Annotated in this window: 46 protein-coding genes, 1 tRNA gene and 1 pseudogene; 36 read left to right on the forward strand and 12 right to left on the reverse strand. The window is 32.2% G+C overall.

Annotated elements, in window-relative coordinates; translation table 11 throughout:
• Positions 1-293 precede the first annotated feature (293 nt).
• Positions 294-1,361 (forward strand): recombinase RecA, encoded by a 1,068-nt coding sequence (recA, locus tag VS182_RS04680; protein ID WP_479484018.1) that lies wholly within the window; start codon positions 294-296, stop codon positions 1,359-1,361.
• Positions 1,362-1,889: 528 nt separating this feature from the next.
• Here the strand turns inward: recA and VS182_RS04685 are convergent.
• From VS182_RS04685 to VS182_RS04705, 5 genes are all read right to left on the reverse strand, one after another.
• Complete coding sequence (locus VS182_RS04685) at positions 1,890-3,128, reverse strand: alpha-helical endospore appendage domain-containing protein (protein ID WP_479492359.1); 1,239 nt, start codon at positions 3,126-3,128, stop codon at positions 1,890-1,892.
• Positions 3,129-3,178: 50 nt separating this feature from the next.
• Positions 3,179-4,126 carry a collagen-like domain-containing protein gene (locus VS182_RS04690; RefSeq protein WP_479484020.1) on the reverse strand — a complete coding sequence of 316 codons (948 nt, stop codon included), beginning with the start codon at positions 4,124-4,126 and terminating at the stop codon, positions 3,179-3,181.
• Positions 4,127-4,175: 49 nt separating this feature from the next.
• A complete protein-coding gene (locus VS182_RS04695; protein WP_479492360.1) occupies positions 4,176-5,357 on the reverse strand; it encodes an alpha-helical endospore appendage domain-containing protein in 1,182 nt (393 codons plus the stop codon).
• A 1,349-nt stretch (positions 5,358-6,706) separates the two neighbouring features.
• Positions 6,707-7,978: a transposase gene (locus tag VS182_RS04700; protein WP_479492361.1), complete on the reverse strand. Its 1,272-nt coding sequence runs from the start codon at positions 7,976-7,978 to the stop codon at positions 6,707-6,709.
• 1,543 nt (positions 7,979-9,521) lie between these two features.
• Entirely contained in the window at positions 9,522-10,646 is a 1,125-nt protein-coding gene (locus VS182_RS04705) for a hypothetical protein (protein ID WP_479484022.1), read from the reverse strand.
• Between the two features lie 545 nt (positions 10,647-11,191).
• On the opposite strand from VS182_RS04705, the gene VS182_RS04710 reads away from it, so the two are divergent.
• Together VS182_RS04710 and VS182_RS04715 are read left to right on the forward strand one after the other, a co-directional pair.
• A complete protein-coding gene (locus VS182_RS04710) occupies positions 11,192-11,674 on the forward strand; it encodes a hypothetical protein (protein WP_479492362.1) in 483 nt (160 codons plus the stop codon).
• Positions 11,675-12,066: 392 nt separating this feature from the next.
• Complete coding sequence (locus VS182_RS04715) at positions 12,067-12,870, forward strand: hypothetical protein (protein WP_479492363.1); 804 nt, start codon at positions 12,067-12,069, stop codon at positions 12,868-12,870.
• Positions 12,871-14,134: 1,264 nt separating this feature from the next.
• Here the strand turns inward: VS182_RS04715 and VS182_RS04720 are convergent.
• Positions 14,135-14,380 carry a helix-turn-helix domain-containing protein gene (locus VS182_RS04720; RefSeq protein ID WP_479484025.1) on the reverse strand — a complete coding sequence of 82 codons (246 nt, stop codon included), beginning with the start codon at positions 14,378-14,380 and terminating at the stop codon, positions 14,135-14,137.
• Positions 14,381-15,439: 1,059 nt separating this feature from the next.
• Positions 15,440-15,910, reverse strand: coding sequence for a TspO/MBR family protein (locus tag VS182_RS04725; protein ID WP_479484026.1), 471 nt, complete (start codon positions 15,908-15,910; stop codon positions 15,440-15,442).
• Between the two features lie 671 nt (positions 15,911-16,581).
• Between VS182_RS04725 and VS182_RS04730 the strand changes: the two genes are divergently transcribed.
• Both VS182_RS04730 and VS182_RS04735 read left to right on the forward strand, forming a co-directional pair.
• Positions 16,582-16,797 (forward strand): hypothetical protein, encoded by a 216-nt coding sequence (locus tag VS182_RS04730; RefSeq protein WP_479492364.1) that lies wholly within the window; start codon positions 16,582-16,584, stop codon positions 16,795-16,797.
• A gap of 486 nt (positions 16,798-17,283) precedes the next feature.
• Entirely contained in the window at positions 17,284-17,526 is a 243-nt protein-coding gene (locus VS182_RS04735; RefSeq protein ID WP_479492365.1) for a hypothetical protein, read from the forward strand.
• Positions 17,527-18,349: 823 nt separating this feature from the next.
• On the opposite strand, the gene VS182_RS04740 is transcribed toward VS182_RS04735, so the two are convergent.
• Positions 18,350-19,894: a hypothetical protein gene (locus VS182_RS04740; RefSeq protein ID WP_479492366.1), complete on the reverse strand. Its 1,545-nt coding sequence runs from the start codon at positions 19,892-19,894 to the stop codon at positions 18,350-18,352.
• Between the two features lie 934 nt (positions 19,895-20,828).
• Between VS182_RS04740 and VS182_RS04745 the strand changes: the two genes are divergently transcribed.
• The 6 genes from VS182_RS04745 (at position 20,829) to VS182_RS04770 (ending at position 27,141) form a co-directional block, all read left to right on the forward strand.
• The gene (locus VS182_RS04745) at positions 20,829-21,827 is read left to right on the forward strand and encodes a metallophosphoesterase family protein (RefSeq protein WP_479484030.1); all 999 of its coding nucleotides are present in this window, start codon (positions 20,829-20,831) and stop codon (positions 21,825-21,827) included.
• On the forward strand, positions 21,824-23,389 hold the full coding sequence (locus tag VS182_RS04750; protein ID WP_479484031.1) for an AAA family ATPase: 1,566 nt from the start codon (positions 21,824-21,826) through the stop codon (positions 23,387-23,389). Before VS182_RS04745 ends, VS182_RS04750 begins: the two co-directional genes overlap by 4 nt.
• Positions 23,390-23,403: 14 nt before the next feature.
• The gene (locus tag VS182_RS04755; RefSeq protein ID WP_479484032.1) at positions 23,404-23,718 is read left to right on the forward strand and encodes a hypothetical protein; all 315 of its coding nucleotides are present in this window, start codon (positions 23,404-23,406) and stop codon (positions 23,716-23,718) included.
• Entirely contained in the window at positions 23,709-24,389 is a 681-nt protein-coding gene (locus VS182_RS04760; RefSeq protein WP_479484033.1) for an ATP-binding protein, read from the forward strand. Before VS182_RS04755 ends, VS182_RS04760 begins: the two co-directional genes overlap by 10 nt.
• A 355-nt stretch (positions 24,390-24,744) precedes the next feature.
• Positions 24,745-26,241, forward strand: a complete 1,497-nt coding sequence (rny, locus tag VS182_RS04765; protein ID WP_479492792.1) for a ribonuclease Y — start codon at positions 24,745-24,747, stop codon at positions 26,239-26,241.
• 615 nt (positions 26,242-26,856) lie between these two features.
• Entirely contained in the window at positions 26,857-27,141 is a 285-nt protein-coding gene (locus VS182_RS04770; RefSeq protein ID WP_479484035.1) for a stage V sporulation protein S, read from the forward strand.
• 176 nt (positions 27,142-27,317) lie between these two features.
• Here VS182_RS04770 and VS182_RS04775 read toward each other — a convergent pair whose 3' ends face one another.
• Positions 27,318-28,187 (reverse strand): ABC transporter substrate-binding protein, encoded by an 870-nt coding sequence (locus VS182_RS04775; protein ID WP_479484036.1) that lies wholly within the window; start codon positions 28,185-28,187, stop codon positions 27,318-27,320.
• Positions 28,188-28,359: 172 nt separating this feature from the next.
• Here VS182_RS04775 and VS182_RS04780 point away from each other — a divergent pair, with 172 nt between their 5' ends.
• The 6 genes from VS182_RS04780 (at position 28,360) to VS182_RS04805 (ending at position 35,054) form a co-directional block, all read left to right on the forward strand.
• The gene (locus tag VS182_RS04780; RefSeq protein ID WP_479484037.1) at positions 28,360-29,280 is read left to right on the forward strand and encodes a dipeptidase; all 921 of its coding nucleotides are present in this window, start codon (positions 28,360-28,362) and stop codon (positions 29,278-29,280) included.
• Between the two features lie 435 nt (positions 29,281-29,715).
• Positions 29,716-29,901 (forward strand): hypothetical protein, encoded by a 186-nt coding sequence (locus VS182_RS04785; RefSeq protein WP_479488971.1) that lies wholly within the window; start codon positions 29,716-29,718, stop codon positions 29,899-29,901.
• A 16-nt stretch (positions 29,902-29,917) separates the two neighbouring features.
• Entirely contained in the window at positions 29,918-31,663 is a 1,746-nt protein-coding gene (locus tag VS182_RS04790; RefSeq protein WP_479484038.1) for a 2-oxoacid:acceptor oxidoreductase subunit alpha, read from the forward strand.
• Positions 31,663-32,523, forward strand: a complete 861-nt coding sequence (locus tag VS182_RS04795) for a 2-oxoacid:ferredoxin oxidoreductase subunit beta (protein ID WP_479492367.1) — start codon at positions 31,663-31,665, stop codon at positions 32,521-32,523. The genes VS182_RS04790 and VS182_RS04795 overlap by 1 nt, the downstream gene beginning before the upstream one ends.
• Positions 32,524-32,645: 122 nt before the next feature.
• Complete coding sequence (gene tdh / locus VS182_RS04800) at positions 32,646-33,740, forward strand: L-threonine 3-dehydrogenase (protein WP_479484040.1); 1,095 nt, start codon at positions 32,646-32,648, stop codon at positions 33,738-33,740.
• A gap of 153 nt (positions 33,741-33,893) precedes the next feature.
• On the forward strand, positions 33,894-35,054 hold the full coding sequence (locus VS182_RS04805; RefSeq protein ID WP_479484041.1) for a glycine C-acetyltransferase: 1,161 nt from the start codon (positions 33,894-33,896) through the stop codon (positions 35,052-35,054).
• A 26-nt stretch (positions 35,055-35,080) separates the two neighbouring features.
• Here VS182_RS04805 and VS182_RS04810 read toward each other — a convergent pair whose 3' ends face one another.
• The gene (locus VS182_RS04810; protein WP_479484042.1) at positions 35,081-35,497 is read right to left on the reverse strand and encodes a hypothetical protein; all 417 of its coding nucleotides are present in this window, start codon (positions 35,495-35,497) and stop codon (positions 35,081-35,083) included.
• A gap of 438 nt (positions 35,498-35,935) precedes the next feature.
• Between VS182_RS04810 and VS182_RS04815 the strand changes: the two genes are divergently transcribed.
• From VS182_RS04815 to VS182_RS04905, 19 genes and pseudogenes are all read left to right on the forward strand, one after another.
• Positions 35,936-36,529, forward strand: coding sequence for a genetic competence negative regulator (locus tag VS182_RS04815; protein WP_479484043.1), 594 nt, complete (start codon positions 35,936-35,938; stop codon positions 36,527-36,529).
• 191 nt (positions 36,530-36,720) lie between these two features.
• Positions 36,721-37,998 carry a Glu/Leu/Phe/Val family dehydrogenase gene (locus tag VS182_RS04820; RefSeq protein ID WP_479484044.1) on the forward strand — a complete coding sequence of 426 codons (1,278 nt, stop codon included), beginning with the start codon at positions 36,721-36,723 and terminating at the stop codon, positions 37,996-37,998.
• Positions 37,999-38,631: 633 nt separating this feature from the next.
• Complete coding sequence (gene cmk, locus VS182_RS04825; protein WP_479492368.1) at positions 38,632-39,306, forward strand: (d)CMP kinase; 675 nt, start codon at positions 38,632-38,634, stop codon at positions 39,304-39,306.
• An 84-nt stretch (positions 39,307-39,390) separates the two neighbouring features.
• A complete protein-coding gene (locus VS182_RS04830; RefSeq protein WP_479492369.1) occupies positions 39,391-39,942 on the forward strand; it encodes a lysophospholipid acyltransferase family protein in 552 nt (183 codons plus the stop codon).
• Positions 39,943-40,009: 67 nt separating this feature from the next.
• Positions 40,010-41,212 carry a 30S ribosomal protein S1 gene (gene rpsA, locus VS182_RS04835; protein ID WP_479492370.1) on the forward strand — a complete coding sequence of 401 codons (1,203 nt, stop codon included), beginning with the start codon at positions 40,010-40,012 and terminating at the stop codon, positions 41,210-41,212.
• A 175-nt stretch (positions 41,213-41,387) separates the two neighbouring features.
• Positions 41,388-42,866, forward strand: coding sequence for a stage IV sporulation protein A (spoIVA, locus tag VS182_RS04840; protein WP_479484048.1), 1,479 nt, complete (start codon positions 41,388-41,390; stop codon positions 42,864-42,866).
• A 291-nt stretch (positions 42,867-43,157) separates the two neighbouring features.
• Positions 43,158-43,427, forward strand: a pseudogene (locus VS182_RS04845) (HU family DNA-binding protein); the annotation flags it as partial.
• 382 nt (positions 43,428-43,809) lie between these two features.
• A tRNA-Pro gene (locus tag VS182_RS04850) sits at positions 43,810-43,883 on the forward strand.
• A gap of 128 nt (positions 43,884-44,011) precedes the next feature.
• Positions 44,012-44,632, forward strand: coding sequence for a heptaprenyl diphosphate synthase component 1 (locus VS182_RS04855; RefSeq protein WP_479484049.1), 621 nt, complete (start codon positions 44,012-44,014; stop codon positions 44,630-44,632).
• Entirely contained in the window at positions 44,629-45,393 is a 765-nt protein-coding gene (locus VS182_RS04860; RefSeq protein ID WP_479492371.1) for a ubiquinone/menaquinone biosynthesis methyltransferase, read from the forward strand. The genes VS182_RS04855 and VS182_RS04860 overlap by 4 nt, the downstream gene beginning before the upstream one ends.
• Before the next feature lie 67 nt (positions 45,394-45,460).
• Positions 45,461-46,309 carry a UbiA-like polyprenyltransferase gene (locus VS182_RS04865; RefSeq protein WP_479492372.1) on the forward strand — a complete coding sequence of 283 codons (849 nt, stop codon included), beginning with the start codon at positions 45,461-45,463 and terminating at the stop codon, positions 46,307-46,309.
• Positions 46,284-46,934 carry a UbiX family flavin prenyltransferase gene (locus VS182_RS04870; RefSeq protein ID WP_479492373.1) on the forward strand — a complete coding sequence of 217 codons (651 nt, stop codon included), beginning with the start codon at positions 46,284-46,286 and terminating at the stop codon, positions 46,932-46,934. Before VS182_RS04865 ends, VS182_RS04870 begins: the two co-directional genes overlap by 26 nt.
• On the forward strand, positions 46,931-47,788 hold the full coding sequence (locus VS182_RS04875) for a menaquinone biosynthetic enzyme MqnA/MqnD family protein (RefSeq protein WP_479492374.1): 858 nt from the start codon (positions 46,931-46,933) through the stop codon (positions 47,786-47,788). The genes VS182_RS04870 and VS182_RS04875 overlap by 4 nt, the downstream gene beginning before the upstream one ends.
• A 5-nt stretch (positions 47,789-47,793) precedes the next feature.
• A complete protein-coding gene (locus tag VS182_RS04880; protein ID WP_479484054.1) occupies positions 47,794-48,783 on the forward strand; it encodes a polyprenyl synthetase family protein in 990 nt (329 codons plus the stop codon).
• Between the two features lie 50 nt (positions 48,784-48,833).
• Positions 48,834-49,250 carry a nucleoside-diphosphate kinase gene (gene ndk / locus VS182_RS04885; protein WP_479492375.1) on the forward strand — a complete coding sequence of 139 codons (417 nt, stop codon included), beginning with the start codon at positions 48,834-48,836 and terminating at the stop codon, positions 49,248-49,250.
• Positions 49,251-49,270: 20 nt separating this feature from the next.
• On the forward strand, positions 49,271-50,401 hold the full coding sequence (gene aroC / locus VS182_RS04890) for a chorismate synthase (protein ID WP_479484056.1): 1,131 nt from the start codon (positions 49,271-49,273) through the stop codon (positions 50,399-50,401).
• Between the two features lie 18 nt (positions 50,402-50,419).
• Positions 50,420-51,580, forward strand: coding sequence for a 3-dehydroquinate synthase (locus VS182_RS04895; protein WP_479492377.1), 1,161 nt, complete (start codon positions 50,420-50,422; stop codon positions 51,578-51,580).
• A 54-nt stretch (positions 51,581-51,634) separates the two neighbouring features.
• A complete protein-coding gene (mqnC, locus tag VS182_RS04900; protein WP_479484058.1) occupies positions 51,635-52,750 on the forward strand; it encodes a cyclic dehypoxanthinyl futalosine synthase in 1,116 nt (371 codons plus the stop codon).
• 1,607 nt (positions 52,751-54,357) lie between these two features.
• Positions 54,358-55,326 (forward strand): lysostaphin resistance A-like protein, encoded by a 969-nt coding sequence (locus VS182_RS04905; RefSeq protein ID WP_479488974.1) that lies wholly within the window; start codon positions 54,358-54,360, stop codon positions 55,324-55,326.
• Between the two features lie 1,112 nt (positions 55,327-56,438).
• On the opposite strand, the gene VS182_RS04910 is transcribed toward VS182_RS04905, so the two are convergent.
• Together VS182_RS04910 and VS182_RS04915 are read right to left on the reverse strand one after the other, a co-directional pair.
• On the reverse strand, positions 56,439-56,789 hold the full coding sequence (locus VS182_RS04910) for a lysostaphin resistance A-like protein (protein WP_479484060.1): 351 nt from the start codon (positions 56,787-56,789) through the stop codon (positions 56,439-56,441).
• A gap of 69 nt (positions 56,790-56,858) precedes the next feature.
• Positions 56,859-57,479: a hypothetical protein gene (locus tag VS182_RS04915; protein ID WP_479492379.1), complete on the reverse strand. Its 621-nt coding sequence runs from the start codon at positions 57,477-57,479 to the stop codon at positions 56,859-56,861.
• Between the last annotated feature and the right edge of the window lie 192 nt (positions 57,480-57,671).

The following is a 57,671-nucleotide window of genomic DNA, read 5'->3' on the forward strand; positions in this document are numbered from 1 at the left end:
TAATTAAATTTATTATAAAAATACAAATATATAAATTCTCTTTTTAGAGTAATTAAACATAAGGATGCTAAATTACTCTAAAAATAAAAACGATCTTTTGTATAAACAAATAATGTTCAAACTTAGATTATAATAAACTTTTTAAGTTAATTTTTGAAAATCAAAAATTATGGCCTATTTTTTTTGGCAAGTACAGTTATTTTGTTTGTTCTTTAAACTTCATCGAGGATTAACTTGGCAGTTTATGTGAAAAGAGATATGATTGATATTGTGAAAAAGTAGGGAGTGAGAGAATGTCCGAGAAGCAACGTGCGCTTGATATGGCTTTACGTCAAATTGAGAAACAATTTGGTAAAGGTGCTGTTATGCAGTTAGGTACAGCAGATTTAGCAGCTGTAGAAGTTGTTTCTTCAGGGGCTTTAGGTTTAGATATCGCTTTAGGTGTAGGTGGTTTTCCTAGAGGTCGTATTATTGAAATCTATGGACCAGAATCTTCAGGTAAAACAACCGTAGCCTTACATGCTATTGCTGAAGTGCAAAGAGGGGGTGGTGAAGCTGCTTTTATTGATGCTGAGCATGCTTTAGATCCTATATATGCGCGTAATTTAGGTGTTAAAGTTGATACCTTACTTGTGTCACAGCCTGATACGGGAGAACAAGGATTAGAAATTGCTGAAGCTTTAGTGCGTAGTGGTGCAATCGAGATGTTAGTCATTGACTCTGTAGCTGCTTTAGTACCTAAAGCCGAAATTGAGGGTGAAATGGGTGATTCTCACGTCGGCTTACAAGCACGTTTGATGTCACAAGCGTTACGTAAGTTGTCAGGAGCAATTAATAAATCACAAACGATAGCTATATTTATTAATCAAATTCGTGAAAAAGTCGGTATAATGTTTGGTAACCCAGAAGTTACACCAGGAGGACGAGCTTTAAAATTTTATGCTACGATACGTTTAGATGTACGTCGAGCAGAAACATTGAAATTAGATAATGAGATTGTTGGTAACAAGATGCGTGTTAAAGTTGTTAAAAACAAAGTTGCGCCTCCTTTTAGACAAACAGAACTTGATGTATTGTATGGTAAAGGTGTGTCAAAGGAAGGAAGTATCTTAGACTTAGCTGTAGATAAAGATATTGTTGCTAAAAGCGGGGTTTGGTATGCTTTCGAAGGTGAACGCTTAGGTCAAGGGCGTGAAAATGCTAAACAATATTTGCGCAATAATCCAGAAATTTTAGCTAAGATTGAACAACGCGTGCGTGCACATTACAATCTGTTGCCGCCAACAAAACAAAAACCAGAAGAGAATCATAAACCTAAAATATCTGAGGAAAATTTAAAGAAAACAAAAAAGAATATCTAAACACATAGCTTGTACGACAATGAAAAAATAACAACAATTATACATAAAATAACAATAAAAAATATAAACATATGTTATTTTATGGACGTTTATTTATTTTAATTAATGTTTTTAGTTAATTAAAAGCAACATTATAATGAAAAGCGATATAAATGAGTTAAAATAAATATCAAAATTATATGAATTTTTAATAATCAACACATAAAAAAGCAATATATTTATATCTGAAAATGACTTAATTCATATTATTTAAACAATATATTGTTTTTATTATATTATTAGGCTGATTTTTAATATTAAAACCTGTTTTTCAAAAAAAAAAATAGGCACATGTTGTATTTTTTTTTGAATTATACACATGTTGGTTTTATTATGGCATTGTGTTTTGTTCTGTTTTTTATTTAAAAAATATAAACTTTATTTAAAAAGTATAGACAAAAGTGTGTTTTTTCTTACAAAGAACACACTTTTGTCTATTAATATAACATTTGAATAAAATTTTATAAAATATAGATTTATAAATATATATTAAGATAATTTAGTAACATCAACCCGGGCTAAAGTTGGATTGGTACCAACGACTAAATTTACGACAGCGGTATCTGTTATAAAATCAAGAGGTGAAATAACAGGTACTAATTGGATATTTGTAACCGTTGCTGTGTTAATGACAATAGCTGCAAAAAGCCAACTAGCGACATTAGTCGTATAAGTTCCATTGGTATTTTGTGAATTGTTAAAGATAAAGCTACCTTTAATAGGGGTGCCATCTTGAAGAAGTTGACAAGCTGATACTCTATATTGATTTTGGGAATTACTGATAATTCCGTATTCAACTAAATAAATACCGGGACTTAACGTTATTGTATCTACGGCTGATAATGAAATACCCGTACCAAAAATATTATTGCTTAAAGAATTGAGAGGTATAGGTGCATCTACAGGAAAAGAAATAGCTTGTGTTGCTACATAAGCAAATGAACCTAAACCAACAGCTAAAGCACCTGTAGCACCTGTGGTACCAGTTATTCCTGTAGCCCCTGTATTACCGGTTGCTCCCGTATTTCCAGTTAGACCAGTATCACCAGTTATACCAATAATACCCATAGTGCCGGTAGGACCGGTAGCCCCTGTATTACCGGTTGGCCCAATATTACCCATAGCTCCCATAGCACCCTTAGCCGTTGTTGTACCAATAGGTCCGGTAGGTCCTGTAGCACCAGTAACACCCGTATTACCAGTAGCACCAATAATACCAGTCGGACCAGTAATAATTTCTCCTGCAGGACCAGTAGGACCCGTTGCTCCGTGTGGTCCTAAAGGACCATCTAATCCTGCATCACCCATTAAACCCGTTGGTCCTGTAGGCCCAGTAGCTCCTTGTATAACATAACCTGTAGGCCCGGTTGGTCCAGTTGCTCCAGTAGAGGGGCCGATTGGACCTGTAGGTCCAGTCGCTCCAGGTTGTGAAATTGTATTAATAACAGCTTTAGTTTGATTATTTAACGCCATATTTTTCGTAGCAGAACTTTGCAAGATCGAACTTATACTATCACTAACGGATAATATATCCCTTATAGAAGGAGGTTTCATATTTGTAACACCTGGTAAAGTGCCTAAGATGTATTGCATTTTCTCTGCTTCAGCATTTAAAAGGTGACTTAAACCCAAATCATTCATTGCTGTAGATACTAAAAGGAGGTTTAAGGCATCTTTCTGATTGATAGAAATTTGCGGAGATATGCCTGGTATATTTGCTTGAGACATTGCTTTTTATCTCCTTAGATCTAGTTTGATATTTTTAATATTGCGAATATTCACCCTATTTTACGGAAAACGATACTTGCGTTAAGAGGACTATATGGTAGTGCAGTTTGTATTGCTGGATAACTGAGAGAATTTTCAGTATTCCAATATATAATCATAGATATATTAGCCTTAGAAGTTACACTGCAGAAGAAGGTTAAATATTGATTTTGCCATCCTGCAATAGGTAGAGTACTACTACCTGAATGTAATGAATAAAACTTGTTAGAGTCAGGGAAGTTATTTCCATACATACCAGCACTTCCTGAATTTACTACTAACCATGAATCCCCCCCGAAGTGTTTTTGGTTGGTGTTGTAGTAAATTATATAAACACCGGGATTTAGGCTTATTTGTGTTGCATTAGCTAATGATATATTAGCGCTAGTGTTTATCTGATAATTCCAAGATATAGTTTGATTGAAAACAGTACTTGACGTTATGATTGATCCAAAATATACAATATCTGCGGGTGCAGGCGAACCTGTACTTCCTGTATTTCCTATTATACCGACTGGACCAACAGCACCTTGTGCATTTTTTAAACCCTGGTTTCCTATAGAACCTGTACTTCCTGTGTTTCCTATAACGCCAGTTATACCTGTTAAACCAACAGGTCCCATAGGACCTGTAATACCAGTAGGGCCTATGATTACAGAGATATTTCCTGCAGGACCAGTATTGCCTGCACTACCTGTAGGTCCGATAGGTCCCGTATTTCCTTGGTTACCTTGAGGGCCTGTAATAGATTCACCGGCTATACCTGTTATTCCAGTTATACCAGTAGTCCCCATAGGCCCATCTTTTCCAGCAGGCCCTAGATGTCCTTGAGGACCAGTTTCGCCAGTTACACCCAAAATATTTGGGCCTGTGGTCCCTGTTATACCTTTTTGACCACCAGGATTTCCTTTTGTTCCTGTAGGGCCAGTAGGACCAGTTTCGCCTATTAATATGCTCATAGTATTAAATCCTTCCGGTGGTGTAGATTAATCATTTTTATCTCCTGTATTACATTAACTTTTGTAAAAAGAAGACAAAATCCTGTCTTGAATTGCTAGTAGTATAAGGGCTTAGTAATCCTGATATTTGTAAATTTGAAGTGTTTGTTATGGGCACGATAGCTTTAATCACACCTACCGCAGTTAAAGAATTTGCAGGATTAGAAGTATGATATGAAGCATAAGAGGTCCCGCCTGGGAAAGGTGCACTATTTACCATTAATTGAAATGCCATTAGATTTAAATTGGCTATACTGGTGTTTGTAGGTGTTAAAAAACCTGCAGTACAGAAAACAGAGTAGACGCCTGGGGATGAGATAGTCAAAGTAGTTAGATCGCTTGATATAGTTATACCGTTTGAGTAAGTAGCATTTATGAAGTTATTAATAGATAGTATAAACATACCGCTTGCAGCGGTTGCTGGGTTTGCCTTGTTACCACTATTATAAACCATTATACTACCGGTATAACCGCCAGTAATTCCTGTAGAACCAGTAGACCCAGTATTACCAGTAGCTCCCGTATTTCCTAACGGTCCTATTGCTCCAGTAGGCCCAGTAGCGCCAGTAATACCAGTGGCGCCTGTAGATCCAATAGGTCCATTAGGTCCAGTTTCACCAGTTGGTCCGGTCGGACCAGTCGCTCCTATTACAGTTATTCCTGTGGGACCTGTAATACCTAGGGGTCCAGTAGGACCAGTAGGGCCTGTAGGTCCTGTATTACCATTTGGCCCTGTAGGTCCTATAACTGTTGCTCCTTTGGGACCTTGTTCACCAACGTTACCTTGGAATCCTGTGATACCTGAAGGTCCAGTAGGTCCAGTAGGTCCAGTAGGTCCTGTTGGCCCCGTATTGTTATTACCAGAAATGGCAGCAGGACCAGTAGGGCCTTGAGGACCTCTAGGACCAATTGTTCCTGTTTTACCTTGAGGACCAGTAGGACCAGTAGGTCCTGCAGATTCTGTGTTTAATTCATCTAAAACAAAGCTTAGTTGAGAAGTTATAGCTGTTTCTTGAGAGGCAATAGATTGGAGATTTGTTTGGATGTTTTTATTAAGTGCAATTAAGTCAGCAATGGTTGGTGAATTTGGATTTGTAATGCCAGCTAATGTACCGAGAACGTATTGGAGTTTATAGCAATTAAATACAATTTTTATAAAATTAAAATATTTTTTTTGCTTTACACCGTACATGAAACTATTAGCATAAATAATTATAAGTAAATATTTAATTATTTATAAATCAATATTATTAATATTAATATATTTGCCTATAAATATTTTTTGCATAAATACCATGCATGAAGCTTTAACTTCACATGGCATGAGGTAATATTTTTAATATTCATAAAATCAAATTATTACCAAAAATCTATCCCTTAGTATTTATTAGATACATCATAGGTCAGGTGATTTTTCTCTCGCAATGGATTGATATATTTTTATATAAATTTTATTTTAATGTTGAAATTATATTTCTGAATTATATTTTTAAATTCAAAATATTTTTTATATAGATATATTTTATCATTGTTTTCCGCGTTCCAAATAAATGAAGTTCATATATGTTTAGGCAGAAACTATAGGTAGGGAAAATAAGAAGTTTGATTTTCATACAGGATGTTTTTCATAAAATCAATATAAGATTTTATGAAAAAATTTTTAAACCGTATAATAAACCATACAACGTTATTTTTAATCAATGAAATAATTAAAAATAACTTTTTCCTTAAACCGTAAACCTGTAAATTCGTTTCTTTGTCCATACTTGTCATACATATAGCCTCTTTTTCCTGGCTTTTTACATTATGCTATGCAAACAGGTAGAAGAGCTTAAAATAATTTAAGTTCAATATTTGGTTCATTAACACTATATAATGCTAATGCCTGGTTTTAACAGGAACGTGTCGCACTTCATTTCATACGGCGTTTCTTACAAGGTGTCCTTTTTTAAACATCTATCTGTCTAATATAGTTAAATATTGTCTTACATAAAGATATGTTGCTTTCATAGTAATCAAATTACTACTTACCACGTTCCAAAGTGTTATTTAGTTAAGCTTAAACATTAGGCGGATATATAAAGGTTAAATAAAAACAAACATAATTAAAACTTTTAGAATTATGTTAATTGCTTACTTAGGTGAAAAAAATGAGCAATTGTTTACTTTAACCTTGAAATCTTTGTGAACCTCGCCTTAGTCTATTTATTAATCCATACCAGGCTCCCTACACTTAATAATGCAGGCTGGAGTAGGTTACTAACACCTGTACTTGCCAAAAAAAATAGGCCATAATTTTTGATTTTCAAAAATTAACTTGAAAAGTTTATTATAATCTAAGTTTGAACATTATTTGTTTATACAAAAGATCGTTTTTATTTTTAGAGTAATTTAGCATCCTTATGTTTAATTAATCTAAAAAGAGAATTTATATATTTGTATTGTTATAATAAATTTAATTATATTTATAAATGGTCAAAAAACAAACCTAGCTTTTTTAGGTTTTTACCATATTTATCCTTTTTAATTGCATTTGCAGATTTAGGCTACCTCTTTAAATTGATAACAGTAGGACCTTAGTGCTGCTCTTAATCCTTTTTTGGCACGTGATAAAATAAGCTTCACAGATATATGCGTAGGAACATCTAAATATGATATTACCTCTTTAAGGGATGAAATTAATATATCAATCATATCTTCTATTCGATCAGCTTCTTTTTTAGCCTGATATTTACGTAATCCCTTTAGGAGATTACCATTACCTGTATGTATACAATACATTGCTACAAACATTTGTAAAATTAAGTATCTATCTAAAGATTTGCTTGATCTGACTTGGTATCCTTGTAAAGCAAGATAATTTTTAGCTGTTCTAAAATAGGTTTCGATTTCCCATCTTTTCGAATAATAATTTAGAATTTCTTCATTACTTAGCTCCATATCTGTGCAAATAAAAGCTTTTGCTTTAGATATATCTTGACCTTCCTTAAGACAAATAAGGACAACTGCATTGTCAATAAAATTAAGATTACCTTCATATCTATAAACACGATACTTTTGTTTTTTAATGGTAACAACTTTTGTATCTTTATTTTTTATAAAATTTAAAAACATTTTTATTTGATTTTTAATGCCTAAAGGACAAATAACAATATCGATTCTTAATGCACCTATAAAATGAAATCCTTTTTTTAAGCTTGTTTCGATGATCTTTTTTGAAATATACCAAGAATCTACACAAACATATGCTTTGTGATCTGGCTCAGGAGCACTAGATATGATATCGCAAGCAGTATCCATTTTATTACTTTCTGTTTTATTAGCACGTGTAACTTCTATAGGATAGCTTAAACCATCTGTATGTAACATAGCTTGAACAATAGAATGACCATATACACTTCTTTTATCTAGATTAGAATAATGGTAACCTGCTGCTTGTATAGGGTGTTCAGCTAATGATGATGGCTTTGTCTTATGGCATACTGTATCGTCAATTATAAGAAAGTAAGGTTTATTTTTTCTCTTAGCTTGATGGATAACTTCTTCATAAGAAACATTTTTAATGGCGTCACTAAGTATTTTTTCATCCCATTTTGAATTAGTCATCATATGGCTTATCGTTTGTCGGCACCTGTTATAAAAGCTTTTTTTATGAATATCTGACAAAGTTCCGTTAAAGTTTTGTGACAACATACCATCAATAATTTGCAAAATATGATTAAAAACAGATGAAGTAAATTGGGATATTAACCCCAATTTACGAAAAAATTTGACCAAATGAGATTTATTTGTTAACCTACAATTAATAGACATTCGCTATCCCCCTGTTGTGTGTTTGCTTAACACTTACATTCTACACAGGTGATAGAGGAATGTCTATTTTTGTTTGTAAAATATTAAAATATAATATATTGTAAACTTTGGAAATACCATAACATTTTCTTGTTTTTATTAATAATTTACATTTTTTTGCTTTCTAATCAAGCAAAGTTATAAAATAAAGATAAAGATTGATCTTATCTTAAATCAATAACGTGTCGCCCCTCACCTTCGGTATTAATAATACGAGGTAGCTCTATTTAGCCCCTCCCAAACCGTACAAGCATTTTACAATACATACGGCTTTCCAGTTGTTGTCATAGCTAATAAAATTCAACAATGTATTTTGCATTATACAAGAAATCCAAAAGCTAAGAAACAACCTATTCTCTTTTGCCATGTAGTTGTAATTATCAACTGCTAACTTTAGAGAATTCGGGATTATATTTAAAGATCAAAATTTTAAATTAATTTTTGATCTTTAAATCATGCAAAAATACATAAAATTCATGGATGCGATATTTTAGCTTGTTATCACAAATATAGCTTTAGCCACATAAAAGCTATATACAAGTTGCTGTATTTATTATCACTTAAACATAATAATCAAATTATCTTAAATTATATTAATTAATAAAAAGGACATTTTTCAAAATCGTTCACATTATTCATCCATGTAATTTTCTTGTATCCAATAAACATTTTTTGTGATATACGTTTATTGGTGCATCATATTAAATAACGTGGCTAAGTCCTAATTCCTCCATGGCAATAGCAGCGATCATTAGTTTAAGAGCATCAGATCGATTAACATTAATCGGAGGTGTAATATTTGGTATATTGGGTTGCGACACTTTATCACATACCTTTAAAATTTTATTTACTTACCATTGGGAAAATATACATTAAAAGATGAGGTTGGCGCCTTATATTTTTATTAATAAACCCCTTTTCTTTTATTTTATATAGATAAATTTTATATATTTATAAAAAGTATATTATTATTATTATTGACCCGGATAAAAGACCATTTATGCTTACGTAATTATATAGTGATTTATAAAAGATAAATTTATTTATTTTATTAAAATTCTCTTTTGATGATTTTTATAATAAAAGCATTTGTGATTATAAAAATCCATAATATGATGATTGGATCTTTAGACTTGTCCAGAAATATTAATATAGCCGATTATTAATGGTGTAATTTAAACACAAAAATAGCCATTATCATAGCTTTTTGTGCATTAAATTAGGTTCTTAAACACTGGACTTATATCTAAACTTTAATGCAGGGTTTATTTAAGACTAATAAAGTATTTTCAAAGATGTTATTATTACTACATTTATGATTATCTTTTATCATAAATTTTAAAAGATAAATAAACCTTGTTTAATAATTGAACTAAGTTTTAATTATTTTCTCTTTATGTTTTATTTAGTTATTTAGATTTAAATAATGACTAAAATCATATTAATTTCATCTATTTGAATATAATAAAAACCAAAGAAAAACAACTTTGGTTTTTATATTTTATCAGCTTCTATTTTTTAATTTTTCAATGCTTGTTTTCAATTCATCCGTAATATTATCGTCTTTAACTGCAACTTTATTGTTTTTATACTTGATTTTCCAACCCAAGTTAGATTTCCATCCGTTGGTAGTTAAAGTTTGATTTAAGGCTTTGGTTTCTTTTTTAAAGGTTTTTTTGATTTTTATTATTTTATTAATATTTTCATTTTTATTAATATCTTCATTGAATAAAGATTCGTATTCTTTGTTTTTGGAGATTATATTAAGCCAATGTTTATTTTCTATAATTATGAAAATTAGTTCTGCTAATGTTGCCGAATATTTTTTATATAATTTTTTTATTGATTTTGGTGTATTATAGGTAGTACTATCTGTTTTTGTTTGTTGTATCTTTGCGTCAAATTTCTCAAATTGTTTTATATAATCTTGAGTTTTTATTAATAATAACTTCATTGTTTCTATATATTTTGTTTCATCGATATTTTTTGGATCCTTTGTTTGTTCCATATTGTTTATATAAAATAGAAAATCACTGATAAGATCATTGAATTTATTATCTAAGGCACCATTTTTAGTGTTTGGGTTATTTATATCCAAGGAAATAGGATAATTATCTTTAGAATCTACATCTACAGAGATATAGAATAAATATATTACTAAAATTGCATAGTCTGATTTAAGCTCTTCTGTTAAAAAATCAGAATAAGATTTATTTCCATATTGTTCTTTATATCTTTCTTCATAATCATTAAATTTAGCAATGGACAGACTTTTTAGAAAGTTTATTTGATCTTTTAATGAATAATCATTTGGATTATCAGAGGTTTTTCGATCACATGACTCCCTTACCTTGTTATGATTTTCTATATTTCCCGATAATTTTTCCTGATCTATGTATTTACTGTTGTCGTATAATTTTTTAAAATCATAACATTTTTCATTTATTTTAGCAATAATCATTTCGGCTTTTTGTATTTTTTTATTTTTTGTAGTTTCATCTATTTTATTTTGGTTTTTAACAGGTATAACAGTTTTGGCATATGATCCTATGGCAGATATTCCAGTTAAGGATATACAAAATGCTAGAAATATTGATATTCTTTTTTTGCTATATGATATTTTTTTCATCCTAAATTTCCTTTTCTAGTATGATTTTTAATGTTTTTTCTATTTTTTATAGTTAATACGGTATTTAAATAATTTTTATAAATTAATTTATCTGAATATTAAGCCTTAATGACAATTGTATTTAAGACTAATAAAGTTTTTTAAAAGATATTATTATCGTTACTTTCATTCTATAATTAATATCCCGAGTATCAATCTATTTTCAATTTCATTTATCTATGTTAACAATTATATCCATTTATGTCAATAGATTTTATTTTTTGATAGAAAATTAAAAGTATATATTTATATATATTTTTATGTTCATCGGTTTATGTTTAAATATGGTATATGATTTTAGCCAAAGTACTTGTTATAAAAGATTAATAGGGATAATTAGTATTTACTGTATATGCGAAAAAGTAAATTATTAATCAAAATAATAAAATATTATTATATTTCTAAAGTTTACAATGTATTATATTTTAAGATTTTACAAAAAAAATAGACATGCCCCTATCACTTGTGTAGAATGTAAGTGTTAAAACAAAACAGTAGGATAGGGAATGTCTATCAATTGTAGGTTAACAAATAAATCTCATTTGGTCAAATTTTTTCTTAAATTGGGGTTAATATCCCAATTTACTTCATCTGGTTTTAATCATATTTTGCAGATTATTGATGGTATGTTGGCACAAAGATTTAACGGAACTTTTTCATATATTCATAAAAAAAGCTTTTATAATAGGTGCCGTAAAGCTATAAGCCATATTATTACTAATTCGAAATGGAATGAAAAAACACTTAATGAAGCCATTTGCTATATCATATCTAGTGCGCCCGAGCCAGATTATAAACCATATTTTTTGCGTAGATTCTCGGTATATTTCAAAAAAGATAATCGAAACAAGCTTAAAAAAGTATTTTATTTTATAGTTGCATTAAAAATCGATATTGTTATTTGTCCTTTAGGAATTAAAAATCAAATAAAAATGTTTTTAAATTTTATAAAAAATACAGATACAAAAGTTGTTACCATTAAAAAATAAAAGTATCGTGTTTACAGATATGAAGGTAATCTTAATTTTATTGACAATGCGTTTGCCCTTAAATTAGGTTCTTAAACACTATTTAACATGGGTTATTGGACAAGCTCACAGTAAGAACCTAGTAAATATTGTTTTATATGACGAAAAAAATAAAATATATTGAATATTTTGTTGAATTTGAATTTATATTTTGGTAATATGTTTATAGTATTCTTGTGGACTGTTATGAGTTATTTTTACATAAATGATTTCAATAATTAATTTTATCATATTAAATTTACCAATTATCATAAGATGAATAAGTGAAAATTTGATATTATTATTTTTTCTAGAAAAAATAATAATAAATGGAGTTGAGGTTTTTGTTTAAAAAATATATATTTTCGAAAGTTGTGGTTTTAGCAAGCACTGTTTCTATGTTGATTTCACCTTTATCTTTGAATTTAGGACAAGCATCAGCTATAGATAATATTTCAATAGATCAGATAGAAGATGTAAATATCAAAGAAAATACAGACAATATGGTATCCCCTGCGTGTTCAGGTAATGATCCTTTAAACGGTGTTAAAGTAAGTAATTTGTCTAAGTCAAGAATCGAGAAAAATCTCTATAAAGATTCAGATAATTTAAAATCTTTAGAAGATACTTTGGATCGAGATGGTATTGGGATTAAACGTGATTTCAATGACACAAAGGGTTTTAGAATTAATTTGACCAATAAGGATATATCCGAAGAAGCAAAAAACAAGCTTAAAGAGAAATTAGGATCTGATATGAGTCATGGTTATATGGTCCGTAGTTTGTATAACAAGATAACAAAAGAAAAAGTGGGTCAAGTTATACATTCGCGAGGGAAATTTTCTGATGGCACTTTTTCGGCTACGGCTAAAGTAGGAGAAGGTGCGGAGGAAAAACTATATTTTTCTGATGGACAGATATCAAAAGTTTTTTTAGCCCCAGATTTTGAAGAAAATCAGCATCGTGGTAAGAGGTCGTTTTTATGTGATATTTGTCCTGAAATGGTTAGCTTTATTTGTGGAGTGGCTGCAGATAGTCCTTTAGCATGTTTCTATAAAGCTTGTAGGGCTTTTATTGGTAATCCACCAGGTTTTACGGTTTGTAATCTTTTATGTCCAGCAGTTGGTGCTCTTTTATGTACAGTTTCATCTATTGCTGCATGTTCGCCGGTTTGTTAATGATTTTCTTCTTGTATATTAATCGGAAAATAATTATATAATTTTTGCAAATTAACTTATTTGATAAATTTCTATACATGATGTTTTTGTAATCATGTATTTTTTTATTTTTATTAAATAAATTGTTTTTATATGCAGGCGATTACAGTTTTCAATGTTAGTAATTGAATTTTATATAGTTGATCTGCCTAGAAATATTAATATAGATTATTATTGATGATGTAATTTAAACACAAAAATAGCTATTAAATATAGCTATTTTAATAGCTTTTGATGCATTCAATTAGGGTTTTAACGTTCTTGAATATAGTTTTTGGACAAGTTCATTTATTATATTTATTTCTAAAATATACTTTTATTTATAAATAATAATATGAGAGGTGATAAGGTGTTTAATTTTGCATTTTTGAAAAATAAAAAAATAACTATTTTTACTTTTAGATCTTTTTATTATCTAACCCTGATTATATTGGTTTTATTTCCTGTTCTTCTTAATTTTATGATAAATGGAACTAATGAGGGTGTTTATGCATATGATATAAATTTTATAATAATATATATCTTGATATTATTTTTAATTTGGAGATTTTTCACCTTCTATAACAATAAAACAAAAGATGATTTTATTGTTATAGAAAATATAGATATTTCAGAAAGGGTTGAATCAATTTATGGATTAAGTTGTGGGGTAGTGCCCAAAGAATACTGGATAAGACTGTTTTTATATTTTGGAAATTGTTATAAACATGCTTATGATAACAAAAAAATAACAAAATTACGCTTTTTCTTGTTTTATATTTTTAGTTTATGCGTATTAGTCATTACTTTTATTTTATTGTTTTTTGTTTCTTATCCAGCATTGGTTGTATTTTTTGGTATTTTTATATGGATTTTATTAATTAAATTACAGAAATTGTACGAAACTTATTGGTGTGGACATCAAGTTAAATTTGATAATTTTTTGATAAATACGATAATCTTATTAGCTTTTTGTTTCTACGGGATTGTTATTCCTGGTTTTTATGGTTTATTGAATATACCTATTTTAATAAATAAACTACCATTTATTTTCTTCAATTCATCACCTTTTATGCTTATCATATTTACCATCACTAATTTTTTTTTCAGGCCGAGGCTTCCTTTATTAATTTTTGGTTTAAAAAAATAAACTTAGATGGAATGTACGAATCTTTAAAAATCTTAAAATCATGTACACTACCAGGTGCGAAATTTGTGTAGCCAATAGAAGCTGTTTCAGCACAAATTACAAGGAAAGAATTCGTTTTTGAATACTTTTTCTTCTGGATTCATATTTTTTATTATCTTTTTTTGGTCTTTCTATGCGCACTTCAGTACAATCGAATATACACAAACAAAATATGAGAGATGAAAAATAGGGGCTCTGATTTTCAGGATATCTTTTGGATAATACTTTATTTTCGATACCTTGTATCTTTTGTATGGTGTTATTAACCGTGCTTTTACTAATACCAAAAATTTGTGCAATCATTCTATTTTTAAACCCAAGAAAAAAATTATGAAAAAATAAGTATAATTGATTTTCAGGGTCGAGTATATTTTGCCTTCCACCCTTTCTTTTGGTCTTTAAATCTATTTTTCTAACTCTATTAACTATTTTTTCAAAGATTATTTTATGGACTTGTCCAAAAATATTAATATAGCCGATTAGTAATTTGGTAATTTAAACACTATTTAACATGGTTTTCTGGACAAGCTCATTATGGACTTGTCCAGAAACGTTAAATAGCTAATTAGTCGTGAGGTAATTCAAAACCCAAAATAGCCGTTATTATAAGCCTTTAGTTTTTTCCATTAGGTTTTGCAACTCGCTGTTACATAGGTTTTTGGACAAGCTCTATGTATATTGTATTTCCGTCATAGTGGACTTGCCAGGAAATAGGATTAGTAACTTTGTAATTTAAACACCACTATAGCTATTACCATCGCTTTTTATGCATTTTATTAGGGATTTGTCTAGAAATATTGATATAGACACTTGTTGACGGTGTAATTTAAACACCACCATAGCTATTACCATCGCTTTTTATGCATTTTATTAGGGATTTGTCTGGAAATATTAATATAGACTCTTATTAACTATGTAATTTAAACATAAAAATAGTTATTATCATAGTTTTTATGCATTCAATTAGGTTTTTAAACGCTCTTAAATATGGTTTTTTGGACAAGCTTAGTATATCCGTATTTCCAGACAGGTTTTAGGAGCATAATTTTTATCTGAAAAAATTACCTTTGAACTTGTCCAGAAATATTAATATAGCTGATTAGTAATGATGTAATTTAATCACAAAAATAGCTATTATCATAGCTTTGGGTGCATTAGATTAGGTTCTTAAACTTTCTTTGAATCCGTTTTTTGACAAGCGCGGTGCTTTGTAAAAGATTAAACAAATAATTTAAAATATTTTAGAACATGGTAAATAAACCATTTAATTAAAAATGGTTTATCAGCTTAAAATTATCTGTATGAAGTAAAGTGATTAATTCTACGTTATAAATTGCTGGCCGACGATAGATAATGATAAGATCAGTTATATTGGAATATATAAAAACTTAAATAAGATGCAAAACATAACCACATTAAATACGGTATCATCAGTAAAGACACAGTCTTATTCCATTGATAAGCAAAATAAATTAGCATAGCGACTAAAATATCCATTACCAAGATACAAACAAGTGATATGCCAATTAAGTGATAGGAAAAAAATAAAGGTGACCAAAGCCAATTTAAAATTAACTGAGCAATGTATAAAGTTTTAATTATCTTTAATGATGGCTTACTAAAGATCATCCAACCAGCGATAGCAATAATGGTATACAAAATCGACCATGCAATGCCAAAAACATAACCTGGTGGTGTAAGAGGCGATTTATTTAAAGTATCATACCATGTGTCCAACTCAGGTTTAACCAAAAAACCAATTGCCGATCCTATAGAGACTAATGCAACAATCCATATGATTAATGATACATAGTGCTTATATTTATTTGCCATACTTACCCCCTGTTTAAAAATTTTTATGACCTAACTCAACTTAACGAAACTAAATTTTACTTTAAGAGTATATGTAGATATCATAAAAATAGGTTACATAAAAGAAAAAAGATCAATTTTATTTATATAAAATGTTAATTGTACACGTTCTGTTTTCTGATTCCATTATAGATATATTAAAAATAATACAAAAATTTATATATTGATACATAAACTTTTGTATTATTTTTATTGAATATTTTATTTTATACTATTTTAAATTGATATCTTGAGTACTAATTTTTAGAAACAAAAAATGCTAATATTTTAATAGCAAAATTTGATATAATGTACCTATATTTATATATATTTTAACTTTTATTCCTAACAAACTATTGTTGATAAATATGGAATAAAATTGTCTGAATATTATAATATTTTTAATTTATTTATTATATTTATTATGACAAATGTTTAATATATAGATATGTGATAATAAAATAAATATACTAATTAATACTATAAAAGAGATACAAATTAGTAGTATGTAATTCCTGCTTTTTAATTATTTAATAGTATACAAGTTATTAAATCTATATTCTATTAATCGCAATAATTATTAATTAATAATTAAAATATTATTTTTAGAATAAAAATTATATAAATAAACAAAACACCTCGGAGGTAGTAAAATGGGAACTAAGGATAATTCCAATGAATGCCATATTTTTGAATATGACTTTTCGGATGAACCGGACAATGATAGCTCACATAATAGCGTTATAATGTTAAATATGCCTTTTGAAGAAATAAAAAAACCACTGACTGAAATGGAAGACTGTGAGGCTATTTTGCCCCGAGTTTCAGTCTATTTAAAGGAGCTTAAATTGAATGCTTCAAAGGAGTAATTATATAATTTTAAGATAGATTCATTATATGCAAAATTTCATGAATGGATAGATAGATGAAGTTCCTAGACCATATTCAAAATGTAACCTATTGTACAAAAATTTAGCTAAAGCACAAAATATAAAATTAAAAAATAATAGACTTGTATCATTTAGGGGATATTATACAATAAGTCAAACGCCTGTGGTAAAGAAGATAAAAGAAATTCTTTTTAAAGATATTAGGGATAAGCTAGTAATGGAGGGTGATGATATAGTTATAGATATATATCTATAACTGATATTAATAATGCATATAAAAATTTATTAGAATTTATTAAAAATTTTCGCCATGGAAAAAGCTGTGCCGAGCCTATATTATCCCTATACAGACCATATCTTCTCCTGCTATCCTCAGAAGTATTTAAAGCCGTCCTCACACCAGTTTCAAGAATAAATGAAATAGAAAAAGCGCAAATGAACGAAATATGAGAAAGTATAGATTACATGATTTTTCATGGTAATATAACTGAAAATAGAGTACATGAAATAGTTAATGATTTAAATAAACTACCGGATAGCGAAAAAACGATTAAAATATTTATACAAGTTTTTGAAATAGAAATCCAATCAAACATCAATGAATTTAATATTGATAATTTTATCAGTAAATGTACGCAAAAATATAATATTGGACATAGTATATATATAGACAGAGAAGAACTTTGGTTCATCTCAGATGCAGCTTGAAGACCATGGAGCAAGTGTGTGTCTTCCAGGGATAAAAATTTTATATTTGATGAAAGTGTTAACTATGGACTTGTCCAGAAATGTTAAATATCCATTATTCATGGGATATTTCGAACCCCAAAATAGCCGTTATTATAAGCTTTTAGTGTTTTATGTTAGATTTTGCAGCTCTCTTTTACATGGGTTTTTGGACAAGTTCTATATAGCTGAAAGGCCTAAATTAGATACAGAAAAGATTATCATGTCAATGGATGACATAGGACATCTTCTAAAATTATATAAAAATTTACACAAAAAATAAGGGTGCAATTTTTGGTTATTAAAAACAAACCCAAAAATGTACTTAGTTATAAAAGCCATTAGAGGATACTCATTTAAGTATTGGCTAAAGGTTGATTTTTAAATTTTTATCCAAAGAAATAAATTTAAAATGAACTTATTTATATAAATTAATACCTGGTATTTTAAATCAATTTAATATCGAACAAAACCCAACATGAGTGTTAAATTTTGTGTTGGGTTTTGGTGAGCTTGTCCAAAAAAAACTTATATCAAAAGAAGCTAAGAATCTAATAAAATTAAATAAAAGCTTTTGCAATTGTTTTTATATTTAAATTATATCAATAGTTTTAAAATATAAAAAAATAAGATTTTTATATCTATTTTATTTTTCAAGTTTAATTGGCTATCAAGTTTAATTGGCTATGTGGTTATTTGTGGAAACCATTTTTAAGTTGAATACCACCTGAGTATATAATTAATATTATTATTTATCATAATATTAATTATATACTTTTTCATTATAACATAAAGTTAATAATTTTTACATATTAATGGCATTATATGAAAGTGAATTCAATATATCTTGTGTTTTTTTATATATTAAATTCAATGATTCATCCAATTTTTCTATGTAAGTATTTGGCAAACCTTGCTTTAACTGCTGAGTTAACTCTTTATATCTATCATTAAGATTTTTTGCTTCTTTTTGTAGTTTTTTGATTTTTAAAATCGAGATTTTTATTTCATCACTATAACTGTACGAGTTTTGTTTATCTAAATTATTTAGAATATTAATTTCTTGTTTATGCAAGATTAAATTTTTGTTTAAAGCTTCAATTTCCAGATCATATAATTTTTCGAGATCTTCCGATAATTTATCAAAATTAATATGGTGTAAAATATTATTTCTATTCTTATACCATTCATTTAAATTCAATCTTGTAGTTAGTAAATGTGATGATAAATCGCTCATTACTTTGTCGAAATCTTTTATATATTTTTCTCTATTACTACTATAGCTATTATAATCAAAAGTCATTATATTATATTTAGCCTTAGATTCATCGTTTCTTATATTACTTTTATTAATATTGTTATGGTGTTTAACTATATCAGCTATATGACGAATATGGTTTAATATATTAGAATGATTATTTTTTCTTTTTTGATTAATATTTTTAGCTAACTTTTCCATATCTGTATTATATTTTTTTAAATCAACTGCTAAATATTGCGCAAAAACAAGCAGTAATTTATATGTTATTTTTGTTTCTAGGGATAAAGTTGAGTTTTCAAATCCCGATTTTGTTTTTAAATAATCTTCATAATCATGAAATTTTTTTTGTATTTGATTATCAGATAATGCTAAGATATCAAATTTGGTTTTATCATCTTTTTTGAGCCCTGGATCATTCTTTATAAAAGAGCAAAAATCAAAAAAAGATTGCAAATTTGTTTCGAAATTTGATGAAAGAATTAATATTTTTAATAACATACGTAATTTAGAAATTTCTTCTAGAGATTTTACATCTGAAATTTTCTTTAGAGGTTGTTTTATTCTAGTTTGTATAAATTTTTTCATAGAATTTGCTATTTGGTTTTTATCACTTATATTAGGATTGGAAAAATAAGCTTGCAATTCTTTTTTAGTATCTTTCAAATCATCGTTTGAATAATTTAAGAAATCCATAAATGATCTTATGTCGAATTTTTCAGCAAAGGATTTCAAGAATATCGAATATTTGGCGCTGGATATCAATGGATATGTTTTTATATCATTTGGTAACAATTCATTACTAATGTAGTTATTATCTATATCTTCAAGATGTTTTTCCATCATTGAAATTTTATTCTTAATTTCTTCTTCAGAAGATAAAGAAGATAGCTTTTTTAAGTTATCATGATATGATTCGACGGAATTGTTTAAAGATTTAAGTTCATCATTTGAATTATTATGTATATTTTTATACTCAATTATATTTTTGGAATCTTGTTCGCGATCTTCGGCTAAAACAATAGTAGCTCCCGGACATGTAGCGATACTAGAAATGAAAAAAAGCTTAAATAAATTTTGATATTTAGCCATGATTATTAATACATCCTTTGTTGAATTTTATTTTATATTAGATATAGGAAATAATATAAACTTAGCTTTAAATAGATGAGAAAAGGATACGATATTTATGTGGTAGATTATACCATAAAATAATAAGTATTCATATTTTATATTGGGAATTTTTTTATATTTATTCACAAAAGTGGTATCTTTGGATTTATATTATTGGACTTGTTCAGAAATATCAAATAGACGATTATTCATAATTCAAAAATTGCCGTTATTATAAGTTTTTATTGATTTAGGTTAGTTCCCGTAACTTCCTTTTCCATGTTTTTTTGGACAAGCTTATTATTTATATTATTAAATTTTATTGTCTAGCTTAAATTAAAATTCATTATAATATAATTTTTAATTTATGCATGGATTAAATAACTTTAAATCTTAAGTAAACATTTATATCTTTTTAATTTTCATTATTTATGTTTAAGATTCTATACATAATTTTATTTATATAGAGCGCGTTAAGTATATCATTGATATTTTCCTAAAGATTCACTTGGAATTTCCTGTTCAAAGATATACAATTATTAATATTGAATTCGATCAATGTTCAAATATTTTTATATTAATTTTTTTAATTCATTTTCATGACTTTATTTAAAATATTATTATAGACGATTAGTCATAATGCAATTTAAAGACAAAAATATGCATTATAATAGCTTTTATTTCATCCGATGAGATTATTAACAAGTTTTTTGGACAAGCTTCTGAATACATCAAGGATATATTTTTAAAGTGATATTTTTATTTTTTATAAATACGGTAGATTTTAAGGTATTGTATTGCTTTTTTTGAGACTGTTAATGCTAGATTAATTTATTTTTTCTTAGTCTATTTATAAATTTTTTATAAATAATTTTCTGATATAAAGTTATGTGATTTTTGGAGGTAGTTTATTATGCTCCGTTTGCTTTATCTTACGGATACGCATATGCGTGGTACGACGCCTAGGATGCGTTTGGATGATTTTACTGAAACTTTATTAAAAAAGATGGATGAAGTAAAGGGTATTATTCGTGAGCATGAAGTTACAGCTGTTTTGCATGGAGGCGATGTTTTTGATCGGCCATCGCTTTCTCCTGCTGTGGTTAGTTCTTTTGCGCGTTCTTTGATGGCATGGGGTGTGCCGATTTATGCTGTGGCTGGAAATCATGATCTATATGGTCATAATTTATCAACTTTAAATCGTACGATGTTGGGGCTACTTGATGCTTTGAAGATTATTCATGTTATACCTCAGCAGGAAGCTGTTTATTTAATTAAAGATGATTTGCGTGTCCAAATAACGGGTACATCTTTTCATCCTGAGCTTGATCGTCGTGATCCACAGGATGACTATGATCTTCCGGTTGATGATGCTTTAGCGACGCATAAGATTCATCTTGTTCATGGGATGCTTTGTGATCATTCTTTGCCTCCTGGGGTGCCTTTTACTAATGTTAGTAATGTTATATCAATGACAAAAGCTGATATTTTATTAACAGGTCATGAACATAGTGGTTTCCCCTTGCATTTTAAAGATGGTAGATATGCACTTAATCCAGGTGCCCTTGTTCGTTTAAGTGGTAATAAGAAGGAACTTAAGCGCCATCCTCAAGTTGTTTTGATCACATTAGATATGCCGAAAAAGATTGAAATATCTTTAATAAAATTAAAGACAGCTTTGCGTGGTGATAAAGTTTTTGATAAGAGTACTGTAATGGAGAATGTATATCGTCAAGAACAGTTGGCCTCTTTTGTGCAAACCGTTAAAGGTGTTTCTGATCTAGGTACCATAGATATAACGGCTTTGATTAATGAACTCGTATCTTTACACGATATTAAGGCCGATATACGTGATTTAGCCCTGTCTTATCTCAAAGATGCTTTAGCGCATGGAGATGATTTTTTATCATGACAATTTTTAAGAGTTTGCATTTGGAGAATTTTCAATCACATGTAGATACGGAAATAAAGTTTGTAAAAGGTTGTAATATTTTTATCGGTCCATCAGATAGTGGTAAAAGTGCGATTCTTCGCGCTATTAGATGGGTTTTGTGGAATATACCACGTGGTGCCCATTTTATACGAACTGGTGCTAAACGTTGCGTTGTGACTTTAGTTTTTGAAAATGGTATATCAATTACACGACTACGTACATCGTCACTTAATCGATATATAAAAAAGACCCCGGATGGGGAGGAAGAAATTTTTGAAGGGTTTGGCGCTTCGGTACCTTTAGAGATTATTAATTGCCATCAAATTACTTCTTTAACATTAGATGACAAAGAACTTTATCTACAACTTAGCAACCAACTAGATCCTCCTTTTTTGCTTATGGAATCAGAACGTTTTAAAGCAAAGATCTTAGGTAAAATTGGTCATACACATGTTTTTGATTATGCTATGCGTCAATTAGGCCATGATAGACAAGCTTTGATGCAAGAAATTAAAATGTTAGCACATCAAGAAAAAGATATTACCAAAGAATTAGCGCCATTTGCTAACTTAGATCAACAGGCATTGTTATTAGACAAAGCTAATTTGGCGCAGCAAAAGAGCGAGCATATATTTTTGCTGGCTAATAAAGTTTATATATTGAACCAAAAATTTTCTTTAAACACGTTTGAACAGCAAAAACTTCTAGTTTATGTAAAATATAAACCGTTAATTGATCAAGCACTTGTGGATTGTGAGCTTTTCTTTACTTTGTTTCACCGGTTACTTAAACTACAAAAATTAAAAGATCAACATCATAAATTGCTTAAAGAACAACGAATACAAAAGCAATTTTTAGCTAATAGATTAATTATTGTACAAGCATTATCTCAAATCAGCGAATTAGAAGGTTATAAAATGGTCTACATAGATATATATCGTTTAAAGCAAAAATTTGCTTTAAACAAGAAGGAACAGCAAAAACTTCTTGTTTATGTTAAATGTAAACCGTTAATTAATAAAGCACTCGTTAACTGTGAACAGTTTTTTTCATCAACACAGCGATTGCTTAAACTACAGAAAGCAAAAGATCAACATCATAAATTAGTTGACGAGCAATTAATTTATAAGCGTTTATTGGATAAACGATTGATGCTCTCGCAAACATTGTGTCAAATAAACAAATTAGAAGATCACAAAATCATTTACCTTAAATTTTTTAGGATATATAATGATATTTCGAGTTGTCGGAAATATAAAAAAGCCGAAGAACATCTAGTAAAGTTACTTCATCCTTTACAACAAAGCCATGGAGAACTTGAGATGCTCGTTACAAAGTTTATACCTATACAAAAACTTAGGCAACAAATTCAAAAGTTACGTGAACGACAACAAAAAGGTTGTGCCTTTTTAAGTGATTGTCAAGAAGCAGAGCAAAAATTAAGTATTATGTGGCAGCAATTATTAAAAAAGTTAGCTTTTTGTCCGACTTGTGGACAAGCTTTGACCGAGCTTGATTTACATAAACCTCATCATGAATAGGAGGCTTCTTAAAAATGAATAATTCAGTTAAATTTGATTTAAAAGAAAAAACCTTTGATATGGAATTATTAGAAGGACAAGTTCGTGATATAAAAAAAAGACTTGAAAAAGCACAAAATGATGCTTTAAAGGCAGAAGCGCGTTTAGAAAGTTTAAGGCAGCAGGAACTAGAATTATTGGCTGAGGTTCGTTCTTTAGGTGTTTCGCCAGAAGAGATGGATGTAGAGTTAAAGAATTTACAGCAAAAATTGGAAGAATGTTTGCAAAATGCTCAAAATTGTTTAAAGGCTGTTGATGTATCTTTCAAAGAAGAGATATCATGGAAATAAATTCCTTGGCTAAATGGGGGAGTGTTTTAAAAGAAAATAATATATTGTTGCAGAAACAACAGGATAAATTTCATAAACGAGCAATTACCCATAATTTATTAAAAGAACGTTTAGAGCATGTCCGGGAATTAAAACGGCTAGCTGAACAAAAAATCCATACTTTAGAACGTGTGCAAATCTTATTTAAGCTAGCTACAGAGAGAGCTAGAGAACAAGCTCGTAATTTACTGCAAGATTTGGTTACGCGTGCTCTAAGATATATTTTTGGACCTTCATTTAGCTGTGTGATTGAGATAGCTGAAAAAGGTGGACATCCATCGGCGGAGATTTATGTGATGACAAAAGAAGATGATTGGGAAGTGCGTAACTTGCCGCATGAATCGCGCGGTGGTGGCGTTGTAGATGCAGTATCTTTAGCTTTGCGGATAGCTTTATTAGAAACAATCAAACCTTATCAAAAAGGACCCTTATTATTAGATGAACCTGGTAAGCATATGAGTGCGGAATATATTAATCCTTTAGTTTCTTTACTTACATCACTTAGTCAGATGTACCAAAGGCAAGTTATTGTTATTTCACATAATCCTGATTTTATCGCTTCTGCAGATGCTGCTTATGAAGTTACGCAAAGATCAGGCGTTTCTTTTGTTAAAAAAACAGACCTTAAATAGGTGATTTTTGCTTAAGACATTATTCATCGATATATGTTGTTGGCTTGACACCTTTTCTACCCACCCTCTACAATGGAGATGCATGAAAAAAGCTTCGTGTGTTTTTTTATATCATATCTGTTTTCGGCTTTACATGTGATAATGTTATTTTTAAAGATTTCGCAGTTTTTTAGTATCGATAATATTTTAAATTGATTATTTGCTTTAAGATTAAAATCAATGTTTTATGCTATTTATCGAATTTGCTATATTGAAATTCCGTGTGTGTTACATCGGATGAGCTCCCGTTATGCTGGAAGGGGGTGGGTGCTTTGTGGACGGATCTGTCATAGGTTTTGTCTTGTTAGCGATATGTATGGGTATATCTATTGGTTATTTTCTCAACTATATCATCGAAAAAGCCCGTTTAGAAAGTGTTAAACAGAAAGCGGAACGCTTAATCTATGTAGCTAAACATGATGCGGAAGCAATCAGGAAAGAAAAAGTATTAGAGGCAAAAGAGCATATTCATAATATGCGTATGGAGACGGAACAAGAATTAAGAGCACAAAAAGCAGATTTACAAATTTTAGAACAGCGTTTGATTCATAAAGAAGAATCACTTATTGGCAAAAAAGAATTTATGCTAAAACAGGAACAAAAATTATCTTATGATGAACAAGAATTACAAAAACGCGAAGAAGTTGTTTCTAAGCTACAGCTAGAACGCGTACGTGAAATTGAGCGGGTAGCTAATCTTTCTTTGGATGAAGCGAAAAAAATCTTGTTTAAACTTGCTAAACAAGATATGCATCGTGAATTAACGCAGATGATGCGTACGATGGAACAACAAGCCATGGAGGAGAGCAACCAAAAGGCAAGGCGTATTTTATCTTTGGCGATACAGCGCTTATCTGCTGATCATGTAGCTGAAACCACTGTGTCTGTTGTAGCCTTGCCTAATGATGAAATGAAGGGCCGTATTATTGGACGTGAAGGTCGTAATATCCGTACGCTTGAAACCTTGACTGGTGTTGATTTGATTATTGATGATACACCTGAAGCTGTTATTTTGTCTGGTTTTGACCCTATAAGACGTGAAATTGCTCGCATTGCTTTGGAAAATCTTGTGATGGATGGACGTATTCATCCTGCTCGTATTGAAGAGACGGTCGAAAAAGCTTGCCGTATGGTTGATGAAAGAATACGTGATTATGGTGAACAGGCTGTTTTTGAATTAGGTGTCCATGGGCTTCATCCTGATTTAATTAAAATTATTGGACGTTTACGTTTTCGTACTAGCTATGGTCAAAATGTTTTGCGTCATTCATTAGAAGTGGCCCATCTTTCTGGATTATTGGCAGCAGAATTAGGAGAAGACGTACGTCTGGCTAAAAGATCAGGTTTATTACATGATGTTGGTAAGGCGATCGACCATGAGGTTGAAGGTTCCCACGTTGATATTGGTGTTGAACTAGCCAAAAAATATGGAGAACATCCTGTTGTAATTAATAGTATCGCTTCGCATCATGGTGACGTTGAAGCCGAAAGCGTTATTGCTGTGCTGGTGCGTGCTGCTGATACTTTATCAGCTTCTCGTCCTGGTGCGCGTAGAGAGACTCTAGAGGCCTATATTAAGCGTTTAGAGAAATTAGAAGGTATTTGTGAATCTTTCGGAGGCGTGGCTAAATCATATGTTATTCAAGCCGGTCGCGAGTGTCGTATTATTGTTAAACCAGAAGAAATAGACGATGCTGAATCATACACCTTAGCTCGTGAAATAAGTCAGCAAATTCGTAATCAGCTCGATTATCCAGGTTCTATTAAAGTAACGGTAATCAGAGAAACCAGAGCTGTCGAATATGCGCGTTAAACTGCTAATAGGCTATAGGATGTTACATGATCAATATACCCCGCTTGCTCCTTAAAGATTTTAGTTTATAAATATTTTTTCCTTCATTTGCATGGCGTGTAAAAGGGATAAACCCCTTTTACACGCTTTATCATTAGTGCTTTGGATAGCCTTATTATTAAATTTGTTTTTTAGCTTTTGTTAAATCTTTCATTTCGCTTGGTTTTTAGATATAATAAGTGTGAACGTGATTTAAACTAAATAAAATTACAGAATCTTCCTCCTTTTTCGTTAATAAATTTGCTATTTTATTATTTGATTCAATTATGTTAACCTAAAATTTGTGCTTAATAACATTTTTATTATTCGTAGATAGAAGATTTCGGGTGTTTTGTTTATTATAAACCTCATTAATTATAGGAGGTGATTTTAAAAAAAACACGGATAGACATGTGTTTGGTACGTTGATTTGCTAAATAATTTTTCTTTTCCGAATTTTCATTCTGTTTCCATTATTAGAATCTATTGAGTGAATTTATCACTTTTGTTTTTTTGTAATCGTTTTGAAGGAATATTATTGTTTTTAGCGAATAGATGTGGAAATGGATTAACCCCAACCGTCGAGGAGGTACTTGTATGAGTACTAATAATAATGATCCTGAAGCATTGCGCGTTTCATCCAATTCAAAGCCCTCTGCTGTGGCAGGTGCAGTAGCTGGTGTAGTGCGCGAAAATGGTAAAGCAGAAATGCAAGCTATAGGAGCCGGAGCACTTAATCAAGCTATTAAGGCGGTTGCCATTGCAGGAGGATATTTGGCCCCCAGTGGTGTGCGTTTAGTTGTTTCTCCTTCTTTTACTGATATAAAGATTGATGGAGAAGATCGTACAGCTATTAAATTAGTTATTGAGCCGAGAGGATAATCATTTCAATCATTAACTAAGTGTGAAGACCTCTCAATAAAAAACCTGTTTCTTGATTGAGCAGGTTTTTTATTTATTTTTTAAGATATAAAAACAAACAAAAAAAAAATAAAAACAAATAAAAAACAAACATAAAAACACATATAAAAAATAGCCATAAAAATGGCTATTTTAATTTATGCAGCTTGCTTTAGCTTTGTCATCTCATTTAGATCATTTTTATGTACACACGAAGCTATGCTTTTTACACCTTCATAAAAATTTGGGCTTGGCCTACTTATAATATCTTCATCCACAAAACATATTTTAATCGCTTCTTGTTTCTGTAAGATTTCCGGCAAATAAGTAGCCGTATTTTCAACTGATTTTTTTGACGGCAAAATAATAAAATTTGGTTTTTGTTTTAAAATTTGTTCAATAGATATCTGTTGCCAACCACTCATCCCGACTTTAGCTGCGATATTTTCTACCTTGGCTTCTTTCATCATGCTGTGTGCAAAAGTTTCTTTTCCAGGCACATAAAGGGAAGGATCTGTAATCATTACAGCGGTTTTAAAAGAAACAGAGGCTAATTCGTTATCTATATTACTTTTTACCTTTTCCATCTTAGCAACCAAATTAGCTGCTTCCACTTTTTTTTCTGTTATTTCGCCGATATCTTTAATCGTTTGCTTAATATCTGATGAATTTTCTGGATCAAAAACAAAAATTTGCACCTGTTGATCTTTGAACTTTGCCTGTAAATTGGCGATATCTTTACCATTAATTTTACTACCAAGAATTAAATTAGGTTTTAATGCCACGATTTTTTCCATATTTATATGCATGTCCCCAATTTTTTCAATATGATCATATTTTTTATCATGGACGTTAACGCCAACTAAAGAGCTTTTTAGATTTAAAGGTTCTAAATATTCCGTTAAACTTGGTGCTAGCGTAATAATTCGCAACTTATCTTCTGAGGAGGAAATTTGATGTAATTCGCTGCCACACCCGTTTAGGATTAGAAAACAGAGACATGACCAAAAGTATATCCTAAATTTCATAAATAACATCCTTTTTCTTTTTCTGTGATTTTTTTTATTTTAATTTGCATTCGTTTTTATTTTATTAATATATTATTTTACAAGATTTTTTTATGTTTGATTTTACATGCTAAATTCCTATAAAGTGGCATATGTATTTTTAAGCATTAGAATGTCGATAAAGGGGTGCTTGATGAACTTTTTTGATGGTCATATTGATTTTCTATGGAAACTTTGGGAAAAGTCTCAGGAGCCACCATATTATGATTCATCACCATATTATCAACGTTTGGGTGGTGTGAAAGCTGCTGTATATGCTATCTATGTTCCAACATCAGTATCACCTGAAGATCGCCAATTAGTTTTGCGTAAACAGATGACTTTGTTTAATGAATATGTTTTGTCCCAAGATGATATTGTTTCCCTGATAGATATCTTTAAGATACCGGATCGTGATTGTTTAGGAGCACTTTTAGCTTTAGAAGGCGTTGAAGGTATGTGCGGTGATTTACAGCTGTTATCAGATTTAAAAGCAAATGGTGTATGCCAAATTGGTTTGACTTGGAATCTTGATAATGAAGCGGGATGTGGCTGTTTCACCGATAATGATCTTGGTTTAACGTCATGGGGTAAGGAATTAATCTTAGCTGCGGAAAGAGCAAATATTATTATTGATTTAGCCCATGCTAGTGAGAAAACGTTTTTTGATACCTTAGATTTGATGCAGGGAGCACCTATTGTGTCACATACGGCTTGTAAAGCTTTGTGTAATAGCGCACGTAATTTATCTGACGAACAGATAAAGCAGTTACTTAGTAAAGGCGGATTATGCGGGGTTACCTTTGTGCCTTATTTATTGCGTGATAACAGTAAAGGTATTGCTTATATTGAAGATATTATAAAACACATGGAACATGTTTTATCATTAGGAGGCGAACAAGCGTTGTTTTTAGCTTCAGACTTTGATGGTACTGATGAAAAAGTATCTCTAATGGATAATGCTAGTAAAATCCCCCTACTTTTGGAACATCTTTTACGCTATTATAGCGAAAAGCAGATTAAACGTATTTTTTGGGATAATCCTTATAGATGGTATATTGAAAAATTACAATAAGCTAACATGATTACCTTCTTATAAAAGGGTGATTCGGTTAGCTTATCTTTTTACTTGCTGACATTTTATATCGATTTTTACATTGATTATGATATCATTTCTCACTCTAAATAGGATATCATTTTTGTTTTTAACATACATTAAAAAAGCCATTTTACAATTTATTTGCTAATTTTTACAGACATAGCACATGATAAAAATGATCAAAAATTGTTAAGTTTTGTTTTTTGTCATTAATCATGTCTCTTAATGCTGTTTTACAACATATTTTGATGATACAATCAAGAAGTGTTTTTTTGTCGTTGTTTTTATGAAAACATTGCTCAATGAACAATTTATTAAGATCAATTATTTAGTTATCGTTTTTGATGCCTTGGTTTTTTTACATACTTTTCAGGATTAAATATTTGTTAGGTCTTTTCGCGTGATAGAGGTATGTTGCTTTTATATCCCTTGTTTTTCTTACCTACCTTTTATAGAAGACGCTTGCCTTTGAAAATTGCTCGGTCTAAAATAGTGTCAAATGTTTATCTTGAGAAGTCTTTTATCTTTGTCGATTTTAAGGATCGTTTGATATGTTTTATTTGGAGTGGTTTATTTTTACATTTTATGATTTTGTGAAGGAGAGGGATTTTATATGATCAAACAACTTTCTTGGAAAGTGGGGGGTCAACAAGGTGAAGGGATAGATAGTGCGGGAGAAATTTTGGCTAATGCGCTTAATCGTCAAGGTTATCATCTATATAGTTACCGCCATTTTTCCTCGCGTATTAAAGGTGGGCATTCTAATTCCAAAATTCGTATTAGCACCGAACCTATCCATTCCATTGCTGATCATGTTGATATTTTGGTTGCTTTTGACCAAGAAACGATTGATCTAAATGCCCATGAGTTGTTAGAAAACGGTATTATTTTAGCAGATGCTAAATTTAAGCCTATTTTACCACCGAATATTAAGGCTAAATTAATTAATGTTCCCATGTCTGCTATTGCTGAAGAAGCAGGTATGCCGCGGATTAAAAATATGGTTGCGATTGGTGCTAGTTTAGCTTTTTTAGGTTTATCGGTTTCGATTTTGAAAGATGTGCTTGAAGATAGATTTTTGCGCAAAGGTTCGGATATTGTTACAAAAAACTTATCTGTGATTGAACAAGGCTTGAATTTTATTAAAGAACAAAAATTAACAGGTCATGATTTTATTTTAGATCAGGCTGTCAAGAAGAAAAAACTTTATATGATCGGTAATGAAGCATTAGCTTTAGGTGCTTTAGCTGCTGGTGTTAAATTGATGGCTGCTTATCCTATTACACCTTCTTCCGAAATTATGGAATATTTAATCCTTCGCTTGCCTGAAATAGGTGGTACAGTTGTTCAAACTGAGGATGAAATAGCTGCTGTTATGATGTGTATTGGTGCTAACTATGGTGGTGTACGTTCCTTTACAGCTTCCGCTGGACCTGGTTTATCCTTAATGACAGAATCAATTGGATTATCTGGAATGACCGAAACACCACTTGTAATTGTTAATACACAACGTGGTGGACCGAGTACAGGATTGCCAACCAAACAGGAACAGAGTGACCTGTTATCAATGATTTACAGTACGCATGGCGAAATTCCGAAGATTGTTTTAGCTCCTAGTACCATTACGGAGTGTTTTTATGATATGATCGCAGCTTTTAACTTGGCTGAGAAATATCAATGTCCTGTTATTGTTTTATCTGATTTAGTATTGTCCCTAGGTAAACAAACCATTGATATATTAGACTATGATAAAATACATATAGATCGCGGTAAATTAATTCCCTTAACTGCTGAATTACCAGCTTTACAACAGGGTGATTTATTTTCCCGCTATGCATTTACTGACGATGGTATTTCACCACGTGTCTTACCAGGCCATCCTGCTGGTTTGCACCATGTTACAGGTGTTGAACATAATCCGGAAGGTCGACCGGTAGAAGAAGCGACAAATCGCATTAAGATGATGGATAAGCGTATGCGTAAAATTGCCAATGACATTACTTTCGATCGCCCCATTGTCGCGCATGAACCTCATCCTAAGGCTGATATCTTACTTTGTGGTTTTAGTTCGACTTATGGTGTTATAGATGAAGCGAGACAATTATTAGAAAAAGAGAATTATAAAGTTCATACGCTTCATATACGACTTTTACATCCGTTTCCAAGTAGTTTGGTTAGGAAAGTTTTTCAGAAATGTCAAAAAATTATCATTATCGAAAACAATATTTCCGGCCAGTTAAGAAAGATAATAAACATGGGATTAGAAGGCCATTCTTTCGATTTTGCTTCTGTCTTGAAATATGATGGAAACCCATTCTTACCTAAAGCGTTAACTAAACAAATCAAGGAGGTGCTTTGATGGCGACCTTCAAAGACTTTCGTAACAAAGTTAAACCTAATTGGTGTCCTGCTTGTGGTGATTTCTCCGTTCTAACAGCTTTACAACGCGCTTTGGCTAATTTAAATTTTGAACCCCATCAAGTTGCTGTCTTATCAGGTATTGGTTGTTCAGGACGTATCTCTGGATATATAAATGCCTATGGATTTCATGGTGTACATGGGCGTGTATTACCTTTGGCTCAAGGTTTAAAATTGGCTAATCGTGACTTGCAAGTTATTGCTGCCGGTGGTGACGGTGATGGATTTGCCATTGGCATGGGACATACTATTCATGCTATTAGGCGTAATGTCAATATAACTTATATTGTAATGGATAACCAGATATATGGCTTAACCAAAGGACAATCATCACCTCGTAGTAGTGAGGGTTTTCAGACCAAAAGCACACCTCAGGGATCAATTGAAGTAGCTCTGCAACCAATGGAAATGGCTCTATCTGCAGGTGCGACATTTATTGCTCAGGCTTTTTCGAGTGATTTAAAGCAGATGACAAATGTGATTGAACAAGGAATTCTACACGAAGGTTTTTCTTTGATAAATATATTTAGTCCTTGCATAACCTATAACAAAATAAATACGTATTCTTGGTTTAAAGATAATCTTACATCAGTTGACGATGAAAATAACCATAACGATCGTCAACATGCCATGCAACTTTTAATGGAAAATAATGGCTTGATCACAGGTGTTATTTATCAAGATAAACAGCGCTCTTCATATGAAAAAATGATAAGTGGTTTTAAAGATAAACCATTAGCTGAACAAGAATTAGCGGTAGATAGAAAATACTTTGATCGTTTATTATCTTCTTTTGCTTAGTATTTTTTCATTGTCATTACCATTGTCATTACCATTTTTATTTTTTTGTTTTTGATGATTAACTACCATAGCACATATATCAATTTTTCGTTGTTTTATTAGGAAAAGGGAGAAAATTTATAATGGTTTCTTTACATCATATGGATGATGATCTGCGTGTGATGAGAGCACTTGTTAAACCTGATGCAAAAGCTGGTGCTTCCTTAGTGCAGAAAAACATACCGACGATTGGTGGCGATGACCTGCTTGTTCGTGTTCATTGTGCTAGCATTTGTGGTACAGATTTGCATATCTATGCCTGGAATAAATGGGCACAAAGTCGCATCAAACCACCTTATACTTTTGGACACGAATTAGCAGGTGAAGTTGTCGATATTGGTAAAAATGTTACGCAATATAAAATTGGGGATCGTATTGCAGTTGAAACACATATTGTATGTTCTCATTGTGCTGCTTGTCGTCGTGGTGATCAACACGTTTGTTTAAATACGCAAATTATTGGTGTTGATTGTGAAGGTGGTTTTGCCGATTATATAGCAATACCGGCATATAATGCTTGGCTTTTACCGGATAATTTACCTTTCCATCATGCTTGTCTGATGGAACCACTTGGAAATGCTGTACATACCGCCCTAGCTGGTCCCGTCGTGGGCCGTACTGCTTTAGTCATGGGTTGTGGACCGATTGGTTTAATGTCTATTATGGTGCTGAAAGCAACCGGTGCTAGACATGTAATAGCTGTCGATGTTAATCCATACCGTTTAAAACTTGCTGAAAAAATGGGTGCCGATACGGTTGTTGATTCGAAGCATCAAGATGTTTTAGAAGTTGTTGCACAAATAACACGTGCACAAGGTATTGATATTGTGTTAGAAATGTCTGGTAATCTACAAGCTATTCAACAAAGCGTGAAAATTTTAGCACCCGCTGGAAGATTGTCTTTTTTAAGTTTACCTAAAGAAGAGGTTTCGCTTGATTTTACCAATGATATCGTTTTTAAAGGTATCACAATCCAAGGTATTGTAGGGCGTCGTTTATTCACAACATGGGAACAAACATCTGGTCTTTTAGAAACAGGCGCTATTAACTTACAACCCTTAATTACGCATACATTTTCACTTGAGGATTTTGAAAAGGGTTTTTCTTTAATGCACGAGGGCAATTGTGGTAAAGTTGTTTTCTTCTTAAACGAAGCATCGTTTAAGAAAGCAATTTAAAGAAAAAAAGGGCCGCGCAGCTTTGGGCTGAAACGGTCCTTTATGCGTGTATGTTTAAGTTTTTTGCGTAGGACCAAGCAAGGAAGAATAAAAAAGCAAAAGCCAAAAAGCAAAAAAACAGATCATTAAATTATATTAAAAAGGAATGGATAGATGAATCGATTTTTAGCAGTAGACACCTCATCTCAAGCTCCGTCAACCCTTAAACCTTTTAGTGATGCTCAAGGACCGGTTGTTTCTGTTAGAGGTAAGGAATTAATCCAGCTCGCTTCTAATAATTATTTGGGTTTGAATACGCATCCGCGTCTTTGTGCTGCAGCTAAGTTGGCGATTGATAAATATGGTGTGGGGACAGGGTCTGTGCGGACGATTGCCGGCGCGATGGAAATTCATGATGCACTTGAAGCACGCTTAGCGCGTTTTAAAAAGACTGAGGATGCAGTTGTGTTGCAATCTGGTTTTACCATTAACTTAGGTGTCTTATCTTCTCTCCTGACAGCAGAAGATGCTGTTATTAGTGATGAATTAAATCATGCTAGTATTATCGATGGGATACGTTTAACAAAAGCTAAGCGTTTTATATATTCTCATGTCCATATGGTTAAACTAGAAGAGTGTCTCATTGAGGCCCAGAAATATCGTATGCGTCTTGTTGTTACAGACGGTGTTTTTAGTATGGATGGTAACATGGCACCTTTACCTGAGATTGTACAGCTATGTAAAAAATATGATGCTATGCTTATGGTAGATGATGCCCACGCTAGCGGTGTCTTAGGGGAACATGGTTGTGGTTCAGTTGATCATTTTGGGCTCAATGGCCAAGTAGATCTTCAAGTAGGTACTTTGTCCAAGGCCGTCGGTGTCTTAGGGGGATATGTTGCTTCTTCAAAAAGTGTTTGTGATTATTTAAGACATAAGATGCGTCCGATGTTATTTAGCACATCATTGCCTCCAGCTGTAACAGTTGCTTGCCATGAAGCTCTCGATGTACTTTGTGAAGAACCAGAAATTTTAGCTAAATTATGGGAAAACACCACTTTTTTTAAGCAGGAACTTAAAAAGCAAGATTTTAACATAGGATCCAGTATGACACCGATTACCCCTATTTGGCTCTACGATGAAAAATTAGCGATTGCTTTTTCGCAGAAATTATTTGAAAATGGTGTTTATGCTCCCGCAATTATTTATCCTACCGTCCCGCAAGCTAAAGCGCGTATTAGAACAATCGTTACAGCTAAACATACCTTTGAGATGCTTAAGAAAGCTGTTGATACATTTGTATTTGTCCGCGAGAGGGTAGGATATAGGGTATAAATGTGGTACATATGTTTTAAGTTTTTTTATTTAAACCAAAAACAATCCTGATATTCGTTTTGAAAAGCTTTAGCGATAGTGTCATAATTATCTTCAGGTATTTCTTCGATTTTTTCATCTTTAATGGCGAATAAAAAAACATATTCATTTTTGTCTGCCTGATAATAAAGAGCATACATGTGATCGTTATACACAAAAGTTGCTCCAAGGATTGCAGCGATCATGTTTGAACCCGTTTGGATTTTTTGGAAAAAAATGGGTTCAATCAGATTTAAAACCATATCTTTGTATGTTTCACCAGGATATGTTAACTTTAATGGTTCTTTATCTTCCTCTACTAAATAAAGGCTTCTATGGCGTTCTTTTGGCCACATGATGAATAAATGTTGTATTCCTTCGTGAAAAAAGAGATATTGATGGTTGGTGTTGAATTTTACTTGCATTATTAATATCTGCTCCCTATCATGCTATTATTATAACGATATTATAACAAAGCTTTTGCGCTCATAGAATTAATAGGCTAAGCATACGTCATTGATTTTATAAAAATGATTTCGTTATCATATTGGCGTTTTGGTGCATTTATGTTTAAGTTAATGTATCATGTTTTTGCGCCTGAACTTGTATTATGATTGATAATTTTGTATATAAAAAATTAATTTACCATTAACATGCATGAGAAATTAATTTGAGCCTATATTTTATCCATTCTTTGATGCTTATTTTTATCCTTATAAGAGGTGTGTTATATATGGATTTGATTTTTTGCTAAGTAAACTTCATATATTTTGCAGTATCCGTGGAAGGACAAAAAACATGCAGCATTAATAAAGTTAAACACTATTAAGGATGGAAAGTTCTCCAATAAGGGAGGGTGAACCATGCGTGTCGAGCGTCTAGGGGGAGATAAAATCCGCTTCTTTTTGACCTTGGACGATCTAGTGGATCGTGGGATTGAAAGAGAAGACATGTGGAAGGACATCCCAAAGGTACACGAGCTTTTCAACGACATGATGGAACACGCTTACCAAGAGCTGGGGTTTAAGGTAGCTGGTCCGGTTGCAGTCGAAGTTTTTGCTCTGCCCACACAAGGGATGGTTGTTGTTGTGACACGTGGTCGACCGTCTCATTCAGATGATGATGATTGTGATCGTGCGGAAGATGTCTATGAATTAGAAGTTACGATGGAAGAAACAGAAGATATTGTTTTTGGCTTCAAGGATTTTGAATACTTGGTGCAAGCTGCGATATGTTTAAATGCTTTAATTACTCAGGGTGGTCAAGTGTATGTATATAAAGATATTTATTATCTTGTTTTCAACAGAGAAGCCATAGCAGATAAACTAGATGCCTTGGTAGCCGTGCTGTTTGAATTTGGGGAAATATCTACTTTGACACAGGTGTTTTTAGCGGAATATGGTCAAGTTGTTTGGTCAGATGATGCTACAGCGCAAATTGTGAAATATTTTGGGTAAGGACAAGTGCTGTTTTTGAGCATACAAATTTTTATTTGATTTTTTGTAAGGTTTTTTGAAAATATTTTTGGTCAGTGTTTTGCTTTTCTCTAATATGATGACTCATAGGTATAGGGCGTTATGTTTATAGTAAGTATGTGTCATGGATTTTTGTTTGTTAAATGATTGTAATTTTTCATGGGGTGGTTTTTATGAATAAACGGACGGTGGAGGATAGTTCAATTAATAAGGAAAACCTGGATATTTTGTCTGCGACACAAAAAGAGGTCAAAAGAGCTTTGGACAAACTTGGTTATCCATCGCAAGTTTATGAGCTACTCAAAGAACCATTACGTGTATTGAAGGTTCGTATACCTGTCCGCATGGATGATGGGTCTGTAAAAGTTTTTACAGGCTATCGTTCGCAACATAATGACGCTGTTGGTCCGACAAAAGGTGGCATACGTTTTCATCCTGATGTGACCGAGTCGGAAGTTAAAGCGCTTTCTATTTGGATGAGTCTAAAGGCTGGTATTGCCGATCTTCCTTATGGCGGCGGTAAAGGTGGTATTATTTGTGATCCAAGGTATATGTCCTTCAATGAATTAGAGCGCTTGTCTAGGGGATATGTACGGGCTATCAGTCAGATTGTGGGACCAAATAAAGATATACCGGCGCCTGACGTATTTACTAATTCCCAAATTATGGCTTGGATGATGGATGAATATAGCAGGATTAGGGAATTTGATTCACCGGGCTTTATTACCGGCAAGCCACTTGTTTTAGGTGGTTCGAAGCGGCGTGAAACGGCTACGGCCCAAGGTGTGACATTGATGATTCGCGAAGCATCGAAAAAGGTTGGTATGGACCTTAAAGGTGCCCGGGTTGTTATTCAAGGATTTGGTAATGCTGGTAGCTTCTTAGCCGATTTTCTCTATGATGCCGGTGCTAAGATTATCGGGATTTCTGATGTTCATGGTGCTCTCTTTAATAAAGATGGTTTAAACATTAAAGAATTGTTAGGCAAATCCGATTCTTTTGGTAACGTGACTAGATTTTTCAAAAATACGATTACCAATGAAGAACTACTTGAACTCCCTTGCGATATTTTAGTTCCAGCGGCGATTGAAAATCAGATTACGGCGAAAAATGCTGATAACATTAAAGCTAGTATTGTTGTTGAGGCTGCTAATGGTCCGACAACATTAGAAGCTACGCGTATTCTAAGCGAAAAAGGTGTTTTGCTAGTACCTGATGTTTTGGCCAGCGCTGGCGGTGTTACGGTTTCTTATTTTGAATGGGTACAAAATAATCAAGGTTATTATTGGTCCATTGAAGAAATAGATAAGAAATTAGAAAATATCATGATAAGAAGCTTTGAGAATGTTTACGTTACCGCTAACGAACGCAAAATTGATATGCGTTTAGCCGCTTACATCGTTGGTGTTAGAAAAATGGTGGAAGCTGCTAGAGCGCGTGGATGGGTTTAGTGTGAGCATGTTTAGTGTGATCATATTATTTTTTTAATTAAAAAAACCTCTTTCTTTTCTATATAGAGAGGTTTTTTGTTTTGTTTTTATTCATAATGTACATATTGTCACCCTATATTTATCAGAGATACATTTTACAAAAACAAAAAAACAAAAAAACAAAAAAACAAAAAAACAAAAAAACAAAAAAACAAAAAAACAAAAAAACAAAAAAACAAAAAAACAAAAAACAAAAAACAAAAAAGTAAAATAGCTTTTAGGAATCATTTAGAAAAAAAAACCGTTATAGATAATTTAAATAAATATTTATATATGTCACTATATTATAAATTATGTTTATCTAGAGCAAGGCCTAATTTAATTATCTAGGGCAACTCAATTACTTAAATAAGGTTTTTTCATTGTAACAGTTTAATTGATGTGGTATCATTGTGGCGATGTACTTTATCGTTTATGAAAAATAACCAGTATTCTGTGAATGGTTTTTTGAACATAAAAACATACATTTTTTGGTGAGATTTTCAATGTGAGAGTGAAGTTTTTTCTTTACAATATCTGTTAGGCAAATTACTTCAATCTTATGTAACCTTCTTAATTAATCCGTCTGTTCGTCTGTAGGAGGGTTTGGCAAATTTGGGTAGGTCAGGGTTTTTGTGGGTAGCCGTTGATGGACCTGCAGCATCTGGTAAGGGAACACTTGCCATGGCTATCGCAGCACGTCTATCTATTGGTTGTTTAGATACAGGGGCTATGTACAGGGCTGTTGCTTTGTATTATATTCATCATGTTCAAACTTCGTTGGCGATGTTTGAAAAACAAGCTAGCTCTGTCTTAAACTTTTGTTTAGAAGATAGGGAGCTCTATTTTAATGGTGCTCCCCTCGACCCTTTGATCCGTACACCTAAGGTATCTAATTTGGCATCCAAGATAGCTTGTTTTCCTGCTATGCGCCAGTTCATGATTAATGAACAGCGTACTATAGCTAATAAGCAAAGTTTAGTTATGGATGGTAGAGATATTGGAACAGTTGTTTTACCTCAAGCTCAGATTAAACTTTTTCTGACAGCTTCTTTAGAGGAGCGAGTAGACAGGAGGTATAAACAACTGTTAGATCGAGGGTTGGCGGCAAATAAAAGGGAATTATCAAGGGATATTTTACAGCGTGATATACGCGACTCAGAACGCGAACTAGCGCCTCTACGTCCAGCCAAGGATGCTGATATTTGGGATACTACGGATCGGACGGTGGAGGAATTGATGGACGTTTTCTTCAAAAATTATGCTTCTATTCTAGAGGTTTTCAATTAGCCAGCATTTAATTTTTATTTCTGTTGTATTCAGTTAGAGAGGAGGATATATAGGCTGGATACATTTATATATTTGATCTTTAGAGTGTTTTTTAATAAATTTTTTCGCTTAATCTTTCGCATTAAGCTCATAGGAGATTCAGCTATTCCTTTAACAGGCCCGGTCTTATTATGCTCTAATCATAAAAGCAATTTTGATCCGCTATTAATAGGGAGTTTTTTAAAACGTAAAGTTCACTTTATGGCTAAATATGAGTTGTTTAGGTTTTCTTTTATAGCTTTTTTACTTACTTCTCTTGGGGCTTTTTCCGTAAAGCGAGCTTCTAGTGGACTTGATGCGATTAAAAATTCTTTAATATTGTTGAAAAAGGGCAGAATAGTCGCCCTTTTTCCTGAAGGTGCGCGTAAAGATCATTTAGATCCCGAATCTTTTAAACGAGGCGTGGTTTTTCTCGCGGTTAAAGCTAATGTGCCTATTGTGCCTTGTTTTATTAAAGGCGACTACGCTTTGTTTAAGCCGTTAGAATTGCGTTTTGCCGAGCCTATTTATATTTCAAAGGATATCAAAGATCGTCAGGAACAGGAAAAACAATTGATGGCGCGATTGGCTGAGAGTATAAGTTCTTTATCGAGCTAATTTTATTTCTATTCAAAAGTAGTACAAATACAAAAATAGGTTTTTATCCTTAAAAAAGGATAAATCATTGCAGGGGAGTTGTCTTTTTCTCATGAGTGAAGAGATGAATAGTACAATACCATTTGAAATTGGTAGTTTGGTTACGGGGAGCGTAACCAAAATTGATAAAAATCAAGCTTTAATAAAGATTGCTGAAGATATAGAGGCTATTTTGCCTATTTCTGAATTGTCTTGTTTAAGAATCAATGAAGTTGGCGACATGTTGAAATTAGACGATGAGCTAGAATTAGAAGTACTACGCTTGGATGAAGAAGAAAATAAATTTATTCTTTCAAAAAGGGCTGTAGATGCTAAGAAAGCTTGGCCTTTTTTACAGCATAAATATGAGAATAATGAGAATATCGAAGCTAAAGTGTCTGATGTAGTCAAAGGTGGCTTAGTGATCGATCTTGGGGTGAGAGGATTTGTACCTGCATCTTTAGTTGAATGCCACTATGTGGAAGATTTTTCTGACTATAAAGACCGTGTTATAACAATGAAAATTGCCGAAATAGATCAGGATAGTAATAAATTGATTCTCTCTTGTCGTGCTGTTCATGAAGAAGCTGCACAACATCAACGAGAAGCTACCTTTAACAATATTGAAATTGGTAGTGTCGTCGACGGTATTGTTCGTCGCTTAACTGATTTTGGTGCTTTTGTAGATGTTGGTGCTGTTGATGGTTTAGTGCACATTTCACAAATATCATGGCAACGTGTTAATCATCCATCTGATGTGCTAAATATAGGTGACGAGGTTAAATGTAAAGTTTTGAAATTCGATCGTGAAAGTGGTCGCATTAGCCTCAGCATTCGCGATACGCAACCAGGACCTTGGAGCGGCGTTGAAGATCAATTGGTTGAGAATGATATTGTCAAGGGTGTCGTTAAACGTTTAGTTTCCTTTGGTGCTTTTGTGGAGATTTTACCAGGTGTTGAAGGTTTAATGCATATTTCAGAAATTTCACATCGTCATATTGTGACGCCATCGGAAATTCTGAAAGAAGGTCAAGAGATTTTAGTTAAAATTCTCAATGTAGATTCAAATGCGCGTCGTGTTAGTTTGACGATGTGTGATGTAGAGCAAAATACATCACAAAAAAGTGAGAATTCTTCAAATAAGCAAGCTGATTATGACGAAGATGACGATACATTCGATCATCAAAATAATCGTTCGAATAACTTAAATGTTACTTTAGGGGATATTTATCCGCAATTAAAAAATTTCTAAGAAAAAAATTTAAAATGTTTAAAACCCCAAGCGCCCGCTTTGGGGTATTTTTGATCTCTACAAAAACTTGCCACAATTACGTCATGGAGCTTCCAAAAAGTGCATAGAGTAAAGAGTATATGAGTAGCTAAGCGACAACGTTTTTTGTTGATGCCTATGAGGAGGCGATTGAGGTATGGAGAAAGTAGATGTCCTCAAGGACATTGCGGAACGAACAGGAGGTGATATTTACTTAGGTGTCGTCGGAGCGGTACGTACAGGTAAATCGACCTTCATCAAGCGTTTTATGGAACAAGTCGTTATTCCAAATATTTGTGATGAAGCAGACAAATCTCGAGCTACGGATGAATTGCCACATAGTGGTGCTGGTAAAACAATTACCACGATTGAGCCGAAATTTGTGCCTAATTCAGCTGTGTCAATCCATGTTAGCGAAGGATTAGATGTCAACATTCGCTTAGTTGATTGTGTCGGATATGCTATTTCTGGTGCCAAAGGTTATGAAGATGATCAAGGTCCGAGGATGATTAATACACCTTGGTTTGATGAACCAATTCCTTTCCAAGAAGCTGCTGAAGTAGGTACTCGTAAGGTGATTCAAGAACATTCTACCTTAGGTATTGTACTAACGACAGATGGCTCTATTGCTGATATACCAAGATCATCATATGAAGAGGTTGAAGAACGCGTTATTGGTGAACTTAAAGAAGTGGGCAAGCCATTTATCTTACTACTTAATACAGCACACCCTTTAAGTGAAGCAACAGAAAATTTACGGCAAAGCTTAGCTGAAAAATATGATATACCCGTTTTAGCCCTAAGTGTTGTTTCCATGGGCGAAGATGATATTTTACGTGTTATGCGTGAAGTGCTTTATGAATTTCCTGTACATGAAGTTAATGTGAATCTACCTAGTTGGGTGATGGTTTTACACGAAGAGCATTGGTTAAGATGTGAATTTGAGCAAGCTGTACGCAACACAGTCCAAGATATTCGTCGACTACGCGATGTTGATCGTGTTGTAGGGCAGTTTACATCATATGACTTTATTGATAAAGCTACACTATCAGGCTTGCAGATGGGCAAAGGTAGCGCTGAAATTGACCTTCATGCACCTGATGCTCTATATGCTAAAATTTTAACCGATGTTATGGGTGTGCACATCCAAGGTAAAGATCACCTCTTAGAGTTAATGCAAGAATTTACCGTCGCGAAACGTGAGTACGATAAAGTGTCTGAAGCACTCAAAGAAGTACGTGCGACAGGATATGGTGTTGCTGCACCGATTAAAACAGACATGACCCTCGATGCACCGGAATTAATTAGACAAGGAAGTCGTTTTGGGATACGTTTAAAAGCAACAGCACCATCTATTCATATGATTCGGGTAAATGTTGAATCGGAATTTGCTCCCATAATTGGATCAGAAAAACAAAGCAAAGAACTTGTCGAATACCTCATGGAACATTTCGAGACCGATCCATTAAAAATTTGGGAATCAGATATTTTTGGTCGTTCCTTAAATCAAGTTGTACGTGAAAGTATCCAAGCCAAATTAACTATGATGCCAGAAAATGCACGATATAAACTGCAAGAAACCCTGGAACGAATTATCAATGAAGGATCCGGTGGATTAATCGCGATTATTCTTTAAACAAAAAAATTATCAAGTAAAAAGGCATTTTTGCGAGCAGGTCACACAAACTATTTGCTCGCAAAAATGGGATTAAGAACAAAGTTCATAAATATCATCCGCCATGGCCATCCAGTTTTCCATCTTTGTTGCATAGAAAGTACCTTGTTACAAGAAAAAACCTTGTGATTTTAATGAAACATGTTAAACTAAACTCAGGAGGTGAGACCTGCTAACGATGCCCTGTTTTCACTAGTGAAAGCTCAGGTATCTGTGATCTTTTAGATTGAACTTTTAGCAGGTGTATTGTATATGAATAAGACGGAACTAATAAATGAGATCTTTCAAAAAACCTGTATTAAGAAAGTTGATATTGAAAAAATCGTTAACGCTGTTTTTGATACCATAACAGAGAAATTATGTGAGGGCGAAAAGGTCCAATTGGTTGGTTTTGGTCATTTTGAAGTTCGCAAGCGTAGTGCTCGTACAGGTCGTAATCCTAAGACAGGGAAAACGATTGAAATTGCTGAACGCTTAATGCCTGCTTTTCGTGCTGGCAGGCGCTTACGTGATAGTGTTAATAAGGAAGATACATCAGGTAATGCTGATGCTGAATCATCTTCTTCCATGGATGAATCACGTGATGAATGCCAATGTAATGAATAGATCAGTTTTTGGGCATTAATGATTACACATAACACATAATCAAGAGTGCTTTATTTGTATCTATTATGCATAGTAAGTAATTATCCAATAATTGCTCAATAATTCCTAGTGGATTTTTATTTTATTTTGCTTAATTTAGTTCCGTTTTATTGATGATGTACATATAATTAAGAAATATACTAAATAAATATGTAAAAAAAGAATAATAAACTATTTAAAGTATATTTTGTTTTAATTTAAATTATGTTGTTTTATTATTGACAACATCTTGTTTTATTGTTATAATTTATCCGCATCTCGGGCTATAGCGCAGCTTGGTAGCGCGCTTGCGTGGGGCGCAAGAGGTCGTCAGTTCAAATCTGGCTAGCCCGATTGTTACTTTTATTTAGGTTTTTCCTCTGCCCCAAAAAGGGTGGGGGTTTTTTTATATCAAATGAGCCCGTTATTACCTTGCCTTATCATGTTATTCATTTCACATCATTCATTTAGGGGGCTTTCGCTTGCATTGGGAAAAAATACATAGGGATATTTGTGAGCTATTGCGCCATTTTCTGCCATTTTATGCGTCTTCCAAAATGCCTTTTCCTCTGTTTTTTTTACAGTTGCTTTGGGTTATGTTAAAAACAAGTAAATTAAAAAATAAATATCATATTATCAAAGCAATAACCTTATTAAAAATAGCACTTAACACCCATGACCATGTAGGCGAAGCGACATCTTCACCGAAAAATCAGTTTGTGTTACTTGGTGATTACTGTAGCACTTTATTTTATAAACAAATCGTTTCATTGCGAGAATGGGATATTTTAAGTGTTTTAGCACAAGCGATTTGTGATATTAATACGCAAAAAATCAAAATTGTTATCAATAGGAAACCCTTATCAATAGAAGATTTTTTAGCGATTGAAGCTGGCTTGTTAACCCCTTTGCTAAATTATCTTGGGAAAAAAGATATGATTAATCCTCTTTGGGAAAAGATTGCTCAAGAAGCGCTGCTTGTATATCATCGACCATACATGGCATCGCATAAATGCTTAGATAAATTAGTAACTGCTTTATCGCCTTGCGAACGAAGTGAACTTATGGTGCTATTCGAAGTTGAAGAGGTGCTCTTTTCATGAAAGATGATAAATCGATTGATAAAATAAGCCGTCTATTTGATCGTTTAGCCCCTTATTATGATTTCATGAATGATGCGTTAAGTTTAGGAATTCACCGTTATTGGCGTATGTGTGCAATGCGTATGTTGGATATTCAATCAACGGACAATATCTTAGATTTATGTTGCGGTACTTGTACATGGACAATACCGTTAGCTAAGAAAGCTAACCTAGGAAAAGTTTTTGGTCTTGATGCCAGTAAACAGATGTTAAGTCGTGGTAAGCTAAAGGTATTGAAAGCTGGCTTAGACAATGTATCATTGACATATGGTGATGTTCATTGTTTACCTTTTCCTGATAAAACTTTTTCTCATGTCACAATTGGCTTTGGCTTGCGCAATTTGGAAAACCCTATGCAAGCGTTAACAGAAATGCGTCGTGTTTTAATCCCTGGAGGCAAAATAGGTGTGTTAGAATTACATGGTAAGCCTACCCAAAAAAATGGTTTTCGCTGTTTATGTACACCATATCTCAAATTTATCCCTTTTTTAGGGGATAAATTGGTAGGACAAAAAGATGCCTATACTTGGTTAACACATTCGATGGGTAGTTTTTTGAATCCTACAGAACTTCGTCAACGTTTATCTCTTATCGAACTACACGATATACAACAAGCGTTTTTTTTGGGTGGACTGGCGGTTTTTTCCATGGGCACTAAATATGATGATGCACAAACTTTATCTTTGACAGAGGGGCTTGTATCCACTGATGAAGACCATTAATAGTTATATGAGCTTAATTTGGATTAAGTGTGCAGCTTTTTTTCGCTATATCATAGAAATATTTCGGATGATTCGCTTTAGTCATACCATTTTCGCTTTACCTTTTGCCTACTTTGGCCTTATCCTAGGTAGCTTGGAAAGCGTGGGTCATCTACCTGACCTTAGAACGTTTATCCTGATCACCTTAACAATGTTTTTTGCTCGCAGCTTAGCGATGGGGATAAATCGTTTGGTTGATCATAAGATTGATGCAGTTAACCCGCGTACCAAGCAGCGAGCTTTACCGTCGGGTATACTGAAAACATCTTCTGTAAAGATTTTCAGTTTGATCATGACGGCATTATTCATATGTTCCTCATTTTTCTTTACATCACTTGCTGTCGCCTTATTACCTATTGCTTTATGCTTCTTAGTCGGGTATTCATATACTAAGCGGTTCACATGGTTATGTCATCTTGTACTTGGCATGGCTATTAGCTTGGCGCCTCTAGGTGCTTGGGTTGCTGTTAACGAAATTGTTAACTACGATGTTTTTTTATTAACAGGTGCTGTGATGTTGTGGATTGCGGGTTTTGATATTCTTTACGCTTGTTTAGATATTGCTTTTGATCGTAAACATGGTATTTATGCTATCCCGGCGCGTTTTGGTTTGAATGCATCGATTAATATCGCTATAATTTGTCATATAGGCATGATTTTATTACTTTACTTACTCAATATTTCTACCAATGCGCTTGGTTTTCGTTTTACCATTGGCTTAATTTTGACTTTTTGCCTGTTTAGTTTTTTTTACATACGTATCAAAAAACAACCACTTTCTCAATGGCAAGGACTTGTTTTTCCTATCAATGGTGCTATTAGTTTGATCGTGTTTAGCTTTTTTTTATGGGATGTTATACAACCGTTGTTTTCTTAAAAGATGGGACAAAATGATGAAAAACCATGAAAAACATTTTATTATCGGTATAACTGGTGCCAGTGGCATGCCTTATGTATGGCGTATTTTAGATGTTTTGTTGTTATCGCCCCAACATGTTGTACATATCATGTTGACCGAGGCTGCTTGGCTGGTCTTGCAATTAGAACATCACTGGTCTGTTACAAAGAGGGAATTGGTTTGGCATAATCGTTATAGACATATGCAAGGAAAGATCATCTATCATCCCATCAAGGACATTACCGCTAACATTGCTTCAGGATCTTTTGTGCGCGAAGCAATGGTTGTTGTTCCTTGTTCTGTAGGTACATTAGCGAGGATTGCCCATGGATTATCATCGAATCTATTAGAACGTGTTGCTGATGTGATGATCAAAGAACAGCGACAATTGATTATTGCCCCACGAGAGACACCTTTAAGTGAACTTCATTTGCAAAATATGATTAATTTGGTCAGGATGGGTGTACAGATGGTACCTCTTATGCCTGCTTTCTATCACCAACCTAAAACGATGGATGATTTAGTATCATTTATGGCCGGGAGGATTTTAGAAATGTTAGGTATCGAACATCAATTATATAAACGATGGACAGGGCGCACATGAAAGAGGTTCGTTGTGGTGGACTATCATTTGCTAATGCTTTGCCTTTGCAAATGAATTTAGATCTTCAAGATATCATTTGGTCTGAAAATGTACCTACGGTGTTGAATCAACAGCTTATGAACAATAAACTGGATGTAAGTTTCATTTCATCAATCGCCTATGCGCGTCATCATTCAGACCTTTGTTTAATACCTACAGTTACTATTTCAGCTAATCAGCGTGTAGGATCGGTAGGCTTATTTTTTCCTAAGGGCATCAAGGCAGATATAACATCTTTAAACAAAAAACCTGTCATCGCTTTACCATTGGTTTCCGCTACATCAATTGTTTTAACGAAAATTATCCTGGAGTTTTTTTATCATTTATCACCCACATATATTACAACAACTGATCCATTTACCTTATTAGACCAAAAAGAAGCTGATGCAGCATTGCTTATAGGTGATCGTGCCTTAGAGGTTTTTTACGGTTTAAAACAGTATGATTCATATATTGATCTTGGCGAAATATGGTACAATAATACCAGCTTACCTATGGTTTATGCCCTTGTTGCTATGAGGTACGATTTTTATCTTGCTAATCCATCTATAGCAAATAGCGTTGCTGCTAAATGGCAACGCGCGGTATCTAATGGGATTGATTTAGCAGATAGTTCGTCTTTGTTAGGACGTAAATTGATGAAGCGACAGACAGGTATGAACATCGCTGATTGGCAAAAATATTTCGCTGGTCTTCGTTTTGATTTTTTGCTCGATGTAAAGGCAGGGTTAGTTACCTTTTATCGCTTGGCATATAAATTACATTTGATACCTTCTATACCTAGATTGCGTTTTATATCTGAAGGAATGATCTAAAAATCGTGAAACAATCTTTAAGTTGGCAATTAATCAAGGAACCTGTTGTTGATTCATTGCACAAGGTAGAAGCTGAACTTTTAGAAATCGTGGCTAGCCATAAAGGATTAGATCTTCACCAGCCTTTAAAGCAACTTATTCCTGGAGGTAAACGTTTACGACCTCTGTTAGTTCTTTTGGCTGGGTCTTTGTATGATCGTTTTTTCTATCGTCAAAAAAAAATTATCGATCTTGCAGTAGCCATTGAACTTATTCATATGGCTACATTAGTTCATGATGATGTTGTCGATAATGCCTTAATACGTCGAGGAAGAAGTAGTGTCCAATCACTATTTGGTTACCAAGTCGCTATTTGTACGGGTAATTTTTTAGTGGGGCAAGCTATGTTAAAATTAAGAAAACTTGGTGTGCCATTAATCGAGGACAATATTTCGCACACGATATGTTTAATTACCCAAGGTGAAATTTACCAATGGTCACAACGTTTTATTGTTTCCGAGAATATATTCTCTTATTTAAAACTTATGCGACAAAAAACAGCCTTACTGTTAGCGAGTAGCTGTAAAACAGGTGCTATTTTAGCACAACCTGCTGAGGATATTTCATCTGCTATGTGGCGCTATGGTTGTTACTTAGGTATGGCTTTTCAGCTTATCGATGATGCTTTAGACTGGCGCGGTGATACACATTTATTAGGTAAACCAACTTTACAAGATTTAAAATATGGACATGTAACATTACCAGTTCTCTATGCATTGCAAACATTACCGGATAATTTTAGACATGATTTGCTTAAATATTTAAAACTTAAACAAGCAATACCTAATATTTACCTCCAAAATGAGATTAAAAAGAGTGATGGAGTAGCGAGAACTATTTCTTTGGCACAAACTTATGCTAAAAAAGCATATGCAGCTTTATGTAAACTGCCTCAAAACGAGATCACGGAATCTTTAGCTTCGTTAGCGAAGCAGATAATTTATCGAACGCAATAAAAAAAGCTAAAGTTCATATTTGGAATTAACATAAAAGAAGGAGATATTTCATGAAAGAATGCACGTTTGTTATGCTTAAACCTGACGGCGTCAAAAGGGCACTTGTAGGAGAAGTTATCCGTCGTTTTGAGCGTCGAGGTTTTGTCTTATTAAATCTTAAAATGTTAATACCATCGGAAAATTTAGCCAAGAAACATTACGAAGAACTACAGGATAAGCCGTTTTTTGCGGAATTAATCTCTTTTATAACTTCAGGACCTGTAATTGCTATGGCTTGGGAAGGTACCGGTATTATCCATGCAGCGCGTACGATGCTGGGGACAACTGACCCTATTCAAGCATTACCTGGTACAATAAGGGGTGATTTCGCAACATCTATCCAACACAATATTGTGCATGCATCTGACTCTGTGTCCTCAGCTAAGAAAGAGCTTACGATTTGGTTTAATAACGATTTTATGCGTTAAATTGAGGGTGTTAGTTATATATGCGGTATTTAACAGCAGGGGAATCACACGGTTCGCAATTAACAGTGATTGTTGATGGTGTTCCGAGTAATATAAAAATTGATCATAATATAATTGATGAACAACTTAAAAAACGACAAGCCGGTCATGGGCGCAGCGGTCGCATGAAGATTGAGAGCGATCATGTCATGTTTTGTAGTGGTTTACAAGACGGATATACAACAGGTGCGCCCATATGTATGGTTATTAAGAACAAGGATCGTATTTATGACCGTTCCAAGAAAAACCCTGATTTATATACTTGTCCGCGTCCTGGGCATAGTGATTTAGTCGGATGTATGAAATATAATCATCGCGATATACGTAAAATATGGGAAAGAGCTAGTGCTCGTGAAACAGCTGTCCGCGTAGCAGTTGGTGCTATAGCGCGGATTATACTTGGGCATTGTGGTATTTATTCAGCTAGTCATGTACTTCAAATAGGCAGTGTTAAATCTAAATGTCCCAACTATTCTTTAGCTGAAATTAACAGATTATCGGGTGCATCGCCGCTTAATTGTATTTCACAGGATGCTGAAGCGAAGATGCTTGATGTTATTGATCAAGCAATTAAAAACAAAGATACCTTGGGCGGCGTGTTAGAAGTTATTGTTGAAGGTGTACCTGTTGGTTTAGGTAGTTGCATGCAGTGGGATTTAAAACTTGATGGTCGTATTGCCCAAGCTGTAATGAGCGTGCAAGCTATTAAAGCGGTTTCTTTTGGTCGGGATGAAATAGCGACCTTGCTAGGTTCTCAAATGCATGATGAGATCATGTGGTCTGCTTCACTTGGCTTTTATCGTGAACAAAATCATGCCGGTGGTTTTGAAGGCGGTATGACAACAGGGGAACCTATTTCATTGACAGCTACGATGAAGCCACTACCTACACTTTATAAACCACTAAGTAGTATTAATATGTTGACTAAAAAAACACAACTAGCTCCTATAGTACGCGGTGATATATGTGCTGTACCTGCGGCCGCTGTAATTGTCGAGCATGTAGTGCTTTGGGAAATTGCTTGCGCTTTATTAAATAAATTTCCTTCAGATACGATACATGAATTAATGGAACAACTCGAACGCTACCGCTCCCGAATGCGTACTTGGTGATTTAGAATGGAGAGATCAATGGATAGAAGGGATAATATTGTTTGGGATAGTAACTGTGGTCAAACACGCGTTATTGTCGGTAGTGGCATAAGAAGTCATTTACATCAATATATGTCTGAAGTAGGCTGTTCACCTTTTAAACGTTGTCTAGCAATCGTTGACCATGCGGTCGCTGATATTTGGCAGGCTCGCGCGGGTGATTGGTTAAAACATTGGCCTTATGAAACTTTTGTGCTCTCAGCTGGTGAGTCGAATAAAAATATTGAAAACTTTTCTGCAGCGGCTCAAGCGGCTGTTTTAGCTAATATCGATAAGCAAGGATGTATCTTAGCTATAGGAGGAGGTAAGACCGGGGATTTGGCTGGTCTCGTTGCTGCAACGTATATGCGTGGCGTACCTTTTATCTATATGCCAACAACCTTGCTAGCTCATGATAGTTGCTTAGGTGGTAAAGTAGCTATTAATCATGCGAATACAAAAAATATTTTAGGTGCTTTTTACCCTCCTAAGCTAGCTTTTTTTGACGTAGCCTGGTTTATGACCTTACCTAGGGTTGTTTTTCGTTCAGGGTATTCCGAAGCTTTGAAACATGCTTTTTTAGATAACCATGGTTTTATTGGATGGTTACAAGAAAATCATATGGCATTACTCGATCAAAAAAATATTTTAGTGGCTAAAGCGATTGTTAAAAGCATGCAAATCAAACGCCGATATATTGAACAAGACGCCAAAGAAATGTACGGTAAGCGTGTCCTTTTACACCTTGGACATACCTTTGCCCATGCGTTAGAAATTACCTCTCGTTATCGATATACACATGGTGAAGCAGTTGCACTTGGTTTGCGCATGGCGATTTCTTTAAGTGTAAACTACTTAGATATGCCGCAAGACGAAGCATCAGCTGCTAACAAGCTTTTAGATTGTTTTGATCTTCCTTCGCAGCTTAGATACCCTATTTCACAAAAAAAACTTTTGTCTGCTATTAAACGCGATCGCAAATCATCCCAAGGATCATATACGTTTGTTGCACTTAAAAGACTGGGAGAACCTTTGTTGGTACATGATGTACCTGAAGAGATTGTAAAGGAAGCAATCAACCAAGTATCTCCTCAGGATAAGCAAGATGAAGGAAATTTCTGTATAGCTACTTCTGTTAATCCCAATGACAACTATTTTTAAATATCTAAATATTGTATCGATAAAACAGAATAGTGATATTAAGGGGAATATTTAATGAGCAATTTAAACCTGATTCTAGACAAAGCAGAACGTGGCGAGCGCTTGACGGAAGAGGATGGTTTAAGACTGTTTGAAGCTGATGATATAGCTCAGATTGGTCATGTGGCACATAAGTTGCGTTTAAAAAGAAATAAGCCAGATGAGGTTACATTTGTCATCGGGCGTAATATAAACTATACAAATATTTGTGATGTCTACTGTCGTTTTTGTGCTTTCTATCGTACAGAAAAAGATAAATCAGCATACGTTTTAACCACAGAAGAGATTTTAAAAAAAGTTGATGAAACAGTTAATGCTGGTGGTACAGAGCTGCTAATGCAAGGTGGTACGAATGATAGCTTGCCTTTTTCATATTATCTTAATTTATTAAAAACAATTAAAAATCGTGCCCCTGGATTGCATATTCATGCTTTCTCACCAATCGAAATAGATAAAATGGTAGCAGTTTCTGGTTTAACTTACGAAGAAGTTATTAGTCAGCTGAAAAAAGCAGGACTTGATTCCATCCCGGGTGGTGGAGCCGAAATTTTAGATGACGATATACGCTTAAAGATAAGTAAGCGTAAAGGATCTTGGCGTAATTGGATGAATGTAATGCAGATAGCACATCGCGCTGGTTTACATACTACAGCTACTATGGTCATCGGACTAGGTGAATCATATCTACAGCGTGTTAGGCATTTAATACGTCTTAGAGAAGCTCAAGATCAAACAAAGGGATTTCTCGCGTTCATTGTTTGGACATTTCAACCGGATAATACAAATATGGTCCGTGATAGACTTGATGCCAAAGAGTATTTAAAAACCGTGGCGATTTCTCGACTTATGTTAGACAATATACACAATTTTCAATCTTCATGGGTTACCATGGGTAAAGAAGTTGGCAAACAATCACTTTACTATGGTTGCAATGATTTTGGTAGCACAATGATGGAAGAGAATGTTGTGTCTGCCGCAGGAAACAATATTTGTCATATTAATACCCAAGGCATTGTAGATTTAATTCGCGCAGCGGACTTTTTGCCTGTACAGCGTAATACGCGTTATGAACTTATACAATCATTCCCTCAAGGTATAAATCCTTTAAAGGATTTTTCTTTTAAACGATAAGTTATAAAATAGTAATAAACAATAAAATTGCAATAATTTATCAAAAATAATAATTACCCAAAATCTCCTAATTATAAATAGATAATTTAAAATCAAATGACAGTTAATGATCAAAAAACTGTTATTTGATTTTTTTAACTTATTTACAAATTATAAGATATAAAATTAAGATCAATTATTTAATTTAACATAGGTATGGAAAATTTAAGATCAAAGGCATGGAAAAATTTAAGGTTTTAAATTACAACAAAAGATTGATATAATGCTCTCTACAAGCATATTTCACTGAGTGGTGTTCTTATAATTGTACATTTTATTTTTTTATATAATAAAATATAAATTTTGATATGTTATTTTTTGATTACAAGATAAATATTTGTAAATCCGGTTGAATTTTTTATTAAGTAGATTTTACAATTCATAGCAAATAATATACGATAACTTTTTCTTACTAAATAGGAGGATGGTTTCTATGGGCGATTTATTAACAACATTAGCGTCAGCTATATCATCTGCAATACCTCTTATTAGTAAGGTTGTATCTGCTATATTTTCGGCATAGTTGCCGCATTGTCTGCTATTATGAAAATTTTATCTGGGTTTATTTCATCCATAATATTTTTTATAACTTTTATCATCAAATTTTTATCTTGTATCATTAGTGCGCTTTAGTTAGTTTGCTCTAAGCTTGCTATGTAATAAGCTTAGAATTTATATATTAAAAATACATGGGAAAATTTAAGGTTTTAAATTATATCAAGAGATTGATATAATACTTTCTACATGTATATTTGACTTTTGTTAAGGTCATAAGTCAAATATTTTATATAAATTTTTATAGTTGATTTTAGATATTTAAAATCGATGTATTAATATGATTAAAACTTTTTTATTAAGTTGATTTTACAATTCATAGCAAATAATATACGATAACTTTTTCTTACTAATATAGGAGGATGGTTTTTATGGGCGGTTTATTAACAACATTAGTGTCAGCTATATCATCTGCGATACCTCTTATTAGTAAGGTTGTATCTGCTATATTTTCGACATAGTGGCCGCATTGCCTGCTATTATGAAAATTGGATCTGGTTTACTTTTATCTATGGCAGTTTTTATAGCTTTTATCATCAAATTTTTATCTGGTTCAATTAGTGCAATTTAGCCAGTTCGCTGTAAGTTTGTTACGTAATATTTTAGAATTTATATGTTGAAAATACATGTAAAAATTAAAGATTTTAAATTATATCAAGAGATTGATATAATACTTTCTATTTTTTTATTAAGTTGATTTTACAATTCATAGCAAATAATATAAGATAACTCTTTCTTACTAAATAGGAGGATGATGTCTATGAGCGGTTTAGCAACAACATTAGTTTCAACCATATCTACGCTTAGTAAGGTAGTAGCCACATTTCCTGCTATTGTTGGAGATAGCTAGTTGATAGTTTTTATTTTTTATCCAAAAAAATATCAGAAAATTTCGAATAAACTTTATAAATTAATTTAATTGATATAAATCACATACATAATTTAAGATGAAAATTTAGTCTGAGGTGAAGATTTATGTATTTTTTATTAAAGATAATCGCGGTGGTTTTTAAATGCTTATCTTAATTATTATAGCTTTATTTATTTTAAGAGTATTTGCTGTTTTAATTTTTCGCTTAGATCAACAGGTCTTGATTAGGCCTAGAAAAATAGATTTATTATATATATTTGAAGTTATGTTATGGTTAATATGGATCCTAGTGCTATGTTTTCTTGGTTATTATTTAATTGAAAAATTTTTAGCTATTATTGAACATGATGCTGTTATAGATATAGCTCAATTATTTGTTATTGCTTCATATTTATTATTTTTAATTCTTGGATTAAGTTTATTTTTTAAACATGCGAGACAAAAAATCATGCTTCCCCTTGGTTTATCACCTAATAAGTATAAGCATATTTTATTTTTTATTGTTTTTATGTATTATTTCTATGATTATGTTTTTGCTTTTAGTTTGTCTTCGCAAGATGAGAAATCTTTAGATAAAGAAATGATTTTTACAGGTATTATTATAGCTCAGTTAAGGTATATTATATTTACCTTACTTGGTTTAGGTTTAAGTATAAATCGTAATTTTAAGCAATTTATAGATCGTTTATCTTTAAAAAAACGCATTTCACCCAAGATTTTTTTATTTGTTTTATTTTTAGGCATCTCATGTGCTGCTATTAATACCGGGGTAGGCATATTAAGCAGAGAGATTGGTATCTTTAATCAAGATATTTTTAAAGAACTACCTTTGATAACATTGTTTATGCTAGCTGGTGTTTTAGCTCCTGTAGTAGAAGAACTATTTTTTAGAGGTATGTTACAACCGGTAATAGGTATTTTAGGAACAAGCATCTTGTTTACAATTTCTCATCCTCAATATCAGTTCATAGGGTTATTAGTAATTTTTTTATTTTCTTTAATAAAAGGGTGGGCAGCAAAGCGTTATGGACTATGGGCTTCTATAATGATTCATTTTATAAATAATACATCTTATTTTATTTTCTTTTTTTTAGATTTTAAAATAAATTAAAATTAGATTATTTTTTAAGAGCGGGCTATTACTTCTTCTTAATAATATCAATAATATTTTAAAAAATATACTTTTTATATAAATTTAGATTTATCAAACTTGTCCAAAAAACATGTTAAAGAGCATTTAATCATCTAATTTAATTCATAAAAAGCTATAATAATGACCATTTGGTTTTTTAAATTAATCGGCTATATTCATATTTCCAGATAAATCCATCGTATAGCAAGCATTAACTATTTGACTTTCTTTTTTATCAGCACGTTTAACTGACAAAGAATAGCTTAAAAAATCATAGATTTAACAATAATTTTTATAAACACGATATCAAGGTAAATTAAATGCTTAAAAAATGCATAAATTTACCGATAAAATATATAATTGAGTACTAATTATTATCTTTAAATTTATATATAATATTAAAATAAGTATTAGCTTAGATTTGAGCTTCTTTAATCTATTTTTATGTTTAATTTAAGTAGGTTCTTAAACTCACTTTACGTAGGTTATTGGACAAGTTTTATAGATGTGGTGAGGCCTTTTTTTATAAATACAGTAGCATCCATTAAACTATTTAAAAATTTTTCATCCATAAGCATATTATTGTTTTTTCTGATGTTTATATTTAGCAAGCTTTCGTTATTAATATCTTTAAATTTAACTATCAAAATATCATATAACATTATATTAACTATATTTTTAATATGATTTAAAACTAGATTGATAAAATAGAGGGCTAGCTTCCGTTTTTTAAAATATCTTCGCTAGCCTTTTTTTGATAAATTGTTTATATTAGACATCCATGGGGTTTATTTTTTATAATTATACATATAATAAATTTATATCTATTTTTATGCTTGTTTTACTTTTTTAAAATCTAACTTCTAATTTTTGCCTTCTTGTTATCGCTTTTTACAGTTTATTTTTTAAACTAAAAGTAATATACACCCTTCATCCTCTTATAGTAACTTACATAGTGGATGAAGTAATTTATATTTTTATAATTTTTTAAATACGATAATTTATTATTTTAATTTATTATTTTAATTTATTATTTGCATTTTTCCAAATAAATATTAAATTATATTTAGTATCAACATTAAAACACTTAATCATTTGGAAAGTAAAATTTTAATTGGCTGAATAATGCTTATTAATAAATTATTGATAAAATGCGTTATCATAGATTCCCATAAACCATACCTCTTTGCAAGCCATCCGTATATCAATGAAAATAAAAATGTTATAAAAATAGATGAAGTACTTTTATGAGTATGCATAATTGAAAACCAAATACTGGGCAATATAATACCAATTTTAGGTTGCAAAAAACCTCTAAAAAATAATTCTTCCCCTATTGCAGGAAAAATAGCTACTGAGAAGCTAAATAAAAACAATGCTGATAATGAAGGAGTTTCCGTAACAGTAGTATTGTGTTCGCTATTATAGTTCAAAATAATCAAGATAGTAATTTTTAGAATAAATAAAAAAATACCAGATATAGTAATAAAACAAAAATTCTTTAAAGAAAGTTATCTATTCAATCCTAAACGCTCCATACATTGCCTAGGTGTACGATTTATATAAAGACCTAATCCAGCTAAAACAATAAAAAAATACCATAAACCATCTACTAAAGGAGCTAAAAAAGATGCACTATTCATAACACTAGAATGTTCTGAGGCAATTTTTATTAATTTTACTGGTACTCTAGATATAGCAAAATTAAAAATTTCAAATATAAAGAACAAAATCCATAGCATATAAGAAAATTTGTGATAATCAAATTTGAATATTTCTAGAATTTTTTTTCTTGTGTAAGAAAAAAGCAACGTCGTCGCTGTTAATGAAAAAAATAATTTTATACAAGAAATAGTGAATTCTGGACTACCAAATTTTTCATAATAAATCAAACAAATAGATCTGTAAATAATAAACCCTAAAACTAGTAAAATAGATAATAAACGAAAAATATTATTAATAATTACTATTTTTTTATTATCAAAAAATAACTTCTTCGTTAATAATCCGGTTTTTAATAAAAGACGTCTCTCGTCGTATTTTAAAACAAGGACAATAAAAAGCGGTATAATAACATAAATAAATATAAAATAAATGATCGCTAAAAGAACCCTCCTAAAGAAACAAGACATGTTTTATCATTTATAATATTTAAAAAATCTAAAATAATAGATTTGGCATAATTATCTAAACTAAATTCAACATTAAATTTTTGAGTAATCCATATAATATAATTAAATTATTTTTATATAGGATTTGATAGAAAAAATAATTAAATTATTTTTTAAGACTAATAAAGTATCTTAATCGATGGGATTGTCATT

The organism is Pasteuria ramosa (genome assembly GCF_056496785.1).

Bases quoted from the DNA above. Each gene is read 5' to 3' on its own strand.
- recA (WP_479484018.1), top strand. From the start codon at position 294: ATGTCCGAGAAGCAACGTGCGCTTGATATGGCTTTACGTCAAATTGAG.
- VS182_RS04685 (WP_479492359.1), bottom strand. From the start codon at position 3,128: ATGTCTCAAGCAAATATACCAGGCATATCTCCGCAAATTTCTATCAAT.
- VS182_RS04690 (WP_479484020.1), bottom strand. From the start codon at position 4,126: ATGAGCATATTAATAGGCGAAACTGGTCCTACTGGCCCTACAGGAACA.
- VS182_RS04695 (WP_479492360.1), bottom strand. From the start codon at position 5,357: ATGTACGGTGTAAAGCAAAAAAAATATTTTAATTTTATAAAAATTGTA.
- VS182_RS04700 (WP_479492361.1), bottom strand. From the start codon at position 7,978: ATGTCTATTAATTGTAGGTTAACAAATAAATCTCATTTGGTCAAATTT.
- VS182_RS04705 (WP_479484022.1), bottom strand. From the start codon at position 10,646: ATGAAAAAAATATCATATAGCAAAAAAAGAATATCAATATTTCTAGCA.
- VS182_RS04710 (WP_479492362.1), top strand. From the start codon at position 11,192: ATGTCTATCAATTGTAGGTTAACAAATAAATCTCATTTGGTCAAATTT.
- VS182_RS04720 (WP_479484025.1), bottom strand. From the start codon at position 14,380: ATGATTGCACAAATTTTTGGTATTAGTAAAAGCACGGTTAATAACACC.
- VS182_RS04725 (WP_479484026.1), bottom strand. From the start codon at position 15,910: ATGGCAAATAAATATAAGCACTATGTATCATTAATCATATGGATTGTT.
- VS182_RS04730 (WP_479492364.1), top strand. From the start codon at position 16,582: ATGGGAACTAAGGATAATTCCAATGAATGCCATATTTTTGAATATGAC.
- VS182_RS04735 (WP_479492365.1), top strand. From the start codon at position 17,284: ATGATTTTTCATGGTAATATAACTGAAAATAGAGTACATGAAATAGTT.
- VS182_RS04740 (WP_479492366.1), bottom strand. From the start codon at position 19,894: ATGGCTAAATATCAAAATTTATTTAAGCTTTTTTTCATTTCTAGTATC.
- VS182_RS04745 (WP_479484030.1), top strand. From the start codon at position 20,829: ATGCTCCGTTTGCTTTATCTTACGGATACGCATATGCGTGGTACGACG.
- VS182_RS04750 (WP_479484031.1), top strand. From the start codon at position 21,824: ATGACAATTTTTAAGAGTTTGCATTTGGAGAATTTTCAATCACATGTA.
- VS182_RS04755 (WP_479484032.1), top strand. From the start codon at position 23,404: ATGAATAATTCAGTTAAATTTGATTTAAAAGAAAAAACCTTTGATATG.
- VS182_RS04760 (WP_479484033.1), top strand. From the start codon at position 23,709: ATGGAAATAAATTCCTTGGCTAAATGGGGGAGTGTTTTAAAAGAAAAT.
- rny (WP_479492792.1), top strand. From the start codon at position 24,745: ATGGGTATATCTATTGGTTATTTTCTCAACTATATCATCGAAAAAGCC.
- VS182_RS04770 (WP_479484035.1), top strand. From the start codon at position 26,857: ATGAGTACTAATAATAATGATCCTGAAGCATTGCGCGTTTCATCCAAT.
- VS182_RS04775 (WP_479484036.1), bottom strand. From the start codon at position 28,187: ATGAAATTTAGGATATACTTTTGGTCATGTCTCTGTTTTCTAATCCTA.
- VS182_RS04780 (WP_479484037.1), top strand. From the start codon at position 28,360: ATGAACTTTTTTGATGGTCATATTGATTTTCTATGGAAACTTTGGGAA.
- VS182_RS04785 (WP_479488971.1), top strand. From the start codon at position 29,716: ATGTTGCTTTTATATCCCTTGTTTTTCTTACCTACCTTTTATAGAAGA.
- VS182_RS04790 (WP_479484038.1), top strand. From the start codon at position 29,918: ATGATCAAACAACTTTCTTGGAAAGTGGGGGGTCAACAAGGTGAAGGG.
- VS182_RS04795 (WP_479492367.1), top strand. From the start codon at position 31,663: ATGGCGACCTTCAAAGACTTTCGTAACAAAGTTAAACCTAATTGGTGT.
- tdh (WP_479484040.1), top strand. From the start codon at position 32,646: ATGGTTTCTTTACATCATATGGATGATGATCTGCGTGTGATGAGAGCA.
- VS182_RS04805 (WP_479484041.1), top strand. From the start codon at position 33,894: ATGAATCGATTTTTAGCAGTAGACACCTCATCTCAAGCTCCGTCAACC.
- VS182_RS04810 (WP_479484042.1), bottom strand. From the start codon at position 35,497: ATGCAAGTAAAATTCAACACCAACCATCAATATCTCTTTTTTCACGAA.
- VS182_RS04815 (WP_479484043.1), top strand. From the start codon at position 35,936: ATGCGTGTCGAGCGTCTAGGGGGAGATAAAATCCGCTTCTTTTTGACC.
- VS182_RS04820 (WP_479484044.1), top strand. From the start codon at position 36,721: ATGAATAAACGGACGGTGGAGGATAGTTCAATTAATAAGGAAAACCTG.
- spoIVA (WP_479484048.1), top strand. From the start codon at position 41,388: ATGGAGAAAGTAGATGTCCTCAAGGACATTGCGGAACGAACAGGAGGT.
- VS182_RS04860 (WP_479492371.1), top strand. From the start codon at position 44,629: ATGAAAGATGATAAATCGATTGATAAAATAAGCCGTCTATTTGATCGT.
- VS182_RS04865 (WP_479492372.1), top strand. From the start codon at position 45,461: ATGATTCGCTTTAGTCATACCATTTTCGCTTTACCTTTTGCCTACTTT.
- VS182_RS04870 (WP_479492373.1), top strand. From the start codon at position 46,284: ATGTTATACAACCGTTGTTTTCTTAAAAGATGGGACAAAATGATGAAA.
- VS182_RS04875 (WP_479492374.1), top strand. From the start codon at position 46,931: ATGAAAGAGGTTCGTTGTGGTGGACTATCATTTGCTAATGCTTTGCCT.
- ndk (WP_479492375.1), top strand. From the start codon at position 48,834: ATGAAAGAATGCACGTTTGTTATGCTTAAACCTGACGGCGTCAAAAGG.
- aroC (WP_479484056.1), top strand. From the start codon at position 49,271: ATGCGGTATTTAACAGCAGGGGAATCACACGGTTCGCAATTAACAGTG.
- VS182_RS04895 (WP_479492377.1), top strand. From the start codon at position 50,420: ATGGATAGAAGGGATAATATTGTTTGGGATAGTAACTGTGGTCAAACA.
- mqnC (WP_479484058.1), top strand. From the start codon at position 51,635: ATGAGCAATTTAAACCTGATTCTAGACAAAGCAGAACGTGGCGAGCGC.
- VS182_RS04905 (WP_479488974.1), top strand. From the start codon at position 54,358: ATGCTTATCTTAATTATTATAGCTTTATTTATTTTAAGAGTATTTGCT.
- VS182_RS04915 (WP_479492379.1), bottom strand. From the start codon at position 57,479: ATGTCTTGTTTCTTTAGGAGGGTTCTTTTAGCGATCATTTATTTTATA.